Source organism: Micromonospora sp. ATA51 (assembly GCF_016802855.1).
Lineage (GTDB): Bacteria > Actinomycetota > Actinomycetes > Mycobacteriales > Micromonosporaceae > Micromonospora > Micromonospora sicca.
In genome coordinates, this window is the sequence record NZ_JAEVHJ010000020.1 from 1 (window position 1) to 41,562 (window position 41,562).

The following is a 41,562-nucleotide window of genomic DNA, read 5'->3' on the forward strand; positions in this document are numbered from 1 at the left end:
GCCGGGCCGGATCGTCCGGGCGCCGGCCGCCACCGCCCCACGCAGCGCCGGGCCGAGCACCGGGCCGGCGGACAGCAGCAGCGCGGCCATGTTCGCCCACACCCAGTAGCCGTACGGGCGGTCGGCCGCCCAGCCCTGGTAGTAGCGCTCCACCACCAGTCGGTAGCCGTCCCACCAGCGGAAGCCGCCCGCGGTGAACCCGACCGCCACCGCGGCGACGCCGGCCGTCCCGGCGAGCAGCGCGGCGACCCGGCCCGCCGGCCGCAGCGCCAGCACCGCCAGCGCCAGCACCCCGACCAGGACGAAGCCGTACGACAGGTACAGCGCGAGGCCCAGCAGCAGCCCACCGGCGGCGGGCGCCACCCGCCCACGTACCGCGAGCAGGGCCAGGCCCGCCGCGACGACACCGGTGAAGAGCCCGTCGGCGGAGGCGCCCACCCAGACCGCCCCGGGCAGCAGCACCAGGAACGGCAGGACGGCGCGGGCGGCGTCGGCCGCGCCGAGCGCCCGCAACGCCACCGGTACGGAGATCGTGACGCTCGCCCCGACCAGGACGCACACCAGCGCGGCGGCCACCCCACCGCCCAGCCCGACCCGGTCCAACCCCACGAAGAACAGCAGCGCCCCCGGCGGGTGACCCGCCGTGTGGGTCGACCACGAGTCCGGCCCGAAGTCGAGGATCCGATCGGAGAAGCCGGCCAGCGCCGCCGCGACGTCGGTGACCCGGGGCACCTCGTGCAGGTACTCCGCCTGCGGGGTGAGCCGCTCGGCGAATCCGGCCGACCAGCCGTCGACCAGGGCCAGCGCCAGCGTCCACGCCACGGACGTCAGGTAGGCCGCGCCGAGCAGGGCGGTCCAGCCGGAGTCGCGGGCCCAGCGGGCACCGACGCCGATCACCCCGACCGCGACCACGATCGCGACCGGGGTGCCCCAGCCCAGGTGCGGGCGCCAGGTCGCGTAGAGCGGCGCGGCGTCGGCGTACAGGCCGACCCCGCGGGCGTTGAGGACCGCGCCGACCACCGCGGCGAGGGCGACCAGCGCCGCCTCGACGCCCAGCACGAGCAGGTCGGCTCGGGACCGGCGGACCGGTGCCCGGGCGGCGGCCGAGGGCAGGGTGGTCGCTCTCATGTCGACCGGACGGTACGGACCGTGCCGCGCCAGCGGCGGCGGAACGGCGCAACGTCACCATTCCGTGGGAAGGGGTGCGGGGGTAACGGCTGATCCGTCTCCCGCCGGGCGGATCGCCGCCTAGCGTCGGCGGTATGCCGACGCAGATCGACGTGGTGTTGCCGTGCCTGGACGAGGCGACCGCGCTGCCCGGGGTGCTCGCGGCGGTGCCGCCCGGATACCGGGCGATCGTGGTGGACAACGGCTCCCGGGACGGCTCGCCCGAGGTCGCCGCCCGGCACGGCGCCCTCGTGGTGCACGAGCCGCGGCGGGGCTACGGCGCGGCCGTCCACGCCGGGCTCGAGGCCGCCGACGCCGAGCTGGTCGCGGTGCTCGACGCCGACGGCTCGTTCGACCCGACCGAGCTGCCCGCCCTGGTCGCCCCGGTGGCCGGGGGAGCCGCCGACCTGACCGTGGGGCGGCGTCGACCCGTCCGGGCCGGGGTCTGGCCGTGGCACGCCCGCGTCGGCACCGCCCTCGTCGCGGCGCTGCTGCGGCACCGGGGCGTGCCGCTGCGCGACCTCAGCCCGATCCGGGTCGCCCGCCGCGACGCCCTGCTCGCCCTGGGCGTCGCCGACCGGGCCTTCGGCTACCCGCTCGAACTGCTGATCCGCGCCGCCGCCGCCGGCTGGCGGATCCGCGAGCTCGACGTCCGCTACGCCCCCCGGGCCGCCGGCACCCGGTCCAAGGTCTCCGGTTCCGTGCGCGGCACCCTGCGCGCCACCCGCGACTTCGCCGGCGTCCTGCGCAGCGTCCGATGACCGTCCTGCTCGTGATGGCCAAGGCGCCGGTGGCGGGGACCGTGAAGACCCGGCTGTGCCCGCCGGCCACCCCGGTCCGGGCCGCCCGGATCGCCGCCGCGGCGCTGCGGGACACCCTCGACGCGGTCCGCGCCACGCCGGGGGTGACGCCCGTGCTGGCCCTGCGGGGAATTCTCGCCGACGCGGAGGACGCTGCCGCGCTGACCGCGGCCCTCACCGGCTGGACCGTCCTGGCGCAGCGCGGCGACGGGCTCGGCGACCGGCTGGCCAACGCCCACGCCGACGTCGCGGCGGCCTGGCCGGGCCGCCCGATCGTGCAGATCGGCATGGACACCCCACAGGTGACCCCGGCGCGGCTGGGTTTCACGGTCCGGCGGCTGCTCGCGGTCGACGCCGTGCTCGGCCGAGCCTTCGACGGCGGCTGGTGGGCCCTCGGGCTGCGGGACGCCCGGCACGCCGCGGCGCTGCGCGAGGTGCCGATGTCCACCGCCCAGACCGGACGGCGCACCCTGGCGGCGCTCGGGGACCGCGGACTGCGCACCGCCCCGGCACCGGTATTGCGCGACGTCGACGAGTGGCCCGACGCGCTGGCCGTCGCCGCCGAGGTGCCCGACAGCCGGTTCGCCCGGGCGGTGCGCCGCTGCACCGCGCCCTGCTGCGCGGCGGCCGGCCATGACCCTCGGCACCCGCCCCGCCGGCAACCCGCCAGCATCCGGGGCGGGCGACGTGGAGATTCGGGAGGACGGCTTCGCCGCCGCGCTCGACCACCGGCCCGGTCGGCACTGGCTGCTGCACAGCGACGGCCGGCGCAGTCCGCTGCCGGTGGGGCGCTGGCACGGCCCGCCCGAGCCGGCGAGCCGAGCGGTCGTCGCCCGGTGCGCCGGCCCCACCCTCGACGTCGGGTGCGGCCCCGGCCGGCTCACCCTCGCCCTCACCCGGGCGGGTCACACCGCCGTCGGCGTCGACGTCTCCGCCCAGGCCGTACGCCTCACCCGCCGCCGCGGGGCGGTCGCCGTCCACCGGGACGTCTTCGCTCCGCTGCCCGGCGAGGGACGGTGGGCGCACGTCCTGCTGATGGACGGCAACATCGGGATCGGCGGCGACCCGGTCGCCCTGCTCGGCCGGTGCCGTGAGCTGGTTCGTCCGGGGGGCACCGTCATCGTGGAGCTGGAGCCGCCCGGGCTCGGCCTCTGGCGCGGGCGGAGCAGCCTGGCCAGCCTCTCCGCGGACGGGGAAATGCGGCGGGGTGGGGCGTTCAACTGGGCCCGGCTGGACGCGGTCGCGGTGCACGAGGTGGCCGCCGTCGCGGGAATGGTGGTGCCGGAGGTTTTCCGGGCCGGTCGGCGCTGGTTCGGAGAACTCGCCGTTCCCGTCCGGCCCGGGGCGCCGTCGGGTCGTGCCGGCAGGTAGCGGCAGACGAACAGGTGGGCGCAGGCCAGCTCTCGGCGGGACGCGAAGACCAACTCAGTCCGGTCCGCCGTGGCCGCCCGGCCGTTCACCCACTACCGGGAGAAGAACATCTCCTCCGGCGCCAGCGACCACGTCACCAAGCCGGTCGACGCGGACGACCTGCTGCGCTGCATCCACCGGTGGCTCACCAGCTGAAGCGAGTGGTCAGGGTTTGCGGGCCACCGCCGCGAACATCGAGGCCTGTGCCGCGGGGGTGCGCTGCTCCGGCGGGTCGTCCGGTCGCCACTCGGTGAGCGGGCTGATGCCCGGCGGGATGAGTTCGAGCCCGTCGAAGAAGGACGTGAACTGGTCCCGGGTCCGGAACGCCATGTCGATCATGCTGGTGGCGGCGGACGGCGCGGCGGTGGCCGCGATGTGCCGGGGCACCAGGTCCGTGGTGGCGTGCGAGATCAACAGGTAGCTGCCGGAGGGGAGGGCCTCGACCAGCCGGCGGGTCACCCCGTACGGGTCGTCTCCGTCGGGGAGGAAGTGCAGGATGGCGACCAGCATCAGCGCGACGGGACGGGTGAGGTCGAGGGTCGCCCGGAGATCGGGATGCCCCAGGATCCGGTCGGGGTCGCGCAGGTCGGCGTCGACGTACGCGGTGGCGCCCTCCGGCGCGCTGGTCAGCAGGGCGCGGGCGTGCGCCAGCACGATAGGGTCGTTGTCGACGTAGACGACCCGCGACTCCGGCGCGACGCCCTGGGCGACCTCGTGCATGTTCGGGCTGGTCGGAATGCCGGTCCCGATGTCGAGGAACTGCCGGATGCCGGCCTGCTCGGTGAGGTGGCGGGTGGCCCGCTGCATGAACCGCCGGTTCTCGATCACGGTGGTGCGGATCGCCGGGTAGGCGGCGGCCACCGCGTCACCCGACTCCCGGTCCGCCGCGAAGTTGTCCTTGCCGCCGAGCCAGTAGTCATAGCGGCGGGCGGCGTGCGGCACCGTCGGGTCGATCCGCGCCGAGGGCGGGACGTCGTCCGCCGGCGGTCGCCCGCCCGATCCGAGCGACTGCGACGTGGTGTCGGCCACCGCGACCTCCAAGGGCTGTGGGAACGGCACGGCGATCGTACCGACCCGACGGCCGTCCGGACGGCCCCTGCGCATCGATGGCGACGGATATCGGCCGGCGACCGGTACGCGGCGCGGCGCGGCGCGGACCGACTCCCGTCGGGCCGCTCCGTCGTGAACGGCACGGCCGCGGGCGTTGCTTCCTAGAATCGCTGCATGCCGCGGATCGTGCAGTTGCTGGCCTCGCCCGTGCACCGCTACGTGGGCCGACCCGCCGACGGTGCGGCGCCGGCGCCACCCGATGAACTGGTGGCGGAGATCCACGTCCGCGCCGGCCTGGGCATCGTCGGCGACCGGTACTTCGGCAAGCCGGCGCACCGCGAGGCGAGCGTGACCGTGATCGCCCAGGAGTCGCTGCCGCCGGGCGTCGACCTGGTGCAGGTCCGGCGCAACATCCTCACCGCCGGCATCGCCGTCGACAAGCTGGTCGGGTCCGTGCTGGTCCTGGACTCCGGCCAGGGCCCGGTCAGCCTCCGCGTCCGCCGGCCGGCGAACCCGTGCGCCTGGATGGATGCCGCGATCGGTCCGGGCGCCTGGCGGGCGTTGCGTGGCCGGGGCGGCATCCGCTGCGCCCCGCTGAACGACGGCATGCTGCGCGTCGGCCCGGTCGAGTTCAGCATCAGTGGGTAGCTGGGCGGAACCGGCATCCGCACGTGCCGTGAGCTGCGGATGGTTGCCTTTTGGCAAGAGTCGCGAAGTTTGCAGGGATGTGTAGCCTCCTACCGTGACCGAGGAGCCCGTGGCACCCCACCTGAGCCACCCGGCTCCCGGTCCTGCCCTTTGCGTGGCGCTGATGTCGCAGGACTTCAGCGCCGCCACCGTCACCACCTTGCGCCACCGGCTGGCGGCGGCGGTGGCCGCTGCGGGGCTGACCGGGGACGCCGGCTACGACTTCGTCCTCGCGGTGCACGAGCTGGTCACCAACGCCGTACGCCACGGCGGCGGCCACGGCCACCTCGACCTGCGCCGCCAGGACGACGTGCTGATCTGCGAGGTCAGCGACCGGGGCGCCGCTGCGGGAAGCCTGCCCGTGCGGTTGCCCGCCGTCGACGTCGCCGGCGGCCGCGGGCTCTGGCTGGCGCACCAGCTCGCCGAGGGGCTCATCCTCACCCGGGGGCTGCCCGGCCTCACCGCCACCGTCACCGCCTGCCTGTCCCGGGCCGAGGCCCCGGACGGCACGCCCGCCATCGCACGACTCAGGCAGAGCCCGACAGGACCGTGGAGGAGGACGAGCAATGACGGATCAGCTGAGCTGGCAGCACCGGATCCGCACGGAACCGGACGGCATCGTCGTCGTGCTCGACGGGGAGATCGACGTCAACGGGGCCGCCGCGCTGCTGAGCCTCCTCGACGCCACGATCGACTCCGCCCAGCAGGTGCTGGTCGACCTGCACGCCGTGCAGTTCATCGACTCCACCGTGATCAGCGTGCTGATCACCGCCCGGCACATCGCCACGGGCGCGGGAAAGCGCTTCGGCGTCGTCAATCCCACCGGGAACGTCGCACGGACCCTGCGCGTCACCGGCGTCCTCGACGCTCTCTCGCCGTCCCGAGCCTGACCTCCGCAGCCCCGACCCGGCCGCCTTCGCTGGGATCGGGCGGCAGTACCCGGTCGCCAACGGCCGGCGATCGTCGATGAAAGGGGAGTGGTCAGGACCAGCCGCTCCTCGATCCCGCCGCCACCCGGATCTCCGCCGGCTGCGGGGCCCGTCCGGCGATCGACGGATCCGCGGCGGGCGCGCCTTCGCTCCGGGTACGGGATTGGGCCCGACAGCGGTGGGAAAGGCCGCCTTCCACCACGGTCCCCAAGGACGAGGATCGTCCACCTCCTCAGGAGGAGACATGACCGACCGCGACGACGACTACCAGCAGGCCCTGGACACCGCGGAGCGGCTGCTCGGCGCGCCGCTGGTGCTCCCGCTCGGCACCGGCGAACCGGCCGCCGGGGCGGACTTCCGGCGGCTGGCCAGCATGCACACCTTCGGTGACTCCTGGTCCCGTCCCGGGCTGGACACCCGCACCCGGAGCCTGATCTCCGTCGGCATCGCGGCGACGCTGCGCACCCACGAGCCGCTGCGGGGGCAGTTGCGCATCGCGCTGACAGCGGGCGTCAGCAAGGAGGAGATCGTTGAGTTGTTCATCCACCTGGCCGCGTACGCGGGCGCGGCCCGGGCGTTCGACAGCTACCAGACCGCGGTCGCGGTCTTCGGGGAGGCCGCCTGAGCGAGGCTGTGCCGCCGGTGCCGGTTGCCGCCGAGTCCTCCGCCGTGGTGGGTCAGCCGGGTGACGTCCTCCCGGCCCTGCGCAGCCCGAGCAGGGCGACCACGGCGAGGAGGATGACGGCGACGGAGTATTCGTTGGCGGTCCGGGGCAGGCCGCCGGCGTAGACCACGAGGAAGCCGGCGATGACGGTGGGCAGGCCGAAGCCGACGTAGCAGACGATGTAGAGCAGGGAGAGCACGCTGGCGCGTTCGTGCGCCTCCACGAGCGGCATGACCGTCTTGAGGCTGCCCTGGAAACCCCCACCGAAGCCGACGCCGCCGAGCGCGAGGCCGACGAAGAAGCCGGCGATGGAGTCGGCGGTGACCGACACCACTGTGATGATCATGCCCAGGATGAGTGCGGTGATTGCGGTGTGCATCACAGTGCGCGCGGCAGCGTTGCGCAGCAGGAGAATGGTGCTGACCCCGAAGAGGGAGAAGACGAAGACGACCAGACCGCCGACCACGATCGAGGTGGCCATGAGGGCGCGCACGAGTGCTGGGCCGAGCGCGACGAAGAAGCCGGCCAGCGCCCAGATGGCGAAGACCACCGGGACGACGGCCAGTAGTGGCGCGCGCACGGCGGGGGGCAGCTTGATCTCCGGCCGCAGACTCTGCAGTGCTCCCTTCATCGGCGTGACCGTCTCCGGCATCAGTACGACCCCGAGGCCCTGGATCAGCAGGACGACGAGCAGGACGACGTACACCAGTCGGGTCGGCGCGGGCAGGAACTGGATGAGCAGCGCCGAGAGCAGGGCACCGGTGCCGGTTCCGATACCGGGGGCGATCGAGTTGGCGAGCGTGCCGCGGGCGCGGTTGATGTCGAGCATGGCGGCACCGACGGCGCCGGTGGCGGCGCCGGCCGAGAGTCCCTGCACGACGCGGGCGGCCAGCAGCGTGGGTACGCCGTTGGCGAAGATGAAGATGACCAGCGCGATGATCTGGATCGCGATCGCAACCAGCAGGACCGGCCGCCGCCCGACATGGTCGGACAGCTTGCCGAACGTCAGCAGAGACGCCAGCACGGCGACGGCGTAGACGGCGAACACCACCGTGGTGGTGATCGGCGAGAAGTGCCAGCGCGCCTGGTAGATCCCGTAGAGGGGGGTCGGGGCTGTCGACGCGGCCACGAAGGACACGAGGATCGAGGCGAGCAGAAGCAGGGACACTTTCGGCGAGATCCGCCCCTGCCCGGTGATACTCATCAGACGTGCTCCCCAGTTGAGCTGCAAGCGGCGGCCCGGCGCGGTCGACCTGGACGCCCTCCTTCTGACCGGCCGCAGCGGAGTACCCAATCCGCCCCCTTACACACGACCTGCGCTGGCCCCGCCCCGCCGGCCGTCGGCGTCCGGCGGCCGCGCTCAGGAGCGGCCGGACGGTGACGGATCCCCGCAGGCAGTCCCGGAAATCGAGAGCCGTACAGTCTCGCCGTGATTGAGATCGACAGCGAAGTCGGCCTGTCCCATCCCGCTGACCGGGTCTGGCGCGCGTTGACGGAGCCGGAGTTGATCGCCCGGTGGTTCACCGAGGTGGAGCCGGTGGCCGGTGGACACCTGCTGCTGTACACGGCCGGGCTGCCCGGCTTCGACGCCGCCGTCGACGCCGAGGTGACCGAGCGGCGGGAGCCGGAACTGCTGGAGTTGCGGTGCGACGAGGCGGGCCGTCGCACCCGGCTGACCTTCACCATCACCCCCACCGCGGAGGGCTGCCGACTGTCGGTGCGGGAGGCCCTGGAGCACGGCACGTGGCCGGCCGAGCAGCGGGCCCGCCGCGAGGAGTGCTACCAGCAGGCCCTGACGGGGCGGTTGCCGGCCATCCTCGACTGGTTGGCCTTCCAGCAGGTCGACCTGCGACGCGACGAGCTGGGGGACACCGCCCGGCTGCCGGTCACCGCGGCGATCGACGACGCACCGGCGCGCCGTGGTCGCCGGCTGGTGCTGATCGCGGTGCTGGCCGCCGCCGTCCTGGCCGTCGGGCTGACGGTGTGGGCGGTGCTACCGAGGGAGCCGCAGCCGGTGGCCGGATCGGACCCGACGCCGCTGCCGGAGCCGACCGTCGCGACCGGCGCGACGCACCCGCCCCGGGGCGCCGTCTCCGCCCGCCCCCGGCCGACCACCACCACCGCCTCCGCCCGCCCGACCCGGTCCGTGGCGAAGCCGTCGCGTACCCCCACCGCGCTGCCGCCACCGGCCCCCGGCGTGACCGCCCGCTACACCACCGTTTCCACGCGGATCTTCGGCTACACCGGCGAGGTGGTGGTCGACAACCGGGGTGACGTACCGGTGGCGGACTGGACCGTGGTCGTCACGCTGTCGAAGGGGGGCACGGTCGCCGGCGCCCGCGGGGCGGACTGGCGGCAGGACGGGCAGACCGTCACCTTCACCGGGCCGCCCGTACCGGCCGGAGGATCGCAGACGTTCACCTTCGACGTCCGCGATCCCGATCCGCGCGCCAAGCGCCCGAGGGCTGCACGGTGGGCGACGAACCCTGCGCCGGTGCCACCGCGACGCCATAGCTTGGCGCGGCCTGCCGGCGGGCGGGGCCGTCCGGGTCGGGGTCAAGCCTCCGCGGCCTGCGACCGGACGGCCCGTCCGATGTCGAGCAGGTGGTGTTCGCCCTCGTGGACGGTCTGCCGACCGAGCCAGAGCAGCGTCCGGACCTGCGGCTGCGGCCAGCAGTACACGCCGGTCCGGGCCAGCTCCGCCTGACCCAGCCCGGCGAACCGGGCCGCCAGGTCGTCGCCGGCCGCGGCCACCTCGGCGAGCACGACCATCGGGTCCTGCTCGTTTTACGCGTCGGTGACGGCGCGCTCGTCGCGACCCATCGGCGCGAACTCCGGTTCCTCCACCACCAGGGCCAGCGCGAGCCGCTCACCCTGGACCCGGAGCACGTCCCGTACGTGGCAGGCGTACTCCAGCGGCGACCAAACCCCCTCCGCCGGCCTGCGGCGCACGTCCCGCACCTCGTCCAGCGCGGCGGTGTACCGCGCGCCCAGCCCGCGCAGGTGCCGGGGCAGCTCCCGCGCGGACACGCTCGCGAAGACGAATGCGCATTCGTCGCAACGATCCACGGGATCAGAGTAGCGCCGCCGCCAACCGCCGACGGAGTCGGCGAATCGCAACTGGGCCACGCCGGACACAAGCTCAAGAGCATCGATGCGCTTGGCTTCGTCGGAGGGTGGCGATCACCGCCCGTTGCCGCCCGCGCCAGGTATGAGCCCTGGCCCGCCGGGTACGCGATGCGCCGACGACACCAGGGAAGGATGACTTGCCATGAAGGTCAGAAGCTCCCTTCGCGGGCTGAAGCGGAAAGTGGGCTCGATCGTGGTACGCCGGCGGGGCAAAGTTTTCGTGATCAACAAGGCCGATCCGCGCCAGAAGGCCCGGCAGGGCTGACGGGTCGGCGGCGAGCCGTCAGGGCGTCGCGGCGGGGACCGCTGAGTCTGGCCTGGGGGACGGGCGGCGGTGGTATGAAGGCGGGGGGAGGCGCCGGGGGGAGCCGCGATGTCGAGCAGGCGGGCCACGCTGCTGCGACGCCAGAACGAGCCGTTGCAGGCGTCGTTCCTGGAACTGTTCTTCGACCTGGCCTTCGGTTTCGCGCTGCGGCAGCTGTCGTTTGTCCTGCTCGCCGAGTTGAGCCTCGCCGGGGCGGCGCGTACCGCCCTGCTCCTGCTGCCCCTCTGGTGGGTCTGGGCGGTGACGGCCTGGTTCAGCGACTGGTTCGACCGCACCAACCGCTGGGTGCGGGCCCTGCTGGTCGGCGTGACGCTCGGGGTGCTCCTGATGAGCGTCGCCGTCCCGGACGCGACCGGGGGTCGGGCCTGGCTCTTCGCCGGGGCGTACGTCGCGATCCACGTCGGCCGCAGCGTGGTCACCGCGGTGGCGCTCCGGGGGCATCCGCTGCGCCTCCGTACGCTGCGGATCCTGGCCTGGTTCGCAGCGACCGGCCTCCTCTGGCTGGTCGGGGCGGCCTGGCCCGCGGTGCGGGTGCCGGCGTGGGTGGCGGCCGTGGCGCTGGACTATGCAGTGCCACGGCTGGGCTGGCCGATCCCGAGGCTGGGCCGCGCCCAGCCGGGTGAGCTGCGGCTGCGGGGCGAACACCTCAAAGAGCGGTACCAGCAGGTCTTCATCATCGCGCTCGGCGAGCTGATCGTCACGGCGGGGGTGGCCTACGCGGCGACCGGCCTGGCGGTGGCGCACTCCACCGCGTTCCTACTGGTCTTCGCCGCCACGGTGCTCATCGGCCTGCTGTACGTCACGCCGGCCGGGGGGCAGTTGGGCGCCGCCATCGACGAACGGGACCCCGCCCGGTTCGGCACGGTCCCGAGCTACCTGCACCTGGTCATGATCGCCGGCGTGGTCGCCCTCTCGGGGGCCGCCGAACTCGTGATCACCCATCCCACCGAACGGGGATCGGGCGGGGCGGTCTTCCTCACCGTCGCCGGGCCGGGGCTCTTCCTCGCCGGGCGGGTCGCCCTGTCCGCCGTCATCGACCGGCGGTTGTCCTGGCCCCGGCTGCTCGGCCTGCCCGCCCTGCTGCTCATCGCGCTCGCCGGGCACGCGCTGCCGCTGCTCGGCATCGCCGCGGCGACGGTTGCCGTCCTCCTCGTCGTGGCGGTTTCGGGCCGCTGGCTCGCGCGTGCCGTGCCGGAGCCGCGGACCGGGCGATGAACGGGTCCCGCCCGCAGACGCCGGCGGCCGGATGCCAGCGGGCCGGCCGGGAGGCCCTCCCGACCTCGGTGACCGGACCGGTGCGGAACAGGCCGCACCGGTCCCGGTCGCCGGCCGGCAGCGCGCGTCGACTGCCCCCGGGTCCCCGTGGCCGGGTGGTCCACGAGTCGCCGGCCGGCCGACCGCGGTCCCGGCGTACGCTGCTCGGGTGGACCACGAAGATCGCATCGCGCTGTTCCTCGACTACGAGAACCTGGCGTTGGGCGCGCGCGACCATCGCGGCGGGATGGCCTTCGACTTCCGGCCGGTCGCCGACGCCCTGGCCGAGCGGGGCCGGGTGGTGGTGCGTCGGGCGTACGCGGACTGGTCGTACTTCGACGAGGACCGCCGGATGCTCACCCGGTCGCACGTGGAACTGATCGAGATACCCCAGCGCATGGGCGCCTCACGGAAGAACGCCGCCGACATCAAGATGGCCGTGGACGCGGTGGAGCTGGCCTTCGAGCGCGAGTACATCTCGACGTTCGTGATCTGCACCGGCGACAGCGACTTCACCCCGCTGGTGCACAAGCTCCGCGAGCTCAACAAGCGGGTCATCGGGGTCGGCGTGGAGAATTCCACCTCGGCGCTGCTCCCGCCGGCGTGCGACGAGTTCCTCTTCTACGACCGGCTGGAGGGCGTCGAGATCCCGGAGACCCGGGCTCGGCGCGGTCGTCCGGCCCGGCCCAGCCCGGAGCCGCAGCCGGTGGAGCGGGAGCCCGAGCCGCAGCCGGTGGAGGAGGAGGCCCCGCGCGACGTCGACACGCTCGCGGTCCTGGTGGCCCAGACGGTGGCGGGTCTGCAGGGCAGCTCCGGCGGCGCGGTGACGGCCTCGACGTTGAAGCGCACCCTGCTGCGCAAGGATCCGACCTTCAGCGAGTCCGACTACGGGTTCCGCACGTTCGGGGAGCTGCTCCGGTACCTGGCCGGGCAGGACGTGGTCGAGCTGGCGGAGGGCCCGGCAAAGGGCGATCCGGAGGTGTCGCTGCCCGAGCATGGTGACCGGGAGGTGGCGTTCGGGCTGCTGCGTACGGTGGTCCAGGAGCTGGCCGGCGGCGACGGCACGGTGGCGTTGTCCGGGCTGAAGAACCAGCTCCGCCGGGCGCGGCCCGACTTCAGCGAGAAGAAGCTCGGCTATCGCAGCTTCCTGCAGTTCTGCAAGGCCGCCGCCACCAGCGGGCTGGTCGACCTGCGGTGGAGTCCGGAGGCCGACGACTACCTGCTGACCGTGCCGGCGGCGTGACCGCACCGCCCGGCCCGGAACCGACACACCACGACACGGGTGCGCCCCGGCGGTAGCCCCCGGGGCGACTGGCGGTCTTCGACAAGGCCGGCCGACGCCCGGACGGAGGGCTGTCGACTGCTCCCGGTTGAGTAGTTGTTGGTTTGTGTTGGTGACCGTGGAGGAGTGGCTTGGGGTGTGGGTGGTGCGTCGTGAGGGGGATCCGGTGGTCGGCGGCGCGCTGTGGTGGGGGGCGGGATCGTGGTGGTTGCGGGTGAGTGTCTTACCGGGCGGTTATCGTGCTGCGCGTGGCGGGCCGGGAGCGGTTGAGTGTGGTGCAGGCGTACCGGTTCGCGTTGGACCTGACACCCCGCCAGGAGCGAGCGGTGCTCGCGCATGCGGGGGCGGCGCGGGTGGCGCACAACTGGGCGCTGGCCCGGGTCAAGGCGGTGATGGATCAGCGGGCCGCCGAACGCACCTACGGCATCGACGAGGTGGACCTGACCCCGACGCAGGGCTGGTCTCTGCCAGCGCTGCGTAGAGCGTGGAATCAGGCGAAGGCGGATGTGGCGCCTTGGTGGGCGGAGTGTTCGAAGGAGGCGTTCAACACCGGTCTGGACGCGCTGGCCCGGGGGTTGAAGAACTGGTCGGACTCCCGCACCGGTAAGCGTGCCGGGCGGCGGGTGGGGTTCCCGCGGTTCAAGTCTCGGCGCCGGTCGACCCCGTCGGTGCGGTTCACCACGGGGGCGATCCGGGTGGAGCCGGACCGTAGGCATGTGGTGTTGCCTCGGCTGCGCCGGTTGAAGCTGCACGAGTCGGCCCGGAAGCTCGCCCGCCGGCTGGAGGCGGGCACGGCCCGGGTCGTGTCGGCGACGGTGCGCCGTGACGGCGGGCGTTGGTACGTGTCGTTCACCTGCGCGGTGCAGCGCGTCCAGGGTGTGCCGGCCTGCCCGGATGCGACGGTCGGTGTCGATCTGGGTGTGTCGCATCTGGCGGTGTTGTCCACCGGGGAGGTGGAGCCCAACCCGCGCCATTTGGACGTCGCCGCCCGCCGGTTGCGGCGTCTGGCTCGGCGCGGGCCTCTGGCCGGGTCGGCCCGGACCGGCGCACCGGTCGGCGTGGGTCGATGCGGTGGGAGCGCGCGTCCGGCTCGGTCGGGCGCATGCCCGGGTTGCTCATCTGCGCCGTGACGGTCTGCACAAGCTGACCACCCGGCTCACCGGCGAGTACGGCACCATCGTGGTGGAAGACCTCAACGTGGCCGGGATGCTCGCCAACCGGCGGCTGGCCCGGCGCATCGCCGACGTCGGGTTCGCCGAACTGCGGCGGCAACTGGCCTACAAGACGGGGTGGAGTGGCGGGCGGCTGGTGGTGGCCGACCGGTGGTATCCGTCCTCGAAGACCTGCTCGGGCTGCGGCGCGGTGAAAACCAAGCTCGCCCTGTCCGAGCGCATCTACACCTGCACCCTGTGCGGCCTGGTCCTGGACCGGGACGTCAATGCCGCACGGAACCTGGCCGCGCTGGCGATCACCGTCGCCGGGAGTGGCTCGGAGACGCGAAACGGACGTGGAGCCGACCGTAAGACCCGCCCTGGCGGGCTGGTGGCTGTGAAACGTCAACCCGGCACCGCCACGGCGGGCGAGACCGGGATCGTCCCACCGCAAGGTAGGACATCCAATCATGTGCTCACCAACGCACCATGAGAGGAAACGGCTCAGTCGCCGAGCCGCTGTCGGGCGAGGAACTTCGGCACCACCAGCCGCCACGCCTCGGTCACCAGCTCGGTCATCTGGGCGTGGTCGAGTCGGGCCAGGTGGCAGCACACCCAGTTGAACCGCAGGTCGGAGGCCCGGGGCAGGAAGAACAGGTCCGGCTCGGCCGCGATGAGGCCGTCCCGCTGCTCCTTCGGGTAGCCGAAACCCATCGTCTGCTCGTCCCGGGAGAACGCGACGTACACGATGGCGCCGACGCGGAACTTCACCCGGTCGTGGATGAGGTGCTCGGTGGTGCGTGGCAGCGTCCGGGTCAGCGCACGGACATCGGCGACGGTTATCACGCCCGGGACCGTACGCCCGCCCTCCGACGATCCGCGCCCCGACCGCCCGGTCGGGCCCGGAGATTTGTTAGGTAGCTTGCCTTACGAAAAGATGCCGGTTACGTTGACCCCTAACGATGAAGGTCGATCCGCGGCTGGCGTCGCATCCCGCTCTCCGCGGCATCGGTAGGGCTCCGGAGGCAACCATGACCATCGGCGGCGTACGTTGTCTGCTCACCACCGTGATGCTCGTGGTCACCACCGGCGGCCTCTGGGGCGCGCCCGCCGATGCCACCGTCGCCCCGGCCGAGACGACCGCCGTGTCGTTCGCATCCGTCGTGCCGGCACCGGTCCTCGCCACGCCGGCGGGCGGAGTCACCTACCGCATCACGGCGACCACGAAGATCTACGCCGAGCCCGGCTCGACGGCGGTCGCTGACATCGCCGAGCAGTTCGCGGCCGTGCTGCGCCGCTCGACCGGCTATCCCATGCCGGTGGTTGACGCACCGAGTGCCACCCCGGCCGACGGCATAGCGCTCCTGCTCTCCGGGGCGCCCACGGGGATCGGCAGCGAGGGTTACCAGCTGGACGTGATCGACGTGTCGATCGCCGTACGCGCCAACGCGCCGGCCGGCCTGTTCGCCGGCGTCCAGACGCTGCGCCAGTTGCTGCCGCCCGCCGCCGACAGCGCGACCGTGCAGCCCGGGCCCTGGGACGTGGCCGGCGGGCGGATCATCGACCAACCCCGGTTCGCTCACCGCGCGATGCTCGACGTCGCACGGCACTTCCTCCCGATGTCGGTGGTGAAGCGGTACATCGACGAGATCGCGCTCTACAAGGTCAACCGCCTGCACCTGCATCTCTCCGACGACCAGGGGTGGCGCATCGCCGTCAACAGCTGGCCCGATCTCGCGATCTACGGTGGGAGCACCGAGGTCGGCGGCGGCGCCGGCGGCTACTACACCCAGGACGAGTTCCGGCAGTTGGTCGCGTACGCCGCCGCCCGGTACGTCATGATCGTCCCGGAAATCGACATGCCGGGTCACACCAACGCCGCGCTCGCCTCGTACGCGGACCTCAATTGCGACGGCGTGGCGCCCAAGCTCTACACCGGCACCAAGGTCGGGTTCAGTTCGCTGTGCGTGGGCAAGGAGATCACCTACACGTTCATCGACCAGGTGCTGGGCGAGCTCGCCGCGCTCACGACCGGGCCCTACCTGCACATCGGTGGCGACGAGGCCAGCTCCACCACCGCCGCGGACTACGCCACCTTCATGAACCGGGCACAGCAGATCGTCGCGGCGCACGGCAAGACCGTCGTCGGCTGGCACGACATCGTCAACGCGTCGGTCCTGCCGTCGACCGTCGCCCAGTTCTGGGGGACCACGACCTCCAACGCCGCGGTGGCGACGGCCGCCCAGCACGGCACCAAGGTCATCATGTCGCCGGCCAACCACGCCTACCTGGACATGAAGTACAACTCCCGCACCCGACTCGGCCAGCGCTGGGCCGGCTACATCGACGTCCAGGACGCGTACGGCTGGGACCCGGGGGCCTATCTGGCGGGCGTCGGCGAAACGTCCGTGCTCGGGGTCGAGGCGCCGCTGTGGACGGAGACGATCGAGACGCTGGCCGACGTCGAGTACATGGCCTTCCCGCGCCTTCCGGCGATCGCCGAGCTGGGCTGGTCGCCGGCGAGCACCCATGACTGGACCTCGTTCCAGCAGCGGCTCGGTGCCCAGGGCCCGCGCTGGCGCGTCATGGGGATCAACTACTACCACTCCACGCAGGTGTCCTGGCCAACCGGCTCCTAGGCGCCGCACCGAGCGGCGCACCGCTTTTCTTCGACTGGATCGAGGAGGCCGCCCATGTCACCGCCCCCAGCCATCCACCCTGTCCAACGTAAGCGCCGGCGGTACGCGACGCTGCTGCTGGCCCTGACCCTCGTGGCCGGCGTCGGCGGCGTGCAGGTGCCGAGCGCGAGCGCCGCCACCGTCGGCTCCACCGAACTCTCCACGGGCTGGACGTTCAGGTCAGCCAACACCGTCACGGACCCGGGCGCGACCATTTCCCAGGTCGGCTACAGCACCGCGGGCTGGAACCCGGTGTCGCTTCCGTCGACCGTCCTGGCGGGGTTGGTCGCGAACAACGTGTACCAGAACATCTACGTCGGGACGAACCTGCAGTCGGTGCCGGACCTCACCGGCCAGAACTGGTGGTTCCGGGGGCAGTTCACCGCCGCGGCCGCGGCCCCCGACCAGGCGTACTGGTTGCGCTTCAAGGGCATCAGCTACCGGGCGCAGATCTGGCTGAACGGCACCCAGCTCGACGCCGACGCGGTCGGCACCATGGCGGTGCACGAGTACAACGCGACGAACGCGATCAGGCCCGGCGCGCTCAACGCGCTGGCGATCCTGGTCACCCCGCCGGCGCACGACTGCAAGGATCTCTCCTTCTGCACCGTGGACTGGAACCCCGAGGCTCCGGACATGAATGCCGGGATCTGGGGCACGACGCTGCTGGAGACGACCGGGCCCGTGGCGTTGCGTGACCCGTACGTCAAGACCGTCCTGCCGCTGCCCGCGACCAACGCGGCGGACCTGACCGTCTACGTCGACGCCCTCAACGCGACCAACGCCCCGGTCACCACGACGGTCAGCGCCACGATCACCAAGGCGGGCTATCCGACCGTCTCGGTCAGCCAGAACGTCACCCTGGCCGCCAACGAGCGTCGCGAGGTCAGCTTCGACCCGGCCGGCTATCCGCAGTTGCACGTCACCAACCCCGCACTCTGGTGGCCCTACCAGTTCGGCAGCCCGGAGCTCTACCAGCTCTCGACGTCTGCGACGGTCGCCGGCGCCACGTCGGACACCAGGTCGATCGACTTCGGCGTCCGCCAGTTCACCGACTACCGGAGCACCGTCAACGGCACCTCGTTCGTCGGCTACAAGGTCAACGGGCAGAACATCTTCTTCCGTGGCGGCGGCTACGTCTGGGACATGCTGCAGCGCTGGGACACGAAGACCAACGCCACCCACATCCAGTACGTCAAGGACATGGGCCTCAACACCATCCGGCTGGAGGGCACGCTCGGCAACGAGGAGCTCTACGACCTGGCCGACAGGGCCGGCATCATGATCATGCCGGGGTTCGTCTGCTGCAGCGCGTGGGAGAACGACAACACCTGGACGATCGAGCAGGAGCAGGTGGCCAACGCCTCCCTGGACAGCCAGCTGCGGGCGTTGCGGGCGCACGCCAGCCCCTTCATGTGGAACTACGGCAGCGACCAGCCGCCGACGGCCGCCCACCTGAGCATGTACAAGAACACCGCCGCCAAGCTGCACTGGCAGAACCCGACGGTGGACAACGTGGCGACCTGGTCGAATGCCAACGCCGGCATGAAGATGGACGGCCCCTACAAGTGGGAGCCGCCGGTGCTGTGGTGGGACACCACCCAGTCCGGCAGCGCGTTCGGCACCACCGGTGAGGAGGGCACGGAGGCGCCGCCGCCACTGGAGAGCCTGCAGAAGTTCATTCCCGCAGCGGACCTGTGGCCCATCGGCGCCACCTGGAACTACCACGCCGGCAAGCCCAGGAGCGTCTTCGACAACATCACGGTGTTCACCGACGGCGTCAACAAGCGGTACGGCAGCACCACCAGCGCCGCGGACTACTCCCGCAAGTCGGAGCTGCAGAACTACGAGAACAGCAGGTCGTTCTTCGAGGCCTGGAACTCGCACGAGTACACCCAGTCGTTCGGGGTCATCTTCTGGATGCTCAACAACGCCTGGCCCTCGGTGCACTGGAACCTGTACGACTACTACTTCAAGCCCGCCGGCGGCTACTTCGGCAGCAAGAAGGCGAACGAACCGCTCCACATCGCGTACGACTACAAGACCAGGAACGTGTACGCCGTCAACTCCACCCTGAGCGGGCGCAGCGGCCTGACCGCCACGACGACGGTGTACAACGTGCCCAACCTGACGCAGGCGTACACGACGACGGTACCGGTCACCGCGGCGGCGAACGCCGCCACTCAGGTGCTCACGCTGCCGGCGTTGACCGGCCTGTCCACGACGTACTTCATCCGACTGCAGCTGAGGGACGCCACCGGCGCGGTGGTCAGCAACAACCTCTACTGGTACTCGACTCAGCCGGACGTGCTGGCGAACAAGAAGAACTGGTACATGACGGCGGTCAAGACGTACGCCAATCTCACCGGCCTCAACAGCCTGCCGTCGAACCCCAACCTGGCCACGAGCGTGACCCGGACAGTTTCCGGCGGCCAGGAGACTGCCACGATCACGATGACCAACAACAGCCCGACGAACATCGCGTTCTTCCTGCGGCCGGAGATCACCGCCGGCAACGGCGGCAACGAGGTGCTGCCGGTGAACTACAGCGACAACTATGTCTCACTGTGGCCGGGTGAGTCGACCACCATCAGGGCGACCTACCAGACCAGCGACCTGGGCGGCCAGGCCCCGCACCTACGAACCCGGGGCTACAACGTCCCGACGACGTCGATCCCGGTGCCGTAACCACAAGGCTGAGCGGCCGGCGGCGGGGGCGGCGGAAGAGCCGCCCCCGCTCCGCTCAGCCCAGCGCCGCGGGTTGTCTGCTGCGCACCCCGTCGCGGAAGGCGACGTCATCCCTTGACCGCCCCGGATGCCAGGCCGGTGATGAGGTAGCGCTGGAACATCACCGCGAGCGCCACGGGCGGCAGGGCGGCGAGGACTCCGCCGGCGGCGATGAGACCGAAGTCGACGGCGTTGCGCCCGGTGAACTCGGCGATCGCGACCGGCACCGTCTTCGCCTGAGAGGTGGAGGTGAAGATCAACGAGTACAGGAACTCATCCCAGCAGAGCAGGAACGCGTAGAGGGCGGTGGCCAGGATGCCGGGCTTGGACAGCGGCAGCATCACCCGCACGAGGGCGCCGAGTCGCGAGCACCCGTCGACCCGGGCGGCCTCCTCGAGCTCCACCGGCAGGGACCCGAAGAAGGTGCTCATGTTCCACAGGGCGAACGGCGTGGCCAGCGAGCAGTACACGATGATGAGGCCGGTCCTGGTGTCGAGCAGCCCGAAGCGCGACATCAGCAGATAGAGCGGGATGATCAAGGCGATCGGCGGCAACATGTAGGTGACCAGGAACGACAGCAGCGTCACCCGTCGCAGGGGAAACCGCAGCCGGGCCAGCGCGTAGCCGCCCAGCACCCCGACGGTGAGTGAGATGACCACGGTGCCGCCGGCGACCAGGAAGCTGTTGACCATCGCGCCGCGGAACGCGGCGCCGGCGCTGGTGCCGCCGCCCGCGAAGATCTCGCGGTACCGGTCGAGCGTGACGTGCTCGGGCAGCCAGCGCATCGGCCGGGAGACGAGGTCGGTCTGGCCCACGAACGACGAGTAGAGCAGCCACGCGAACGGCGCGAGGATCACCACGGACGTGGCGAGCGCGGCGAGGTGGATGAACAGGCGGTAGCGCAGGCTTGCTCTCATGGCGACCTCAGCTCGCTCTGCCGAAGCAGCCGAAGGTAGATCAGGGCCAGCACGAGGATGGCGATGACCGTCAGGTAGGCCAACGACGCCCCGGCGCTGAACCGCTGGGCGGAGAACGCCTCGAGGTAGGTGAAGAACGTGATCGTCTGGGTGCCGCCCGCGGGACCACCGCCGGTCATCACGTAGACGATGTCGAAGACCTTGAACGCCTCGATGGTGCGCAGCACCAGCACCAACGCGATGTGCGGCACCAGCAGGGGGAGGGTGACCCGGCAGAACGAGCGGATCGGCCCCGCGCCGTCCACCCGTGCCGCCTCATTGAGCTCCCGCGGGATCGTCTGCAGCCCGGCCAGCAGGAAGAACGCGACCAGTGAGGCGTTCTTCCAGACGTCGGCCACGACCACCATGTTCAGGGCGAGAAACGGGTCGTTGCCCAGCCACGACCGATAACCGTCCTGCAGGTGCAGTTCGGTGAGCAGCGCGTTGGCCACGCCGTACTGGGCGTTGAGGATCCACCGCCACATCGCCCCGTTGACGATCGTCGGCAACGCCCACGGGAGGATCACGATCGCGCGGAAGAACCAACGCAGCCGCAACGGGGCGGCGAGCAGTTGGGCCAGACCGAGGCCGAGGACAAGCTCGAGTGCGGTGGAGACGGCGGTGAAGTAGGCGGTGTGCCCGGCGGCCGTCCACAACCGGTGGTCGGCAAGGACCTGGGTGTAGTTGCGTAGGCCGACGAACGGGTATCGACCGGGGAACGGGCTGTCGACGTCGTAGAACGAGATCACGAGGGCGCGTCCCGCGGGGTACAGCACCACGCCGAAGACGACGAGCGCCGCGGGCAGGAGCAGCAGCAGCGCCAGCCGGACCTGACCGCCGCCGGCGCGCCGGGCGAACGGCCAGCGGCGCGCCGGCGGGGTTCGCGGGCGCGCCGGTGGCGCGGTTGCCGGGCGCGCCGGTGGCGCCGCCGTCATGACAGCAAGGTACGGGCCTGGTCGGCCGCGTCGTCCAGTGCCTTCTTCGCCGGTTTCCGGCCGAGCAACGCGTTCTGCACCTCGACCTGGAGGATCTGGCTGATCTCGTTGTAGCGGGGCACCTGCGGCCTTGCGATGAGGGTGGCGAGCTGTTTCCTGGCCACCGGCACCACCTGCGGCAGGGCGGACACCACCGCCGCGTCGTCGTACGACGTCGTCCAGCACGGCAGCGAGCTCTTGGCGTACTTCGCCTGCACCTCGGCGCTGGTGATGTAGCTGACGTACGTCCAGGCCGCCTTCTGGTTCTTGCTGCCGGAGCTGACCGACAAGGCCATCGAGCCGTTGACGCCCGGGCCGCCCGCCGGTCCCGCGGGCGTCGCGGCCACGCCGACCTTGCCGGCGATCTTCGACTGCTGCGGATCGTTGGCGGCGTTGAACATGTACGTCCAGTTCAGCGCCATCGCGGCCTGGCCGTCGGAGAAGATCTTGCGAACATCCTCCTCCAGCGACTCCACCGAGTTGGGGTTGGTGAGCTTGCTGTCGAGGGTGTTCTTCATGAACTCCAGCGCCTGCAGGCCACCGCCGGTGTTGAAGGCGACGGACCTGCCGTCGTCGGACAGGAACTTGCCACCGAAGGCGCCCACGAGCTGCGTGTAGTCGCAGATCAGCGCCTCGGCCTGCTTCCAGCTCCAGATCAGCGGGTAGTCGACCACCTTCTTCGCCTTGAGCGCCCGGGCGGCTGCGAGCACGCCGTCCCAGGTGGACAGGCCGGCCGGCTCGACGCCCGCCCCGGTCAGCATGTCGGTGTTGTAGAAGAAGTACTTCGTGTCGAGGATCCACGGGACGCCGTAGTAGCGGTCCCGGTAGGCGGCGGTCGCCAGCGCCCCACCGAGCATGTCGCTCTTCCACGCCGCCGGGAACTGGTCGGTCACGTCGGTGACGATGCGTTTGCTGCCGAACTCGGCGGGCCAGATGACGTCGATCAGCACCACGTCGAAGGTGCTGGCCGGGGCCGCTGCCACGATCTTGTCGTGCAGCGCCTCGTAGGCGACGAAGGACGGCTCGACGGTGATCTTCGGATACTTCTTGTGGAACTCGTCGGTCATCGCGCGGATGTCGTCCTCGGAGTAGCCGGCCTGCTTCATGAACAGGGCCTTGATCTGGCCCTCGCCGTTGCCCGCCGCACCGCTGTCACCGCCCGCGCCGGTGTCGCTGCCGCCGCCGACGTCGCAGGCCGCGAGAAGCAGGCCCGCACCGGTGACCGCCGACAATTGAAGGAGTCTTCGCCTGGACAGCTCGCTCATGCTCTCTGACATGATCGCCCTCCGGGGGCATTAGGTAGGCTGCTTAACAAAAACTTGTACTCGGTTCGCGATCACGGGTCAAGGCCGTCGTCGCAGCCTTCCCGATCCCACAGGCGAGGGAGTGGAACAGCTTGGTCTCCGTCGACTCGTCCGGCCGAATGGTGCTGGCCGCACTGCTCGACAGCGTGCCCATGACCCGGCCGGAGCTTGCCAGCCGGACGAGCCTGTCCCGGCCCACCATCTCCGAGGTGGTACGCCGGCTCGTCGAGATCGGCCTGATCGTCGACGCCGGCGTGCGCCGCGGTCGACCGGGTCGGGTGCCCACCTACTACCGGCTGGCCCCCACCGCCGGGTACGTGGTCGCCGTCGATGTCGGTGGCGACAACCTCCGGGTCGCGGCGGCGGACATGAGCGGCACTGTCTGTTTCGAGCAACGCCAGGCCACCAGAGGGGCCGGCGCCGGCCGGGTCGCCGCCCAGGTCGCCCGGATGATCGCGTCCGCGACGAACGCGGTGGGGGAGCAGCTGGGGCGGCTTCGTAGGGTCGGCGTGTCGGCGCCCGGTGCCGTCCATGCCGACGGGCGCACCATGTCGGCCGCCCGCAACCTCGGTGAGGACGGCCCGTTCGACCTGATCACCCCGCTCGAGGCGCGCGTCGACGCGCCCATCGTGCTGGAGAACAATGTCAACCTCGCGGCGCTGGGGGAGCGCTGGCGTGGGCACGCCCTGGATGTCGCGACGTTCGCGTTCCTGGCCGTCGGTGCCGGCATCGGCATGGGTCTGGTCCACAACGGCGAACTCGTACGCGGCGCGCACGGTGCCGCCGGAGAGGTCGCCTACCTGCCGTTACCGGGTTCGGTGCCCCCTGGACAGCGGGCCGGACGCGGCAAGGCGCAGCTGGCGGACGAGGCCGGGGCGTACGGCGTTCTCGCGGCGCTCGACGCCCGCAGGTCCTGGCCGGGCACCCGGCCGTCCTCGGTGGAGGAGTTGTTCGCCCAGGCCGCCGCGGGCGTGCCCGCCGCGCGCGATCTGGTGGAGGCCGAGGCCCGGCAACTCGGCCTGACGATCGCCAGCGCGTGTGCGATCTTCGACCCCGAGCTCGTGGTCCTCGGCGGGGGCGTCGGCCGCAACCCGCTGCTGCTGCCGACGGTCCGGGACACCGTCAACGCGTACGCGCCGTTTCCACCGCGGATCGAGACCAGCGCCCTGGGCGAGGCGGCGTCCCTCACGGGAGCACTGTTCGTCGCCCTGCAGGCCGCCCGCGCTGAACTCCTGCGAGCCGTCAGCGGTCCCGACGGTGGCTGACCAGCGCGGGGCGCGACAGGTCCCGCTATGGCAGGGTATGAGACGGATGTGTGGCTGCCGTCGAACCGGTGCCCGTAGTGTCGTCTGGCGACGACGGTGCGGCGGTCCGGGAGGAGGTCGATGGCAGCGGAAGGCAGCGCCGGTGCGGCGGCCCCGGCCCAGCGGGATCCGGGGCGGCCCGCGTACCTGGAACTCTTCTTCGACCTGGTCTACGTCTTTGCGCTGATCACCCTGGCCAAGACGCTCGCCGTCGACCTGACCGGGACCGGCGTCGGGGAGACGTTGGTCCTGCTGCTCGCGTTCACCCTCGTCTGGGCGGTGACCACGTGGGCCGCGGACACCCTCGACCTGGCCCGGCCCGCGGTCCAGGTGCAGCTCATCGGGGTGGCGGCCGCCAGCCTGCTGCTGGCGGCCGCGGCGCCGGACGCGTACGGCGAGCGTGGCCTGCTCTTCGCGGTCACCTACCTGGTGATCCACCTCGGCTCGAGCAGCTACTACCTCCTGCTGCTGCCGGATGCGTCCGAGCCGCGCCGCAGCGGCCGGGTCCTGTTCTGGTACCTCATCGCCGCGGTCGGCTGGATCGGCGGCGGGCTGGCCGTCGGCCCCGCCCGCCTGGTGCTCTGGGCGGCGGCTGTCGGCGTGGAGTACGTCGCCGCCTCGCTCGGCTGGCCGGCGCCCCGACTCGGGCGGGCCCAGCCGCAGGAGTGGCGGCTGGTCGGCGAGCGGGTGGCCGAGCGGTACCGGCAGTTCGTCATCGTCGCGCTCGGCGCGGCTGTCTTCGTGACCGGGACGACGTTCAGCATGAACGAATACACCATGGATCGGGCCTGGGCCCTGCTGGTGGTCTTCCTGATCGTGGTGCTGGCCTGGCGAATCTACATCTACCGGGCCGGCGAGCTGCTGACCGACGCCATCGCGCAATCGACGAACCCGTCCCTGCTCACCCAGTCGGCCGCGATCACCCACCTGATCATGGTGGCCGGCATCGGCGGCATGGCGGTCACCAGCCACCTCGTCGTGGCGCGTCCGCTCGGGGACACGCCGGCCTCGTGGGCTGCGGTCATCCTCGGCGGACCGGCGTTGTTCCTGGTCGGCCGCGGGGTGCTCGACTACACGGTGTTCGGTCGGATCTCCCGGTCCCGGTTGGCCGGGCTGGTCCTGCTGGCCGGCGTGGCGCCGGCCTCGTCCCTGCTGCCGCCGGTGCTGGTCGCGCTGCTCGCCACGACCGTCCTGGCCCTGGTCGCGGCCGCGAACCTGGTTAGCACCCGGTTGCACGCCCGCACGCCGATGCCACCGGCGCTCGGGCGACCCTCACCCGGTCGGCACGGTGACCCGGACCAGCCGTGAGCGTGCCGGCAGGGTCTCCCAGACCAGGGTGAGCAGCAGGACCAGGTTCGCCACGACCAGGATGGCCAGCGGCGGGAGCAGGGCCGCCGCCGGCGCGACGGCGCCCAGCAGCACCACCCCCAGCGCCCGGGACCAGAGGACCCGTCCGGTGAGCACGGCGTCGAACAGGCAACCCCCGAGCAGGAACAGGGCCGGCCGCCGAGGATGACGGCGGTCCAGGCGGCCGGCGCCGCACCGAACGGCCGGTCGATGACCAGCGAGACGCTGGTCGAGACGAGCAGCACCCCGGCCACCATCACCAGGTGGCTGTACGAGGTGGAGGTGCCGGGGCGGACCCGCTCCACCACCGTGACGGCGGGCCGTGCCAGGAGCTGCCGCACCCGGTGGAAGTAGAGCTGGAAGAGCACGACGCCGCTGCCGAACGCGAGCGCGCTCGCGGCCACCCGGCCGGCCTGGAAGCCGCTGCCGGCCAGCCCCGTGCCGACGCTGAGGATCAGCTCCCCCAACGCGACGATGAAGATCTCCCGGTGCCGCTCGGACAGGTGGGTGCCGGTGAAGATCTGACTGGCGAGTTCGGTGCGGCCGAGCCTCGGCGTCGGCCAGCCGATCCGGGCCGATCCCAGGTCGACGGCCACCGCGACCGACCAGAGCAGCAGCCGGGCCGTTCCGTGTACGAACGCCCCGGCCACCCACGGCGCGGCGGTCACGCCGAACCAGAAGAAGACCCGGATGCTCCTGGCCTGGATGGGGCGGTTCACCCGGGTACCGGGGATGAGGACGGCGTCCCGGACGAGGTGGATGCCGAAGTACGCCGCGACGAGGAGCCACCCGTAGTCGGCGAAGGCGTACGGCACCGCGATCGCCATCAGCATGGTGCCGAACATGACCGCCAGGACGGTGGCCTGGATGATCGGCAGCCGCGGGTTGAACAGGTCGGTGAGCCACGCGGTCAGCACCCAGACCCACCAGGCGGCCAGCAGCAGGACGGCGGTCTGGGCGGCGCCCCGGACGGTGAGGTCCTGGGCCAGCCCCGCCGAGAGCCGGGAGAGCATGAAGATGAAGACCAGGTCGAAGAAGAGCTCCAGGAACGTCGGATAGTCCGGCTCGCCGCGCCGGCGAAGGATCCGGGGTAGCGGACTGGACGTCACCGCGTCTGCCTCCTCTGGCACGCCCGTACCGCGGGCCGGAGGCGCGGGAACCTGGTGCTCCCCGCCAACCTACAAAAGCGGGGGCCAGCGGAGAGTCGAAACGACAGGAGTGGGGCGCAGGCCCGGCTCCAGGCCCCGCCGCCGCGATCAGCCGCCGGAAAGGGGTCGCCAAATCGGATCGTCCAGGCCGGTCACCCGACGCGACTGAGCACTGTCGAGCACGCGGGGACTGCGTGTCATCCTTCAGCGGGTCGGGTCCGCGCCACGGTCTCCCCGCCGTCATGGAAACCCGGGCAGCCGGCCTCGCCACCTGCCGCACGATCGTGACCGCCGGGCCGCTCCCCGCGCCGGCTTCGGCCGGATCGGTCCGCCGGCGCCGCATGCTGGCCTACGCTCCCCGGTAGGAGGAGCGGGGGTCGGGATGACGCAGGCGCGGCAGGTGGCGGTACTAGATGATCGATTCCAAGGGCCGGCGACCCGGCCGGGACCGCCCGCTGACCGACCGGCGACGACCGCCGCCCACGGCGACGTGGGCGGCCGGTTCGTTCGTGCGGGGTCAGACGCGGGCGAGCAGCATGGCGCTCTGGAAGCCGCCGAAGCCGCTGCCCACGCTGAGGACGGTGTCCATCCGGTGCTCCCGGGCGGTCAGTGGCACGTAGTCCAGGTCGCACTCCGGATCGCGCTGGTGCAGGTTCGCGGTGGGCGGCACCACCTGGCGTTGCAGGGCCAGCGCGCAGGCCGCCACCTCCAGGGATCCGATCGCCCCCAGCGAGTGCCCGATCATCGACTTGATCGAGCTGACCGGCACCTGGTACGCCCGCTCGCCGAGCGCCCGGATGAACGCGGCCGTCTCGTGCCGGTCGTTCTGCTTGGTCCCCGAGCCGTGTGCGTTGATGTAGTCCACGTCGGACGGATCGATGCGCGCCTGGCACATGGCCACCCGGATCGCCTCGGCCATCTCCCGGCCGTCCGGCTTCAGCCCCGTCATGTGGAAGGCGTTGCTGCGGCTGGCGAAACCGGTGATCTCGGCGTAGATGCGGGCCCCGCGCCGCTGGGCCGCCTCCTTCTCCTCCAGCACCAGCACCGCCGCCCCCTCGCCCAGCACGAAACCGTCCCGGGTGGCGTCGAACGGGCGGGAGGCGTGCTCCGGGTCGTCGTTGTTCGGCGAGGTCGCCTTGATCGCGTCGAAGCAGGCGGAGGTGATCGGGGAGAGCGGGGCGTCCGTCGCGCCGGCCACCATCACGTCGGTGCTGCCCTCCCGGATCAGCTCCACCGCGTGCCCGACCGCGTCCAGCCCTGAGGTGCAGCCGGTCGAGATGAGCGCCGTCGGCCCCTCCGCGCCGGCTGTCCAGGCCACCTCCACGGCGAGGGTGCTCGGCACCATGTAGCCGTACAGGTGTGGCACCCCGTAGCTGTGGTCCACCAGCCAGTTGCGGCCGTCGTCGGAGAGCACCGCGTACTCCTGCTCCAGGCCCATGGTGCAGCCGACCGCGCTGCCGATGCTCACCCCGAGCCGGGCCGGGTCGCCGGCGCCGAGGTCCAGGCCGCTGTCCGCGATCGCCTCCCGGGCGCTGACCACCGCGAACTGCGCGGCCCGGTCCATCCGCCGGATCTCCGCCGAGGTCAGCCCGCAGGCCCGCGGGTCGAAGTCCACCTCGGCGGCGATCCGGGACCGGAAGGCACCGGCGTCGAAGAGGCTGATCCGCCGGGTCGCGGTCCGGCCGGCGGCCAGCAGCTCCCAGTACGCCTCCCGGCCGACCGCCCCCGGCGCGACCGCGCCGATCCCGGTGACCACCACCGACCGGGTCATGCCGGACCACCCACGTCCGGGTTCGCCGCCTCCGGCCGGGTCGGCTCCTCGGTGTCCACGTGCCCCAGTTCGGGCCGGGGCGCCAGCGGGGACAGGTGGAACACCACCCGGGCGCCCGCGTCGCCGGTGTTGACCAGCCGGTGCTTCACCCCGATCGGCACCAGCAGCGAGTCGCCGGGGCCGAGCCGGACCAGCTCGCCGTCCAGCCGGATCTCCAGGTCGCCGTCGACGACGTGCAGGAACTCCTCCGAGTACGGGTGGTAGTGCTCGGTGACGTACTCGCCGGGGGCGAGGGTGAGCACCCCGCCGAACCCGGAGGTGCAGCCGACCGTCTTCGGGCTGAGGGTGAGCCGGATGTCGCCGCCGCGGCGCCGGTTCGGCGTCACCTGGTCGACGTGCACGCGCAGTTCGCGGGTCGCGGTCACCGGGTCCTCCCGTCCTTCGCCGTCCACACGTAGAACGGGGCGGCCATCGCGTCCTTCGGTTCCTTCCAGTTCGGGTCGTACGGCGACACGAACTCCGTCAGCCGGGTGTTGATGTCCTGGTAGAGCGGGTGGCTGCGGGCCTGGTACAGGTTGGGCGAGATGTCGTCGTCGGCCTCCACGAGATGCAGGTAGAGATCGTGGAAGGTGAACAGCAGCCGCCGCGAGACACCGATCATGTGGGGCAGGTCGGTGGCGTCCGATTCGGCGAAGACGTCGCCGATGCGCTGTGGTTCGTCGGTCTTCAACTTCGCGATGATCAAGGTGCGGTGCACGGTGATCCTCCTGGCGTCCGCTCCGATGGGCCCGCACATGCTCACAGCGCCGGCTGGAGCCGTACTCGAACCCGGCTCGGCGGCCGGGCGACCCGCCGCCGGCCGCGGACGCCCGCCCCGACGGTGCCGCCGCGGCCCTCGACCCGTGGTCGAGCCGCCCCCGAGGCGACGGCGTGACGATCCCCGGGTCAACCATCGGACGTCCGGTCGGAGGACCCATGTCGACCACCCAGGCGACCCGCCTCCTGCTCGCCCTCGCGATCATCATCGTGGCCGCCCGCCTGCTCGGCGCGCTGGCCCGCCGGCTGGACCAGCCGCCGGTGATCGGCGAGGTGCTGGCCGGGATCGCGCTCGGCCCCACGCTGCTGCACGGCGCCGTCTCCGAGGCGGTCTTCCCCACCGACATCCGGCCGTTCCTCGCCGCGCTGGCCAACCTGGGGATCGCGCTGTTCATGTTCATCGTCGGCCTCGAACTGGACCACGCGCTGGTGCGCGGCAGGGGCCGGCTGGCCGGCAGCGTCTCGGTCAGCTCCATCGTGCTGCCGTTCGGGCTGGGCGCCCTGCTGTCGCTGTACCTGATCCGCGATCACCCGAGCCGGGACCCGCTGAGCTTCGCGCTGTTCATGGGGGCGGCGATGTCGGTCACCGCGTTCCCCGTGCTGGCCCGGATCCTCACCGACCGGAACATGAGCCACACCCTGGTCGGCCAGGTGGCCCTGACCTGCGCGGCGGTCGACGACGTCCTCGCCTGGTCGATGCTGGCGATGGTGGTGGCCGTCGCCGGCGCCGCCGCCGACCAGGCCCGGCTGCTGCTGGTGCTGCCCTACCTGGCGGTGATGTTCCTGCTGGTCCGCCCCCTGCTGAGCCGGGTAGCCACGGCGCAGCGGCGAGCCGGGCGGCTGACCAGCGGCACCCTCGCCGTGGTGCTGGCCGGTGCGCTGCTGTCGGCCGCGGCCACCGAGGCCGTCGGGCTGCACTTCATCTTCGGCGCGTTCCTGTTCGGCGTGGTGATGCCCCGCGAGGGCGGCGCCGCGCTCCGCGCCGAACTGCTGGAGCGGGTCGGCCAGGTCAGCTCGGTGCTGCTGCTGCCGGTCTTCTTCATCGTCGCCGGCCTGCGGGTCGACCTCTCCGCCGTCGGCCCCACCGGGCTGGGCGAGCTGGCCCTGATCCTGCTGGTGGCGATCGGCGGCAAGTTCGTCGGCGCCTACCTGGCGGCCCGGGCCAACGGACTGCCGGCCCGGGAGTCGGGCGCGCTGGCCACGTTGATGAACACCCGCGGCCTGACCGAGCTGGTCATCCTCAACATCGGCCTGCAACTGACCCTGCTGGACACCCGGCTCTATTCGCTGATGGTGGTGATGGCGGTGCTCACCACCGCGATGGCCGGACCGCTGCTGCGGGTCCTCTACCCACCCGTGCGCTACGCCCCGGCCGCCCCGGTGCCGACGGCCCACCCCGGCTGACCGCCGCGCCCCGGCCGGTCCGGCGGACACCTGACTTTCGTCGGTGTCCGGGCCGGCCGCCCGCCGGTAGCCTGACCGCCGTGGCAACGCGGTGGTGGCGTCGTAGGCGCCTGCTCGGGGACCGGCGGCGGGCCGGCGACCTGCTGCTCTGGGCCGCGCTGGCCGCGCCGATCGGGTACGCCGGGATCACCCCACCCCGCCCGCCCGCCGCCGTGTTCCTGCTGGTCGCCTCGCTGGCGCTGCTCGCCCTGGCGGTGGGGGCCGGTCGGCGGCTGCCGCTGACCGCCCTGGTGGCGGTGGTGCTCGGCTCGCTGCTCGACGGCAACTTCGTCTTCGCCATCCCGGTCTTCAGCTATCTCGCCGGACGGCGCGGCGCGGGCACCGCGCGGGCCGCCGCGGTCTTCGGAGCGATCGCGGCCGCCGGCACCGGGCTCAACCTCGGCCTGCTCGGCACCGGGCCGGCGACCTGGTACCTGCTGGCGTCCGTGCTGCTCTTCGGCGGGGTGTTCCCCTGGCTGCTCGGCCGGCACCGGCGGCAGCAGCGGGCGCTGGCGGCGACCGAGCGGCGGCACGCCGAGGCGGTGGACCGGGAGCGGCGTGGCGCGGTGGACCGGATCCGGCTGCGGGAACGGGCCCGGATCGCCCACGAGATGCACGATTCGCTGGGCCACGACCTGAGCCTGATCGCGCTTCGCGCCGCCGCGCTGGAGGTCGCCGCCGACCTCGCCCCCGCCCACCGCGCCGCCGCCGGTGAGCTGCGCGCCAGCGTGGCCGCCGCGACCGAGCGGCTGCACGAGATCATCGGGGTGCTGCGCGAGGAACGGCCGTCGGACGTCCGGCCGACCGACGAGACCCTGGCGGAGCTGGTGGAGGGCAACCGCGACGCCGGGATGACGGTGGAGCTGCGGGCGCCGGCCGACCTGGACCTGCCGCCGATGGTCGCGCACGCCGCGCACCGGGTGGTCCGTGAGGCGTTGACCAACGCCGCCCGGTACGCCCCCGGCGCTGCGGTCACCGTCACCCTCGCCCCAGCCGCTGACACTGTGGACGTGCGGGTGGTCAACGCCCCGCCGGCGGGCCCGCCGCTGCCCGGCCCGCCCGCCCACGGCTCGGGTCTGCTCGCCCTGCGCGAGCGGGTACGCCTCACCGGCGGGGTCCTCGACGCCGGCCCGCGCGACGGCGGGTTCGCCGTCTCGGCCCGGCTGCCGCTGACGGTCGACGGCCGGCCGGCGACGACCGCCGGCGGTCCTGCCCGATGTCGCGGTCGGGTGGCCGGCACCCGATGCCGCGGTCGGGTGGCCGGTGCCCGACACCCTGGCCGGACGGCCGGTCCCCGGCCGGCCCGGGACCGCGCCGACCGATCGGTCCGGCGAGTCCGCGCGACGGCTGCGCGACGCCCGACGCGAGGTGCGGCGCAGCCTGCTGATCGCGTTCGGCGCCCCGGTCACGCTGGGCCTGGTGCTGTCGCTGGTCTACTACCCGCTCGCCACGGCCGGCGCCGTGCTGGACCGCCCCGGGTACGAGCGGCTGCGCGTCGGCGACCCGCGCGACGGACTGGGGCTGCCCCGGCGGCAGGCCGAGCCGCCGGACGGCGACGCGGCGGACGGGTGCGAGTACTACACCGACGGCAACTTCCCCTTCGCGGAGCCGACCTGGCGGCTCTGCTTCGCCGACGGCCGGCTGGCCAGCAAGGAGCGGATCACCCGGTGAGCGAGGACCGTGAGCGCCCGGTGCGGGTCGTGCTCGCCGACGACGAGGCCATGGTCCGGGCCGGGGTGCGGGCCATCCTGGCGGCGGACCCGGGGATCGAGGTGGTCGGCGAGGCCGCCGACGGCCGGGACGCCGTCGAACTCGTCCGCGCCCACCGCCCCCGGGTCGCCCTGCTGGACATCCGGATGCCGCGGCTGGACGGGATCGGCGCGGCCGCGGAGATCCGGCGGCTGGTGCCGGAGACGGCCAGCGTCATGCTGACCACGTTCGGCGAGGACGACCACGTGGCCCGGGCGCTGGGACACGGGGCGAGCGGGTTCCTGCTCAAGGCCGGCGATCCGCGCGAGCTGCTGGCCGGGGTCCGGGCGGTGGCCGACGGCGGGGCGTACCTGTCGCCCCGGGTGGCCCGGCGGGTGATCGAGCTGACCGGCGGCCGGCTGGCCCGCGGCCCGTACGCCCGGGACCGGCTCGCCGGCCTGACCGAGCGCGAACGGGAGGTACTGGCGCTGGTCGGTGCGGGGCTGTCGAACGCCGAGATCGCCCGCCGGCTGCATCTGGTCGAGGGCACCGTGAAGAGCTACCTGACCAGCATCTTCACCCGGCTCGACGTCCGTAACCGGGTGCAGGCGGCGATCCTGGCGTACGAGGCGGGGCTGGTCCCGCCGACCGGCTGACCAGCCCCGCCCCGACCCCCGTCCCGCGGCGGGTCAGGCGTCCCGCCGCCGGAGCGCGGCCCGGCCGAGGGCCAGCGCGGCGACCGTCCAGCCGGCGAGCAGCAACACTCCCGCCGCCGCCGGGTACGGGTCGGTGTCCCCGGCCATGAAGTGCGCGCCGGCGACGCCGGGGAAGGCGTCGGCGATCCGGGTGAGCACCGTGATCCGCGGCTCCTGGAGCGACAGCGGCACGATCATCAGCGCGGCGAGCAGCACGGTCAGGGTGAGCACCGCACCGCGCAGCGCCGCCGTCAGACCCAGCGCCAGCACCGCGACCAGCGCCAGGTAGACCGCGGCGGCCAGCGCGTCGCCCAGCGTCCCGGCCACCGGTACGCGGCCCCACCCGCCCAGCACCGGTCCCGCCACCAGCGCGCCGACGCCGCCGAGCAGCAGTCCGAACAGGAACGTCACCACCGCCACCACGACCGCCTTGGCCAGCAGCATCCGGCCGCGCGACGGGGTGCAGCGCAGCGTGGTCCGGATGGTGCCGGTCGCGTACTCGGAGGTGACAGTGAGCAGCCCGAGGGCCAGGACGGCGTACTGGGTGAGGTCCAGGGAACCGATCACGATGCTGCCGACGGTGACGACGCCCGGGTTGTTGGCCGGGTCGTCGTCGGTGTTGGCGTTGGCCGCGTAGATGGCGAGCTGCCCGGCGGTGGCCGCCATCACCAGCACGCCGGCCAGCAGCGTCCACCAGGTGGACCGGACGGACCAGAGCTTGGTCCACTCGGCGGCCACCGCGCCGGTGAATGGGCCGCCCGCCGGGACGGGTCGGGACGCCGGTCGGGCGGGGGCGACGGTGCGGGGGGTGGTCATCGGGCCTCGCTTCCGACGGCGCCGCCGGCGTACTCGACGCTGTCGGCGGTGAGTTCCATGAACGCCTGCTCCAGCGAGCCGGTCACCGGCGTCAGCTCGTGCAGCCGCACCCCCAGCTCGTACGCCAGGTCGCCGACCCGCTCGGCGGCGGCGCCCGCGACGGTCAGGCCGTCGGCGCCGTGCGGGGTCACCGTGGCCCCCTCGGCCGCCAGCCGCTCGCCCAGCGCGGCCAGCGCCACCGGTTGCGGACCGCGGACCAGGACCGCGGCGCTCGCGCTGGCGCGATCAGCTCGGCGACCGGCGCGTCGGCGATCAGCCGGCCCCGGCCGATCACGAGGAGCTGGTCGGCGGTCTGTTGCATCTCGCTCATCAGGTGGCTGGAGACCAGGACGGTCCGCCCCTCGCCGGCCAGCGTCCGGGTCAGCCCCCGGATCCAGCGCACCCCGTCGGGGTCCAACCCGTTGACCGGCTCGTCGAAGAGCAGCACGGGCGGGTCGCCGAGCAGCGCGCCCGCGATGCCGAGCCGCTGCGCCATGCCGAGGGAGAGCGAGCGGCCCAGCTTGTCCGCGGCGCGTCCGTCGAGGCCGGCCAGGCCGAGCACCTCGTCGACCCGGCGCAGCGGGATGCCGTTGCTGCGGGCCATGGCGCGCAGGTGCGCCCGGCCGGACCGGGCCGGGTGGACGCCGGTCGCGTCCAGCAGCGCCCCCACCTCGTGCAACGGGTGTCGCAGGGCCCGGTACGGCCGACCGTCGACCAGGGCCTCGCCGGCGGTCGGCCGGTCCAGCCCGAGGACCATCCGCATGGTGGTGGACTTGCCCGCGCCGTTCGGGCCGAGGAAGCCGGTCACCCGCCCGGGCGCGATGTCGACGGTCAGGCCGTCGACCGCCGTCGTCCCCCCGAACCGTTTCGTCAACCCACGTTGCGCCGACGGTACGAACCGGACCCACCGCCGCACCGCTGCCGATCGCCGTCGACCGACCCCGACTTTCGTCAGGACCGGCGGGCGGTCAACGACGGCACCGGAGGGCCGGCAGCGGCGTCGGAGCGGTCAGGCGCGGCGGATGACGAACGCGTCCGGCATCCGGAAGGTCAGGTTGTCCGGGCACCAGGGCGGGCGGACCACGGTCAGCCCGTCGAGCAGCGGGGCCGCCTCGGCGACCACCACCGCCGCCTCCATCCGGGCCAGTTGCGCCCCCACGCAGCGGTGCGCGCCCGCCCCGAAGGCCAGGTGCCGGCGCGAACCGGGCTGTCCGGGCCGGAAGTCGGCCGGGGCGGCCACCACCTCGGGGTCCCGGCGGCCCGGGCCAGCCACGCCACGATGCTGGTGCCGGCCGGCACGTCGTACCGCCCAGCGTGGTGTCCACCGCGGCCACCCGCCGCCAGGTGACGATTGGCGGCTCCAGCCGCAGCCCCTCCTCGACCACGTCGGCGGCGGCGACCTCGCCGGCGCGCAGCCCCGCGCGCACCTCGGGCTCGCCGGTCAGCCGGTGCAGCAGCAGGGTGAGGAACTGCGAGGTGGTCTCCTGGCCGGCGACCAGCAGGAAGAACAGCGCGCCCACCACCACGTCGGGGGAGTGCCCGGCGGCCCGCAGCCGGGCGGCCAGCCCGCCGCCGGTGGCGGCGAACCCGCGCAGCACGGTGTGGAACCGGCCGACCTCGGTGGCGAGCGCGCGCTGACGCTCGGCGTCCAGCGGAGCCCAGAACAGCTCGAGCGCGGCCCGGGCGAAGTCCTTGACCGCGCCGACCGGGGCGTCCGGCAGTTCCACGAGGCGGGCCAGCACCAGCAATGGCAGGTCGGCGGCGAGTTCGGCGTACAGGTCGACGGCGCGTCCCGCGTCGAGGTCGGCGGTGAGCCGGGCCACCCGGTCCCGGACCAGCGCGGTCAGCCAGGGCTGCTGCGCCGCGACGCGGGTGGGGTGCAGCGCGTCGGCGACGATGCCGCGGATCTCCGGGTGGCTGGCGCCGGAGTTGTTGGCCAGGGTCGGCGGCAGCCGGAAGCGGTGCCCGGCGAGCACCCGCAGGGCGGCCACCGGCATCGGCGTGACCGCGTCGAGGGCGTTGTCCGGCCGGAAGGTGACCGGGTCGGTGAGCACCTGCTTGACCAGCGCGTGCCGGGTGACCACCAGGTGCCCGACGCCGACGTGGTCGACGACGGTCGCCAGGTCCGGCCACCGCCGGTCGACGGACTCACCCCAGCCCCGGAACAGCACGCCGACACGCTAGCGGGCGGCCCCCGGGGGCGCGGGATCCAGCTCCCACACGGTGGTGCGCTTCACCCGTACGCTCTCCAGCGCCTCCGGCACCGGCACGTCGTACGCGGCCAGCCGGCGGAAACGCTCCCGGGGCAGGAAGGCCCGCCCCGGGTCGCCGACCAGCACGCGGGCGCCGGACCGGGCGGCGCGGAGCAGGAAACGCAGCACCCGCCGGGCCATCGCCTCGCTGTAGAAGACGTCACCGGCCAGCACCACCTCGGCGGCCCCGGCATCGCCGTCGAGGATGTCGCCGAGCTCGGCGTCGACGCGTACCCCGTTGGCCTCGGCGTTGAGCGCGACGGCCGCGACGGCCCGCTCGTCGACCTCGACGGCGCGGACGGACGCCGCGCCGGCGCGGGCGGCCGCGATGGCGACGAGACCGGAGCCGGCGGCGAGGTCCAGCACCCGGCGGCCGGCGACCAGGTCCGGATGGTCGGTGACGTAGCGGGCCAGGCCCTGCCCGCCGGCCCAGGCGAAGGCCCAGAACGGCGGGGGTTGGGCGCTGCGGAACTCGCCCTCGGTCAGCTCCCACAGCCCGATCGGCTCGTCGGCCTGGTGCAGCCGCACCTCGGGGACGAAGGCGACCGGGGCGAGCCGGGCGTGCAGCCGGACGAAGGCCGCGGACAGGTCGGACACCCGGTGATTCTGCCCCCGGCACCGGTCCGGCCGCCGGGCGGGCCCCAGGACCGGCGGCCGAACAGGATCCCGGGCGTGTCGCGGCGGCCGGGTGACCGGTTCACCACTGCCCGTGAAGTCGCCCCCCGCGCTTGGCGATCGGTGCGAACACGCCCGTCTACCGGCTTGTCCGGACCGCTCATAGCGTTGCCAGGTGGACGCGACCGACGGCAGGACGAGGCGGTGGTGAGCGTGTGGCGGAACGCGCTGCGGATCGGGGTGGTGCTGGCCTGTCTGTCGGGGGCGGGTCTGGGCGCGACCGCGCCGGCGCGGGCGGCGGCCGGCTTCGCCACCGAGCTGAGCGGGCTGCCGGACGAGTTCACCGCCGGCGACGGGGCGGAGACCGTCTCCGCCGTGGTCTCCCGGTCGGACGGTGGTGACTGCGTCAAGGTGCGCTGGTCGATGGTGCTCGGCGTGCAGGGCCTGCGGCTGGACCAGGTGACGGTGGACCGGGTGGAGGACAGCGGCTCGTTCCCGCTGGAGATCCGCACCGAGGGGGACGTGGCCCGGCTGACCGACCGGCAGTTCGACCCGGGGACGCTCTGCCCCGGGCGGACGGTCACCGCCCGCTACCGGGTGGCCTTCGCCGAGGACGTCACCCGGGGGCGGGTGAGCTTCGCCGCCGAGGCGTACGACGAGAACCTGCGCCTGCTCGCCCGGCAGACGGCGACGCGGCAGGTGATCGGGGAGGAGGTCGCGGCGACGCCGAGCGAGACGCAGAGCTCCGCCCCGCCGCGTGACCCGGCCGCCTCGGAGCCGGCGGCGGACGAGACCGGCGAGTACGCGACGCCGAGCGACGAGGCGGTGGCCGAACTGCCGCCGCCGGGTGCGGCGGGCCGGCCGGTGGCGCAGTCCGGTCGGTTCGGGGTGGTGCAGGGCGCCTTCCTGCTCGGCGGCCTGCTCCTCTTCCTCGGCGCGGGTCTGCTGTTGCGGCTGCGGCATCTGGTGCGCTCGGACGGTAACGCGGCGGCGGACGCGACCCGGGCCTGGCCTTCGAGCGCCCGCCGGCGCGGCGGTGGCGGTAGGGGTCGCCGATCGGGGGTGGCCGGGGCCGGGAGGGAGACCTCCGGCTGCAATGAACATCGTCAATTTGTGTCATAGGGCGATGGAAGAGTGTCTGATGTGCAGCTTCGGTACAACTACCGGGTCTATCCGACGCCGGGCCAGCAGGCGGCGTTGGCGCGGGCGTTCGGATGTGCGCGGGTGGTGTTCAACGACGGGCTGCGCGTACGGCAGGCGGCCAGGGAGAACGACGAGCCGTACGTGCCGGACGGCGAACTGTCGAAGCGGGTCATCACCCGGGCCAAGCGCACACCGGAACGAGCGTGGCTTTGCGAGGTGTCCGCGGTGGTGCTCCAGCAGGCCCTCGCGGACCTCAACACGGCGTACCGGAACTTCTTCACCTCACTGTCTGACAAGCGCAAAGGCCCCAAGGTCGCCCCGCCCCGGTTCCGGTCCCGCAAGGACAACCGGCAGGCCATCCGCTTCACCAAGAACTCCCGCTTCCGGCTGCTGGACAACGGGCGGCTGAGACTGCCGAAGATCGGTGACGTGGCGGTGCGGTGGTCCCGGGTGTTGCCGACTGACCCGTCCAGCGTGACGATCATCCGGGACGCGGCGGGCCGGTACTTCGCCTCGTTCGTGGTGACCACCACCGACGACCCGCTTCCCCCGGCCGGTGTCGAGGTGGGTATCGACCTGGGTCTGACCCATTTCGCGGTCCTGTCCAACGGCACGAAGGTGACGGCGCCGAAGTTCCTGCGCCGCGCCGCCCGCAAATTGCGCCGTTTGCAGCAGGACCTGTCCCGCAAGCAGCGGGGCAGCGCAAATCGCAAGAAGGCCGTCGTAAAAGTCGCCCGGGCGCACGTCCGGGTGGCGGACACCCGGCGGGACTGGCAGCACAAGCTCTCGACACGGATCATCCGCGACAGCCAAGCGGTGTACGTCGAGGACCTGTGCGTGACTGGTATCGCCCGGACTCGGTTGGCGAAATCCGTGCACGACGCCGGCTGGGCGCAGTTCGTTCACATGTTGGAATACAAAGCCGTCCGATACGGGCGGACCTTCGCCCGCATCGGCCGGTTCGCGCCCACGTCTCAGAGGTGCTCGGTGTGCGGCCGTGTCGACGGACCCAAACCGTTGCACATCCGGTCGTGGACCTGCCCCTGCGGGACTGTCCACGACCGGGACATCAACGCGGCCAGAAATGTGCTCGCGGCGGGACGCGCCGAGAGCCTAAACGCCTGTGGAGCGCAGGTAAGACCGGCACCCGTGCTGGCACAGCGCCGAGAAGCAGGAATCCACCCAGGCGCTACGCGCGGTTCCACGCGCAGCGCGGAAGGAATCCCCGTCTCTCGGGGCGGAGAGAGCGTCAATACCGCTGGCTCACCTACCTCTACCTGCCCGCCCAGTACGCCGCCCTGGCGCTCTCCTGCGCCGTCTGTGCCCGCGGCGAGCTGTCCTGGCTAGACGAGGCCAGCCCGGTCGCCCGCCGGCGGGTGCGTCAGAGGCATCGCCATCAACACAGCTCACAAGCTGGGCCCCATGCGGGATACGACGGAGCGCTGGCTCTCGAAGGCCGGCTCTCGCCCCGACCGGCTTGTGGGCTGCGGGGAGCGCCAGCGCCGTCGCCCCGCGGCCCCCACCCCCGAGCCGTACGCCGGCTGACCCCCTGGCCGCGCCGGCCGGACGTCGCACCACCAGGGCGGGCGGCCGGCGCCGGGCGGCCGGGATCAGTCCAGCTGGGCGGGTTCCAGGCCGAGCTCGCGGGCGGCGACCAGGCGGATCCACTCGGTGAGCTGGCGGCGGGTGAGCACCCGCTCGTGCACCGCGAGCTGCACCGCGAGGCCGTCCATCACGGCGTTGATCCGCCACGCTGCGCCGGCCGGGTCGGCACACTCGAAGGTGCCGTCGGCCACCCCGTCGGAGATCACCTTGGCCAGGTCCTGCCGCCACCGCAGGTCGAGGCGGCGGGACGCCTTCTCCAGCTCGGGGGTGCGCAGCGACTCGGCCCACCCTTCGATCCAGATGGACCAGGAGGTCGACCGGCGGCCGGGGTGTAGAGGCGCAGCATCCGCCGCAGCTTGGTCAGCGGCGGGGCGGTGGAGCGGACCACCGCGTCGAGCCGGGCCAGGTCCTGCTCGACGGCGTACGCGAACGCCTGCGCGAGCAGCCGTTCCTTGGTGGCGAAGTGGTAGAAGACCAGGGCCTGGCTGACCCCGGCGGCCTCGGCCACGTCGGCCGTGCGGGTGTTGGCGAGGCCACGTTCCACGATCACGTCACAGGCCGTGCGCAGCAGGGCATCCAGGCGGATCTCGGCGGCGCGTCTCGTCACGCCGCTACCGTAGCCCATCGATATGAGCACAGGGAGTTACCGACTCGGCCGGTCGGACCGGACAGCGAGTCGCAAACCCGACAGAACTCCTCCGGCGAGTTCGGTCCAGCCCGGGTGGGACGCGCCGGGGGACCCCCCGATTTGGCAACCGTTCCCGGCCTCGGCTAAAGTTCTCATCCGTCACCCGGAAACAACCGGGGGCACGCGGACGTAGCGCAGCTGGTAGCGCATCACCTTGCCAAGGTGAGGGTCGCGGGTTCGAATCCCGTCGTCCGCTCGGAGCTGCCGCCACGCATGACGGGGGCAACCTCGGTGGAGTGGCCGAGAGGCGAGGCAACGGCCTGCAAAGCCGTGTACACGGGTTCAAATCCCGTCTCCACCTCGGCAGTTGACGAGGGCGATTGGCGCAGTGGGAGCGCGCTTCCTTGACACGGAAGAGGTCACTGGTTCAAACCCAGTATCGCCCACCAGTTCGATGAGCAGACGGCTCGTCACCGGACAACGGTGACGAGCCTTTCTGTTTCTCCCGGTGCCGGCCCGCTCACCCGGGGGCGGTCAGCAGCGCCTCCGCGACGGGCGTCCGGCTGCTCAGCAGCGACCGACCGGCCCGGTGCGTCACCACCAGGCCCGCGGCGCGCAGCGTGGCGAGGTGCTGGGACACGCCCGCGGGGGACATGCCCGTCCGCCGGGCCAGCTCGGTGGTCGACCGCGGCGCGTCCAGCTCGGCGAGCAGCCGGGCCCGACCCCGGCCGAGCACCGCGCCCAGGGCGTCCGGCGCCGCCGGCGGGCACTCCCACAGCGTGCCGAGGCCCCGCGCGGGGTATGCCAGCTGCGGTACGTCTCCCGCCGCGATGCTGAGCACGGACGGCCAGACGAAGACCGACGGGACCAGGACCAGCCCGCTGCCCTCCGGCACGTCCGGCGCGGCGCAGTGCCGCTGGCTGATCAGCAGGGCGTCGCCCTCCCAACGGACCCGCTCGTGCAGGTCGTTGAGCAGCCCGGCGGCGCCCTCCTCGGCCAGCCGGCGGGCCCGCCGGAACACCTCCGCGTCGAGCAGCGCCCGGATCCGGGGCCAGTCCGCGGCCAGGGCCAGCCGCCAGTACGTCCCGGTCTCCTCGGCCAGCCGGCGCAGCCCGTCCGCCGGGTCCGCGTACAGGGCGGCCAGCGCCGCCGGCCGGGCGCCGGGGTAGAGGTCGAGCTGGGCGCGGACCGTGTCGGGCGGGGTGGCGCGCAGCGCGGCCAGCTCCTGCCCCAGGTCGGGGGTGAGGCCGGCCGGCGGTGGGGTGAGGAAGTCGGCCAGGTAGCCCGGCGCGGGCGGCACCAGGTGCCAGAGCAGGCCGGCGTCGGGGCCGGCCAGCCCGGCCTCGGCCAGCCGGGACCGGACCCGGTTCATCCAGGGCAGGTGGACCGCGTGGTCGCCCGGGTCGCGGAGGACCCGCACGCTGGCGACGACTTCCCAGAGGCAGGAGAGGGCGAAGCGGACCCGCGCCACGGCGTTCGCCGACAGGCCGATGGCGACCATGCCGCCCTCCTCGTTTCAGCTGGGACTGAAACATTACGTCCGTCGGTGGCGCGGACCCAGACTGGCCGGGTGAACGATCAACACACCCGAGCCCTGCACTTCCGTTCCCTGCACGTCCCCGGCGAGCCGCTGGTCCTGGTGAACGCCTGGGATGCGGCGAGCGCCCGGATCGTCGCGGCCGCCGCGCCCGCGCGGTCGCCACCACCAGCGCCGGGTCGCCTGGAGCCTCGGCGCGCCGGGACGCGACGCCCTCGGCCGCGAGC

Annotated in this window: 35 protein-coding genes, 3 tRNA genes and 7 pseudogenes; 27 read left to right on the forward strand and 18 right to left on the reverse strand. The window is 72.9% G+C overall.

What is annotated here, in order from left to right; genetic code table 11:
* Positions 1 to 1,128: hypothetical protein (locus tag JNW87_RS05825; protein WP_238453247.1), on the reverse strand; the 1,128-nt coding region annotated here is incomplete at its 3' end.
* 134 nt (positions 1,129 to 1,262) lie between these two features.
* On the opposite strand from JNW87_RS05825, the gene JNW87_RS05830 reads away from it, so the two are divergent.
* The 4 genes and pseudogenes from JNW87_RS05830 (at position 1,263) to JNW87_RS39300 (ending at position 3,533) form a co-directional block, all read left to right on the forward strand.
* Positions 1,263 to 1,928, forward strand: coding sequence for a glycosyltransferase family 2 protein (locus tag JNW87_RS05830; RefSeq protein ID WP_238453248.1), 666 nt, complete (start codon positions 1,263 to 1,265; stop codon positions 1,926 to 1,928).
* A pseudogene (locus tag JNW87_RS05835) lies at positions 1,925 to 2,563 on the forward strand (DUF2064 domain-containing protein); the annotation flags it as partial. The gene JNW87_RS05830 and the pseudogene JNW87_RS05835, both read left to right, overlap by 4 nt.
* 37 nt (positions 2,564 to 2,600) lie before the next feature.
* A complete protein-coding gene (locus JNW87_RS05840; RefSeq protein WP_109800538.1) occupies positions 2,601 to 3,338 on the forward strand; it encodes a bifunctional 2-polyprenyl-6-hydroxyphenol methylase/3-demethylubiquinol 3-O-methyltransferase UbiG in 738 nt (245 codons plus the stop codon).
* Positions 3,339 to 3,407: 69 nt separating this feature from the next.
* Complete coding sequence (locus JNW87_RS39300) at positions 3,408 to 3,533, forward strand: hypothetical protein (RefSeq protein ID WP_255420182.1); 126 nt, start codon at positions 3,408 to 3,410, stop codon at positions 3,531 to 3,533.
* 9 nt (positions 3,534 to 3,542) lie between these two features.
* Here the strand turns inward: JNW87_RS39300 and JNW87_RS05845 are convergent, their stop codons facing one another.
* Complete coding sequence (locus tag JNW87_RS05845) at positions 3,543 to 4,406, reverse strand: SAM-dependent methyltransferase (RefSeq protein WP_375373467.1); 864 nt, start codon at positions 4,404 to 4,406, stop codon at positions 3,543 to 3,545.
* 195 nt (positions 4,407 to 4,601) lie between these two features.
* Between JNW87_RS05845 and JNW87_RS05850 the strand changes: the two genes are divergently transcribed.
* From JNW87_RS05850 to JNW87_RS05865, 4 genes and pseudogenes are all read left to right on the forward strand, one after another.
* Positions 4,602 to 5,075, forward strand: coding sequence for a molybdenum cofactor biosysynthesis protein (locus tag JNW87_RS05850; RefSeq protein WP_109800536.1), 474 nt, complete (start codon positions 4,602 to 4,604; stop codon positions 5,073 to 5,075).
* A 163-nt stretch (positions 5,076 to 5,238) separates the two neighbouring features.
* Positions 5,239 to 5,550, forward strand: a pseudogene (locus JNW87_RS05855) (ATP-binding protein); the annotation flags it as partial.
* Between the two features lie 130 nt (positions 5,551 to 5,680).
* Positions 5,681 to 6,004, forward strand: coding sequence for an STAS domain-containing protein (locus tag JNW87_RS05860; protein ID WP_109800535.1), 324 nt, complete (start codon positions 5,681 to 5,683; stop codon positions 6,002 to 6,004).
* A gap of 283 nt (positions 6,005 to 6,287) precedes the next feature.
* Positions 6,288 to 6,668, forward strand: coding sequence for a carboxymuconolactone decarboxylase family protein (locus JNW87_RS05865; RefSeq protein ID WP_109800534.1), 381 nt, complete (start codon positions 6,288 to 6,290; stop codon positions 6,666 to 6,668).
* 52 nt (positions 6,669 to 6,720) lie between these two features.
* Here JNW87_RS05865 and JNW87_RS05870 read toward each other — a convergent pair whose 3' ends face one another.
* Positions 6,721 to 7,911, reverse strand: coding sequence for an MFS transporter (locus tag JNW87_RS05870; protein WP_109800533.1), 1,191 nt, complete (start codon positions 7,909 to 7,911; stop codon positions 6,721 to 6,723).
* 225 nt (positions 7,912 to 8,136) lie between these two features.
* On the opposite strand from JNW87_RS05870, the gene JNW87_RS05875 reads away from it, so the two are divergent.
* Positions 8,137 to 9,414: an SRPBCC domain-containing protein gene (locus JNW87_RS05875; protein ID WP_238453249.1), complete on the forward strand. Its 1,278-nt coding sequence runs from the start codon at positions 8,137 to 8,139 to the stop codon at positions 9,412 to 9,414.
* Positions 9,415 to 9,494: 80 nt separating this feature from the next.
* Here JNW87_RS05875 and JNW87_RS05880 read toward each other — a convergent pair whose 3' ends face one another.
* Positions 9,495 to 9,776, reverse strand: a complete 282-nt coding sequence (locus JNW87_RS05880) for a hypothetical protein (RefSeq protein ID WP_146230941.1) — start codon at positions 9,774 to 9,776, stop codon at positions 9,495 to 9,497.
* 202 nt (positions 9,777 to 9,978) lie between these two features.
* On the opposite strand from JNW87_RS05880, the gene JNW87_RS05885 reads away from it, so the two are divergent.
* From JNW87_RS05885 to JNW87_RS05905, 5 genes are all read left to right on the forward strand, one after another.
* Positions 9,979 to 10,101, forward strand: coding sequence for a ribosomal protein bL36 (locus tag JNW87_RS05885; RefSeq protein ID WP_238453250.1), 123 nt, complete (start codon positions 9,979 to 9,981; stop codon positions 10,099 to 10,101).
* Between the two features lie 108 nt (positions 10,102 to 10,209).
* The gene (locus tag JNW87_RS05890) at positions 10,210 to 11,376 is read left to right on the forward strand and encodes a low temperature requirement protein A (protein ID WP_109805988.1); all 1,167 of its coding nucleotides are present in this window, start codon (positions 10,210 to 10,212) and stop codon (positions 11,374 to 11,376) included.
* A gap of 208 nt (positions 11,377 to 11,584) precedes the next feature.
* Positions 11,585 to 12,658, forward strand: coding sequence for a PIN domain-containing protein (locus JNW87_RS05895; protein ID WP_109805987.1), 1,074 nt, complete (start codon positions 11,585 to 11,587; stop codon positions 12,656 to 12,658).
* A gap of 287 nt (positions 12,659 to 12,945) precedes the next feature.
* Positions 12,946 to 13,827 carry an IS607 family element RNA-guided endonuclease TnpB gene (gene tnpB / locus JNW87_RS05900; RefSeq protein WP_238453251.1) on the forward strand — a complete coding sequence of 294 codons (882 nt, stop codon included), beginning with the start codon at positions 12,946 to 12,948 and terminating at the stop codon, positions 13,825 to 13,827.
* Positions 13,769 to 14,341, forward strand: coding sequence for an RNA-guided endonuclease TnpB family protein (locus JNW87_RS05905; RefSeq protein ID WP_201749436.1), 573 nt, complete (start codon positions 13,769 to 13,771; stop codon positions 14,339 to 14,341). The genes tnpB and JNW87_RS05905 overlap by 59 nt, the downstream gene beginning before the upstream one ends.
* Before the next feature lie 11 nt (positions 14,342 to 14,352).
* Here the strand turns inward: JNW87_RS05905 and JNW87_RS05910 are convergent, their stop codons facing one another.
* Positions 14,353 to 14,694 (reverse strand): MmcQ/YjbR family DNA-binding protein, encoded by a 342-nt coding sequence (locus tag JNW87_RS05910; RefSeq protein ID WP_109799791.1) that lies wholly within the window; start codon positions 14,692 to 14,694, stop codon positions 14,353 to 14,355.
* Positions 14,695 to 14,879: 185 nt separating this feature from the next.
* Between JNW87_RS05910 and JNW87_RS05915 the strand changes: the two genes are divergently transcribed.
* Entirely contained in the window at positions 14,880 to 16,487 is a 1,608-nt protein-coding gene (locus tag JNW87_RS05915) for a beta-N-acetylhexosaminidase (protein WP_238453252.1), read from the forward strand.
* A 54-nt stretch (positions 16,488 to 16,541) separates the two neighbouring features.
* Positions 16,542 to 19,214 carry a hypothetical protein gene (locus JNW87_RS05920; protein ID WP_109799792.1) on the forward strand — a complete coding sequence of 891 codons (2,673 nt, stop codon included), beginning with the start codon at positions 16,542 to 16,544 and terminating at the stop codon, positions 19,212 to 19,214.
* 107 nt (positions 19,215 to 19,321) lie between these two features.
* Here JNW87_RS05920 and JNW87_RS05925 read toward each other — a convergent pair whose 3' ends face one another.
* Genes JNW87_RS05925 through JNW87_RS05935 form a run of 3 tightly spaced genes read right to left on the reverse strand, consistent with a single transcriptional unit; the run spans position 19,322 to position 22,448 of the window.
* Positions 19,322 to 20,170 (reverse strand): carbohydrate ABC transporter permease, encoded by an 849-nt coding sequence (locus JNW87_RS05925; RefSeq protein ID WP_109799793.1) that lies wholly within the window; start codon positions 20,168 to 20,170, stop codon positions 19,322 to 19,324.
* On the reverse strand, positions 20,167 to 21,144 hold the full coding sequence (locus JNW87_RS05930) for a carbohydrate ABC transporter permease (protein ID WP_109799794.1): 978 nt from the start codon (positions 21,142 to 21,144) through the stop codon (positions 20,167 to 20,169). The genes JNW87_RS05925 and JNW87_RS05930 overlap by 4 nt, the downstream gene beginning before the upstream one ends.
* Positions 21,141 to 22,448 (reverse strand): extracellular solute-binding protein, encoded by a 1,308-nt coding sequence (locus tag JNW87_RS05935; protein WP_238453253.1) that lies wholly within the window; start codon positions 22,446 to 22,448, stop codon positions 21,141 to 21,143. Before JNW87_RS05935 ends, JNW87_RS05930 begins: the two co-directional genes overlap by 4 nt.
* A gap of 131 nt (positions 22,449 to 22,579) precedes the next feature.
* Between JNW87_RS05935 and JNW87_RS05940 the strand changes: the two genes are divergently transcribed.
* Positions 22,580 to 23,752 carry an ROK family transcriptional regulator gene (locus tag JNW87_RS05940; RefSeq protein WP_146230956.1) on the forward strand — a complete coding sequence of 391 codons (1,173 nt, stop codon included), beginning with the start codon at positions 22,580 to 22,582 and terminating at the stop codon, positions 23,750 to 23,752.
* A gap of 120 nt (positions 23,753 to 23,872) precedes the next feature.
* Positions 23,873 to 25,099, forward strand: coding sequence for a low temperature requirement protein A (locus JNW87_RS05945; RefSeq protein ID WP_109799797.1), 1,227 nt, complete (start codon positions 23,873 to 23,875; stop codon positions 25,097 to 25,099).
* A 206-nt stretch (positions 25,100 to 25,305) separates the two neighbouring features.
* Here JNW87_RS05945 and JNW87_RS05950 read toward each other — a convergent pair.
* From JNW87_RS05950 to JNW87_RS05965, 4 genes and pseudogenes are all read right to left on the reverse strand, one after another.
* Positions 25,306 to 26,268: pseudogene (locus JNW87_RS05950) on the reverse strand (low temperature requirement protein A); the annotation flags it as partial.
* A gap of 535 nt (positions 26,269 to 26,803) precedes the next feature.
* Positions 26,804 to 28,057: a beta-ketoacyl synthase gene (locus JNW87_RS05955; RefSeq protein WP_238453254.1), complete on the reverse strand. Its 1,254-nt coding sequence runs from the start codon at positions 28,055 to 28,057 to the stop codon at positions 26,804 to 26,806.
* The gene (locus JNW87_RS05960; RefSeq protein WP_238453255.1) at positions 28,054 to 28,482 is read right to left on the reverse strand and encodes a cupin domain-containing protein; all 429 of its coding nucleotides are present in this window, start codon (positions 28,480 to 28,482) and stop codon (positions 28,054 to 28,056) included. Before JNW87_RS05960 ends, JNW87_RS05955 begins: the two co-directional genes overlap by 4 nt.
* On the reverse strand, positions 28,479 to 28,814 hold the full coding sequence (locus JNW87_RS05965; protein WP_109805847.1) for a TcmI family type II polyketide cyclase: 336 nt from the start codon (positions 28,812 to 28,814) through the stop codon (positions 28,479 to 28,481). The genes JNW87_RS05960 and JNW87_RS05965 overlap by 4 nt, the downstream gene beginning before the upstream one ends.
* Positions 28,815 to 29,032: 218 nt before the next feature.
* On the opposite strand from JNW87_RS05965, the gene JNW87_RS05970 reads away from it, so the two are divergent.
* The 3 genes and pseudogenes from JNW87_RS05970 (at position 29,033) to JNW87_RS05980 (ending at position 32,661) form a co-directional block, all read left to right on the forward strand.
* Positions 29,033 to 30,277, forward strand: coding sequence for a cation:proton antiporter (locus JNW87_RS05970; protein WP_238453256.1), 1,245 nt, complete (start codon positions 29,033 to 29,035; stop codon positions 30,275 to 30,277).
* Between the two features lie 650 nt (positions 30,278 to 30,927).
* A pseudogene (locus tag JNW87_RS05975) lies at positions 30,928 to 31,038 on the forward strand (histidine kinase); the annotation flags it as partial.
* A gap of 945 nt (positions 31,039 to 31,983) precedes the next feature.
* The gene (locus tag JNW87_RS05980) at positions 31,984 to 32,661 is read left to right on the forward strand and encodes a response regulator transcription factor (protein ID WP_109804576.1); all 678 of its coding nucleotides are present in this window, start codon (positions 31,984 to 31,986) and stop codon (positions 32,659 to 32,661) included.
* Positions 32,662 to 32,694: 33 nt separating this feature from the next.
* On the opposite strand, the gene JNW87_RS05985 is transcribed toward JNW87_RS05980, so the two are convergent.
* The 4 genes and pseudogenes from JNW87_RS05985 to JNW87_RS06000 form a co-directional block, all read right to left on the reverse strand.
* Positions 32,695 to 33,516: an ABC transporter permease subunit gene (locus JNW87_RS05985; protein ID WP_109804577.1), complete on the reverse strand. Its 822-nt coding sequence runs from the start codon at positions 33,514 to 33,516 to the stop codon at positions 32,695 to 32,697.
* Positions 33,513 to 34,429, reverse strand: a pseudogene (locus JNW87_RS05990) (ABC transporter ATP-binding protein). Before JNW87_RS05990 ends, JNW87_RS05985 begins: the two are co-directional and overlap by 4 nt.
* Before the next feature lie 135 nt (positions 34,430 to 34,564).
* Positions 34,565 to 35,734 (reverse strand): annotated as a pseudogene (locus JNW87_RS05995) (cytochrome P450).
* Between the two features lies 1 nt (position 35,735).
* Positions 35,736 to 36,404 carry a methyltransferase gene (locus JNW87_RS06000; RefSeq protein ID WP_109804579.1) on the reverse strand — a complete coding sequence of 223 codons (669 nt, stop codon included), beginning with the start codon at positions 36,402 to 36,404 and terminating at the stop codon, positions 35,736 to 35,738.
* A gap of 225 nt (positions 36,405 to 36,629) precedes the next feature.
* Here JNW87_RS06000 and JNW87_RS06005 point away from each other — a divergent pair, with 225 nt between their 5' ends.
* Together JNW87_RS06005 and JNW87_RS06010 are read left to right on the forward strand one after the other, a co-directional pair.
* A complete protein-coding gene (locus JNW87_RS06005) occupies positions 36,630 to 37,544 on the forward strand; it encodes a hypothetical protein (RefSeq protein WP_238453258.1) in 915 nt (304 codons plus the stop codon).
* Between the two features lie 21 nt (positions 37,545 to 37,565).
* Positions 37,566 to 38,912 (forward strand): RNA-guided endonuclease TnpB family protein, encoded by a 1,347-nt coding sequence (locus JNW87_RS06010; RefSeq protein ID WP_201749910.1) that lies wholly within the window; start codon positions 37,566 to 37,568, stop codon positions 38,910 to 38,912.
* 263 nt (positions 38,913 to 39,175) lie between these two features.
* Here JNW87_RS06010 and JNW87_RS06015 read toward each other — a convergent pair.
* Positions 39,176 to 39,777, reverse strand: a pseudogene (locus JNW87_RS06015) (TetR/AcrR family transcriptional regulator).
* A gap of 204 nt (positions 39,778 to 39,981) precedes the next feature.
* Here JNW87_RS06015 and JNW87_RS06020 point away from each other — a divergent pair.
* The 3 genes from JNW87_RS06020 to JNW87_RS06030 all read left to right on the forward strand — a co-directional run bounded on the left by JNW87_RS06020 (position 39,982) and on the right by JNW87_RS06030 (position 40,247).
* Positions 39,982 to 40,054, forward strand: a tRNA-Gly gene (locus tag JNW87_RS06020).
* A 34-nt stretch (positions 40,055 to 40,088) separates the two neighbouring features.
* Positions 40,089 to 40,159, forward strand: a tRNA-Cys gene (locus tag JNW87_RS06025).
* A gap of 13 nt (positions 40,160 to 40,172) precedes the next feature.
* Positions 40,173 to 40,247: transfer RNA gene (locus JNW87_RS06030), tRNA-Val, on the forward strand.
* Positions 40,248 to 40,318: 71 nt separating this feature from the next.
* On the opposite strand, the gene JNW87_RS06035 is transcribed toward JNW87_RS06030, so the two are convergent.
* A complete protein-coding gene (locus tag JNW87_RS06035; protein ID WP_109804581.1) occupies positions 40,319 to 41,299 on the reverse strand; it encodes a helix-turn-helix domain-containing protein in 981 nt (326 codons plus the stop codon).
* Between the two features lie 69 nt (positions 41,300 to 41,368).
* On the opposite strand from JNW87_RS06035, the gene JNW87_RS06040 reads away from it, so the two are divergent.
* A partial coding sequence (locus JNW87_RS06040) for an isocitrate lyase/phosphoenolpyruvate mutase family protein (RefSeq protein ID WP_375373466.1) occupies positions 41,369 to 41,562 on the forward strand: 194 nt, incomplete at its 3' end.

Bases quoted from the DNA above. Each gene is read 5' to 3' on its own strand.
- JNW87_RS05830 (WP_238453248.1), top strand. From the start codon at position 1,263: ATGCCGACGCAGATCGACGTGGTGTTGCCGTGCCTGGACGAGGCGACC.
- JNW87_RS05840 (WP_109800538.1), top strand. From the start codon at position 2,601: ATGACCCTCGGCACCCGCCCCGCCGGCAACCCGCCAGCATCCGGGGCG.
- JNW87_RS05850 (WP_109800536.1), top strand. From the start codon at position 4,602: ATGCCGCGGATCGTGCAGTTGCTGGCCTCGCCCGTGCACCGCTACGTG.
- JNW87_RS05860 (WP_109800535.1), top strand. From the start codon at position 5,681: ATGACGGATCAGCTGAGCTGGCAGCACCGGATCCGCACGGAACCGGAC.
- JNW87_RS05865 (WP_109800534.1), top strand. From the start codon at position 6,288: ATGACCGACCGCGACGACGACTACCAGCAGGCCCTGGACACCGCGGAG.
- JNW87_RS05870 (WP_109800533.1), bottom strand. From the start codon at position 7,911: ATGAGTATCACCGGGCAGGGGCGGATCTCGCCGAAAGTGTCCCTGCTT.
- JNW87_RS05885 (WP_238453250.1), top strand. From the start codon at position 9,979: ATGAAGGTCAGAAGCTCCCTTCGCGGGCTGAAGCGGAAAGTGGGCTCG.
- JNW87_RS05890 (WP_109805988.1), top strand. From the start codon at position 10,210: ATGTCGAGCAGGCGGGCCACGCTGCTGCGACGCCAGAACGAGCCGTTG.
- JNW87_RS05915 (WP_238453252.1), top strand. From the start codon at position 14,880: ATGACCATCGGCGGCGTACGTTGTCTGCTCACCACCGTGATGCTCGTG.
- JNW87_RS05920 (WP_109799792.1), top strand. From the start codon at position 16,542: ATGTCACCGCCCCCAGCCATCCACCCTGTCCAACGTAAGCGCCGGCGG.
- JNW87_RS05925 (WP_109799793.1), bottom strand. From the start codon at position 20,170: ATGAGAGCAAGCCTGCGCTACCGCCTGTTCATCCACCTCGCCGCGCTC.
- JNW87_RS05930 (WP_109799794.1), bottom strand. From the start codon at position 21,144: ATGACGGCGGCGCCACCGGCGCGCCCGGCAACCGCGCCACCGGCGCGC.
- JNW87_RS05935 (WP_238453253.1), bottom strand. From the start codon at position 22,448: ATGAGCGAGCTGTCCAGGCGAAGACTCCTTCAATTGTCGGCGGTCACC.
- JNW87_RS05945 (WP_109799797.1), top strand. From the start codon at position 23,873: ATGGCAGCGGAAGGCAGCGCCGGTGCGGCGGCCCCGGCCCAGCGGGAT.
- JNW87_RS05955 (WP_238453254.1), bottom strand. From the start codon at position 28,057: ATGACCCGGTCGGTGGTGGTCACCGGGATCGGCGCGGTCGCGCCGGGG.
- JNW87_RS05970 (WP_238453256.1), top strand. From the start codon at position 29,033: ATGTCGACCACCCAGGCGACCCGCCTCCTGCTCGCCCTCGCGATCATC.
- JNW87_RS05985 (WP_109804577.1), bottom strand. From the start codon at position 33,516: ATGACCACCCCCCGCACCGTCGCCCCCGCCCGACCGGCGTCCCGACCC.
- JNW87_RS06035 (WP_109804581.1), bottom strand. From the start codon at position 41,299: ATGGTCGCCATCGGCCTGTCGGCGAACGCCGTGGCGCGGGTCCGCTTC.